Genomic DNA, 55,737 nt, shown 5'->3' with positions numbered 1-55,737 from the left:
GCCCGTTCATTGCCTTGCGGGACGAGAGAACAAACCGTCCGTGTGGTAGGGAAAGGCGGTCACGGAGCCGGTCCGCAGAGGGCTGGGAACTCCCCGTGCTCGACCGGCTCCGTCCCGATCCAGGTCTGCCGGTGGTGCGAAGTCGGACCCGACACCGCTCTTCGTCCGGTGCCGGGCCGCGGGTCACGCGACCGTGCAGGCGGTGCCGTTGAGCGTGAAGGCCGTCGGAGCGGGGTTGCCGGCGGAGCTCGTGCCGATGAAACCGACCGTGGCCGTGCCACCGGCGGGGATCGTCGCCGTGTACGGGGCCGCGGCGACCTTCACCTGCGCGCCGGTCTGGGCCGGGGTGCCGCCCCACATGTTGCTGATGGTCTGGCCCGACGAGAAGGCGAAGCCCAGGGTCCAGCCGTTGACGGCGGTGGTGCCGGTGTTCCGGAGGGTGATGTCGCCCTGGAAGCCGCCGGGCCATGTGCCCACGACGCGGTAGGCGACGGAGCAGGCCGCTCCCGGGGTGCCGGTGTCCTTCTCGGTGGTGACGGTGACCGTGGCCGAGCGGGGTGAGCGGTTGCCCGCCGCGTCCTTCGCGTACACGGCGAAGGTGTAGGCCGTGGCGGGGGTGAGGGAGTCGAGGGTGGCCTTCGTCGTCGTCGTGGCGGCCACCGCGGTCTCCGTGGTGCCGGTGACGCGGACGACGTCGTAGCCGGTCACACCCTTGTTGTCCGTGGCCGCGGGCCAGGTCAGCGTCGCCGACGTGGGGGAGACGGCGGACGCGACCGGGGTGCCGGGCGCCGTGGGGGCCTGGGTGTCCGGGGTGCCGCCGCCGAACACCGTGGCCTCGCGGGCGGTCTGGGCGATGCCGTTCGCGCCGTGGAAGATCCGCTCGCCCCAGGAGCTGAGCCGCGCCGGGTCGAAGCCGATCGCCAGGTCGAGCACGGGGTCGGTGTTGCCGCTCCAGGACCAGGCCAGGTAGCCGAGGTCGAGCTGTTCGGCCGTCGCCATCATGGTGTCCTCGTCGGGGTCGCCCCACTGGTCGGCCGGGCCGCCGAACTCACCGATGACGAGCGGGAGACGGGCGCTCACGAAGGCGTTGAGGTAGTCGGTGATCTCCTGCGCGGTGTCGTACACGCTGTACATGTGGATCGAGAAGATCAAGTTGCCGGTCGTGTCCGCGGCGTAGACCTGCTGGGCGTCGGCCTTCATGACCTGCTGCCAGTCCTGGCCCCAGTTGGGCGCGTCCACCATGATCGTGTGCGCGAATCCGGCCGCGCGCAGTTTCTGGATCGCGGCGGTCGTCGGGGCGGTCCAGCCCGCCGGGTCGGTGTTGCCCCAGGGCTCGTTGCCGATGTTGACGACGACGTAGTCCTCCTGGCCGGCCAGGACGTCCTTGAGGCTGATCCAGTAGTCGGCGGCGTGGTCGAGCGTGCCCGCGGCGGCGTCCTCGCCGTAGCCGGTGGTGTCGTGCACCTCCAGGACGCAGATCAGGCGGTTGGCCTTGCAGTCGGCGACGACGGCGGCCACGTCCTCGGGGCTGTTGCGGCTCCACCGGTAGCCGTCGGAGAGGACGACGCGCACGGTGTTGGCGCCGAGCGCCTTGATGTCGGCCAGGGACCGGGTCTCGCCCGGGTACCAGGTGTGGGCGTGGTTGACGCCGCGCATCACGAAGTCGTTGCCGTTGCCCTCGACGAGGCGGCCGTCGCTGATGTGCAGGCCGGTGGCGGCGGCTTCGGAGGGGGAAGCGGCGCGGGCGGAGGGGGCCGTCAGGGCGAACAGGCCGAGGAGGGTGGCAAGGGCCGCGATGATCGCCGCGGTCGGGCTCGTTGAGGTCGCACTTCTTCTACGCACTGCGGCTCCGGAGGGTGAGGGTGTGGAAGGTGTGGCGCGACGTGCGTGTGACGCATGGGAGCGCTCCCATATAGCCAGGCTCGACAGGGGCACGTCAAGAGGAACCACCCCGCGGCGCGGGCCGGCGGACGCAGGAGGGGCATGCCGATCGTCACCGGCCGCCAGGTGGCGGTCAGCGCCCCCGGGTATACGTGGATGCGCCCGCCTGCGTGACTTCCCTGGCGAGAGCTCCCGGACTCGCACCTGCGCGGACGTGCCGGGTATCAGGAGTCGATCAGCAGGAGCGCCGACGACAGCGCCGGTACGGGCAGGCGGTGAACGCTCATGCATGCCGTGCCGGACCCTGCTCCGTCCGGCGCACCCGGGTCGCGGAGGGGGCGGGCCCGGCCGTGAACTGGGCCCATGAGTGACAGCCAGGAACAGGTGTACCGCCCCGGCGAGATCGTTCCCGCTTCGGGGATCTACGAGTGCGACTGCACGCAGCATCACGGCTTCAGCACCGACGTGCGCGGGCATCGCTTCCCGCCTCCGCCGCCGGGATGCTCCGGCCACGCATGGAGACTCGTGGACGCCGCGCACCCCGACTCCTGAGTGAGCGGCCCGCCCCCTCGGCTACGCCGAACGCGTCATCCCGGGGTCTGGGGCGGTGGTTCAGGGGCAATCACTGGGATATGCACGAGAAGCGGCGGCTGCGGACGAGCCACCCCGACAGGCCGGGCATCACCCGGATCCGTTCGGGGCGCGGATTCCGCTACAAGGACGCCTCGGGCCGCCCCCTCACCGACCCGGCGGAGAAGGAGCGCCTGCGAGGGCTCGTCATCCCCCCGGCCTGGCGGGACGTCTGGATCTGTCCCTGGCCCAACGGCCATCTGCAGGCCATCGGCACCGACGCCGCGGGCCGGCGCCAGTACCTGTACCACCCGCGCTTCCGCGAGCAGCAGGAGCTGGCCAAGCACGACCACGTGCTCGAGGTCGCCCGTGCGCTGCCCGACGTGCGCGCGCAGGTGTCGGAGGATCTCGCCCGGCGCGGTCTGTGCCGCGAGCGCGTCCTGGCTTGCGCCGTCCGCCTGCTGGACCTGGGGTTCTTCCGCATCGGCAACGAGTCCTACCGGCGGGACAACGGCACGTACGGACTGACCACCCTGCTGAAGGAGCACGCCACCTGCCGCTCGGGCGAGGTCTGCCTCACGTATCCGGCGAAGTACTCCAAGACGCAGAGCCGCGCGCTCGTCGACCCGCCCGCCTGCAAGGTGCTGCGCTCCCTGATGCGGCGGCCCGGTGACAGCGAGCGCCTCTTCGCGTACCGGCGGGGCGGGTCCTGGCACGAGCTCGACGCCGCCGAGCTCAACGCCTATCTGCGCGAGAGCGCGGGCAGGGACATCTCCGCGAAGGATTTCCGCACCTGGCACGCCACCGTCCTCGCGGCGGTCGCCCTCGCCGTGTCCGAGCGGATGGCGAAGGAGTCCCGTACCGCGCGCAAGGGCGCGGTCGTGCGGGCCGTGCGCGAGGTCAGCGAGTACCTGGGCAACACACCGGCGGTGTGCCGGGCCTCGTACATCAACCCTCGGGTCATCGAACTCTTCGAACAGGGACGTACGATCGCCGACGCCCTGGAGCGGCTGGGCGACGGCGCCGCGTTCGGCCGTCCGGCGACGCAGGGGGCGATCGAGGAGGCGGTGCTGCGGCTGCTGACGTGAGAGCCCGAGCGCAGCCGCGGCGCCGGCGCCCCGCCGAGGGCCGGGGTCGGATCAGATCAGCCCCTGTGCCTGCATCGCCTCGGCCACCCGCTCGAACCCGGCGATGTTGGCGCCGCTGACGTAGTCACCCGGCGTGCCGTAGCGCTCGGCGGTCTCCCAGCACACGTCGTGGATGTTGCGCATGACGTCGGCCAGTTCGTTCTCCACGCGCTCGCGCGACCAGGTCTCCCGGCCGCTGTTCTGCCGCATCTCCAGCGCGCTGACGGCGACGCCGCCCGCGTTGGCCGCCTTGCCGGGCCCGTACGCGACCCCCGCCTTGCGCAGGATGTGGACCGCCTCCGGGGTGACGGGCATGTTGGCGCCCTCGGACACGGCCCGCACTCCACCCCGTACGAGCGTCTCGGCGTCGGCGGCGTTCAGTTCGTTCTGGGTCGCGGACGGAAGGGCCACGTCGGCCGGGACCTCCCACACGGAGCCGCCGGGCACGTAGGTCGCCGAGGCGCCGCGGCGCTCCGCGTAGTCGCTGACGCGGCCGCGCTCGACCTCCTTGATCTGCTTGAGCAGTTCGAGGTCGATGCCCTTCTCGTCGACGACGTAGCCGCGCGAGTCGGAGACGGTGAGGGCGACGGCGCCGAGCTGGTGCAGCTTCTCGACGGTGTAGATCGCCACGTTGCCCGAGCCGGAGACCAGCGCCTGACGCCCGGCCAGGTCCTCGCCGCGGCGGCGGAGCATCTCGGCGAGGAAGAGGACGTTGCCGTAGCCGGTGGCCTCCGTGCGGCCGGCCGAGCCGCCCCAGCCGAGCCCCTTGCCGGTCAGGACACCGGTCTCCCAGCGGTTGGTGATCCGGCGGTACTGGCCGAACAGGTAGCCGATCTCGCGGCCGCCGACACCGATGTCACCGGCGGGCACGTCGGTGTTCTCACCGATGTGGCGGGACAGCTCGGTCATGAACGACTGGCAGAACCGCATGACCTCGGTGTCCGACCTCCCGTGCGGGTCGAAGTCGCTGCCGCCCTTGCCGCCGCCGATGCCGAGGCCGGTCAGCGCGTTCTTGAATATCTGCTCGAAGCCCAGGAACTTCACGACGCCCAGGTTGACCGAGGGGTGGAAGCGCAGACCGCCCTTGTACGGGCCGAGCGCGCTGTTGAACTCCACCCGGTAGCCGCGGTTGACGTGGGTGCGGCCCGCGTCGTCCTGCCACGGCACCCGGAACACGAGCTGCCGCTCGGGCTCGCAGAGCCGCTCGACCAGCGCGGCCTCCGCCAGCTCGGGGCGGGCCGCGAGCACCGGCGCCAGAGTCTCCAGGACCTCGTGCGCCGCCTGGTGGAACTCGGGCTGGGCGGGGTTGCGGCGAACGAGTTCGTCGTGGATGGCGGCGAGTGCGTCCCGCGCCTGCCTGGTGTCCTGGGTGGCGGTGGCGGCTGTGCTCATGAAGCAGTCCCTTCCGGGCCGGCGGCTCGTGCGTGCACCCGTCGGCGGAGACCGGGTGTGCCTCGGATTGTGGCAAAGCAGTGATCTCCTGATGCGCGTGGGTCAAACGAGCCCCGCTCCAGAAGTGCCTCGCCACCCCCTATGTCCGGAAACCGCCCACCAGACATAGGCCCTGTAACAGTCACCTCAGCTCTGAGCGTCGGTCCGGATGCTGGAGGAACCGGAGCCGCTCGGCGCCGCCCTCCGACGGGAAGTCTGTGCCGCGGGCCCTACTCGTCGCCGGCGTTGTCGTCGTCGTCGCGCAGGCTGAGCGCCAGGTCGTTGTTGACCGTGAAGAACGGCTTCGTACGGGTGCGGCCCCGCTCCGGGTGCGTGAGGTGGACGGCAGGCACGGTGTCGGCCTTCTTGCGGTCGACGATGTCGCCGCCGATACGGCCGATGGGCACGGGCCCGTCGGTGGCGCCGCCGGGGTGCAGGCGCAGGTCCCACAGGTCGTGCTCGTCCACGCGCAGGGCGAGGGCCTCCGCGTAGGGCAGGGTGAAGGTGAAAGAGGTACCGCCTTGGTCAGCCGCCCGGCGGGTGACGGGGACCGTGAGGTCGTGGGTCGTGTCGTGGCGGGAGACGGCGACGACGCGGGCCGCGTCGGTCAGCGCGACCGTCGCACCCCCGGTGAGCAGGCGTGCCGTCACGGTCGCCGCGTCGTCGTCCTGGACGAGCGCGGTGATCTCGGCGTGCGCGGGGCGCTGCCAGGCGCGCAGGGCGAGGAAGCCGTCGGTGGTGGCGTAGGGCAGCCAGGAGACGACGTGGCCGTGGGCGGTCAGCGGGGGGCGGCCGACGCGGCGGGCCTGTTCGGCGAGGGTGACGACGAGGCGTATTCGCTTGTCCTTCGTGCCGCGCCGCACGACGTAGCAGTCCCAGCGGCCCTCGGCGAGCTGGTGCTCGGCCGGGTCGGCGGTCACCTGGAACGCGCGGCCGTTGGCGGTGGCGACCTCCTGTACCGGGAGGCGCAGCTCGCGGCCCTTGCTGTCGCGGCGCAGGCGCGCGAGGAAGTCGAGTTGGCCCTCGGGCAGGGTCGCCGGGTCGAAGGTGACGGTCACGGCGCCGTCGGCGGTGGCGCGGGCGTGCGCGGTGGGCCGCGGCGGCTCGGGCTCGGCCGGTTCGGCGGGGGCGGCCGTGCGCGACGCGGCCGAGGCGGCGGGCAGCGCGTTGCGCAGGCGCTTCCAGAGGGAGCCCTTGGCGGGGCGCCGGGCGGCGGACAGCTCCTCGAAGAGGGTCTCGTAGCGGCGCGCGATCGCGTCGGGGGCGAACGTGGCCGCGCGTCGGCGGGCCCCCTCCCCCAGCCCGGAGCGCAGAGTCGCGTCGCCCATCAGGCGGTCCAGGGCGGTGGCGTAGCCGTCGACACCGGAGTCCAGCGGGACGAGGACGCTGTTCACGTCGTGGTCGATGATCTCGGCGGGGCCGTGCGGGCAGTCGGTGGCGACGACCGGGACGCCGCAGTGCATGGCCTCCACGATGGTCATGCCGAACGACTCCATGTCCGAGGAGACGGCGGCGATGGCGCCCTTGGCCCACTCGGTCTCGATGGGCGAGGCCGGGCCCATCAGCAGCACCCGCTGGTAGAGGCCGAGTTCGTTGATCCGGGCGCGCAGGGCGGGCTTGTCGGGGCCGCGGCCGTAGATGCGCAGGGACCACTCGGGGTGGGCGTCCGCGACCTTGGCGAAGGCGTCGATGAGCCGGTCGTAGCGCTTGACGGAGACGAGCCGGCCCGCGGCCACGATGACGTTCGAGGTGCGGTCGGACGGTTCGACCTCGGGCACCGGGACGCTGTTGGGAACACACAGGATGCGCGCGCCGACGTCGGGGAGCGCGGCGCGGTACTGCGCGGCGTCTGCCTCGGAGACGGTCACGAAGGCGTCGAGACCGGCGACGGCCCGGTTCTGGTGGCCGCGCAGCGTCGGGTTGTGGGCGTCGAGGCTGAGGTGTTCCTGGCCGACCCGCAGATAGCGGGGCTGCCCGTCGCGGGCGAGGTACCCGTTGAGGTCGGGGCGGGTGGCGATGACGACATCGGCGTCGGTGTCGCGCAGCCAGGCCCCGATCCGCTCGTCCTGGAGCGCGGAGTAGGGCAGGCGGGCGGAGTTCGCGGCGGCGCCGGTGTCGGGGAACATCGTGCACGGCTGCTCCCGCAGGGGGTGGCCGCCCTCGTAGGTGGGGGCGTCCTCGCGCATGTCGATCAGCGAGGAGAGGGCGACGCGCTCGTCGAGCGGGATCGCCGGTTCGTCCTTCACCCGGTGGACGCTGACGACCTCCACCTCGTGACGGGTGGCGAAGGCGCGGGAGAGGTTCGCGGTGGCGCGGATGGTGCCGCCGATGCCGTACGCGTTGTTGATGAGAAACGCGATCTTCACTTTTGTTTTCCCTCTGCGCGTCAGCCGCTTTACATGCCATACACATGTGCCGGGTCATTCAAATCCACAGTTCGTTCACATGTCCAACGCGACATAACGGACTATCACTTGCTTTCACCGCTGAAACCGACGATCTGCGGCAGCGGGCATCCTCCCCCGCCGGCTCCGGAAGAATGAGCCGCAGGCGTCTACTTGAGGAGTGGTGGTGCGGTGACGCACGGTCTCGCGGAGTCGATCGAATCGATGGAACAGCTCGCCGTGGTCTGGCGGGCCATGGTGCTCGACCGGGATCCGGACGCGGACGTGCGCGACCTGCCGGGCATCGCCGTCCGGTGGGCGGACTGCCGGTTCCCGTTCTGGAACTGCCTCACGCTGACCGAGTCGGGCGTGGACCCCGCGCTGATGCGGCAGCGCCTCGACGAGGCGGCGGAGATCATGCGCGGGAAGAAGCGGCCCGGTTTCCTGTGGGTCTTCGACGACCTCCTCCGGGACGACGCCCGCGCGGCACTCGACGACGCGGCGCAGCGGGCGGGGCTCGCGTACGCCTTCCCGGGCACGGGCATGGCGGGCGACTTCCTGCCGGTCCCCGAGCCGTCACACCCCGATCTGACGTTCGTACGTGTGTCGACCGACGCACACCTGCTGGCCTACGCCGACCTCAACTCACGCGCCTACGGGTTCGAGCCGGAGGACGGACGTGACGGTCTCGCCGGGTCCGCGCTGTGGCGGGAAGGTGTGCACGCGTATCTCGGGCTGCGCGAGGGGACGCCGGTGACGTGCGCGGCCTCGGTCGAGGCGGAGGGGCGTCTGTTCGTCGCGCTCGTCGCCACCGATCCGGCCTTCGAGCGGCGCGGGTACGGCGAGGCGGTCACCCGCAAGGCGCTCCACGAAGGGGCGCGCGCCACCGGACTGACCCGCGCGACGCTGCACGCCACGGCCGCGGGCGCGCCGGTGTACCCGCGCATCGGGTTCGTACCGAACTCCCCGATGCGGTTCTACGCGCTGGCCGACGCCTGAGGCGGGACAGTCCGGGTGTCGCAGTCGGGTGTGCGGTCGCCGACCGAGGTGTGCCGGTGACGCTTCGCGTCCGGCCCGCGTCTTATCACCGCCCTGACCAGTGACACAGTGGCGCGACGTGGACCTTTTCCGACCGAGTACGTATGAACACATGTACGACTGTGTGTGAGACATACCCACTCCGACGGCGCCCCCGCGTGAGTACGATGCCCTGCATCCACACCATTACGAGGGAGTGACCGGTTGTGACCAGCCAATCAGCCGACACGCTCCGGTCGCGGTATGTAGCGCAAGCCGCGTCGGATCTGGACGAGAACCGTCGCCGACAGCAGGAACTGGCCGAGAAGCTCCGGATGCTGCAGCAGGAGGAGGCGCTCCTCGTCGACATCATCGGCCTCGCCGAGCGGTCCCCGCTGCCGGGACAGGCGCTGCCCGGACCGGCGCTGCCGGAACAGGCTCAGGGCGAGCCGGCCGGCGTCGACGCCAAGTCGGCCGCCGGGCGCGGTGAGGTGCGCCAGCCGCTGCTCGGCACCCTGCTCATGGGCCTGCTCGCGGCCCATGAAGAGCCGCGCCTGGCCAAGGAGTTGCGCGACGAGCTGTTGCGCGAGCACCCGGACCGGACGCCCACCCCGCAGGTCGTGCGCAACACCCTGGAGTCGCTGGTCGCCAAGGGGCGGATCCGGCGCCACAAGCAGCAGCGGTCGGTGATGTACACCCTCACGGAGAAGACCGACTGACGCAGCCGTCAGTCCGCGATCCGCAGCCCGCAGCGCGGTTCGCAGCCCGCAGCCCGCAGCGCGGTTCGCACACATACACGCACACATGCATGTGCGTCAGCCTGCGCGTCAACATGACCGCCGACGTACGCGTCAACCAACACGTCAACACACGCACATCCACACACCCCACCATCGGGCTCAGGGCTCAGCCCTGTGCGCTGCGCTGACGGGCCGGTAACCGGCGGCTTCGACCCTCCACTCAGGGAAGGGCATGGCTCGCGTAACCATCCTGAGCGGTGAGTGGCCGGAAAGCAGGTCTCACCTTGACTTAGAACGAGTCCAACATAGGATGGCTTCCATACGAGACATGCAGCATGCCGAACGAGGAGCGAGCCTTGCCCGAGAACAACCAGAAGCCCCTGACCTCAGCCGCCGGCGCCCCGGTCGCCGACAACCAGAACTCGCTGACCGCCGGTGCGCGGGGACCGATGCTGCTGCAGGACGTGTGGTTCCTGGAGAAGCTCGCCCACTTCGACCGTGAGGTGATCCCCGAGCGCCGGATGCACGCGAAGGGCTCGGGCGCGTTCGGCACGTTCACGGTGACGCACGACATCACCCGCTACACCAGCGCGAAGATATTCTCCGAGGTCGGCAAGAAGACCGACATGTTCGCCCGGTTCTCCACCGTCGCCGGTGAGCGCGGCGCGGCCGACGCCGAGCGCGACATCCGCGGCTTCGCCCTGAAGTTCTACACCGACGAGGGCAACTGGGACCTGGTGGGCAACAACACCCCGGTCTTCTTCTTCCGTGACCCGCTGAAGTTCCCCGACCTGAACCACGCGGTCAAGCGCGACCCGCGCACCAACCTGCGCAGCCCCGAGAACAACTGGGACTTCTGGACCAACCTGCCCGAGGCCCTGCACCAGGTCACCATCGTCATGTCGGAGCGCGGCATCCCGGCCTCGTACCGGCACATGCACGGTTTCGGCTCGCACACCTACAGCCTGGTCAACGCCGAGGGCGAGCGGTTCTGGGTGAAGTTCCACCACCGCACCCAGCAGGGCATCAAGAACCTGACCGACGCCGAGGCGGAGGCCCTGGTCGGCCAGGACCGCGAGTCGCACCAGCGCGACCTCTTCGACGCGATCGAGGACGGCGACTTCCCGAAGTGGAAGCTGTTCATCCAGGTCATGCCGGAGGCGGACGCGGACAACTACCGCTTCCACCCCTTCGACCTCACCAAGGTGTGGTCGAAGAAGGACTACCCGCTGATCGAGGTCGGCGAGTGGGAGCTGAACCGCAACCCCGACAACTACTTCGCCGACGTGGAGCAGGCCGCGTTCACCCCGGCCAACGTGGTTCCGGGCATCGGCTACTCCCCCGACAAGATGCTCCAGGGCCGCCTCTTCTCCTACGGTGACGCGCAGCGCTACCGGCTCGGCGTCAACCACCACCAGATCCCGGTCAACGCCCCGAAGAACCCGGTGAACTCCTACCACCGCGACGGCGCCATGCGCGTCGACGGCAACCAGGGCGCCACCCCCGGCATCGAGCCGAACTCCTACGGCCGCTGGCAGGAGCAGCCCGCCTACCGCGAGCCGAGCCAGGCCGTCGGCTCCGTCGCGGACCGCTTCAACTTCCGCGAGGACGACGCCAACTACTTCGAGCAGCCCGGCAACCTGTTCCGGCTGATGAGCCCGGAGCAGCAGCAGGTGCTCTTCGAGAACACCGCCCGCGCGATCAACGGCGCCTCCGAGCGGACGATCGAGCGGCACATCCACAACTGCACGCAGGCCGATCCGGCCTACGGCGAGGGTGTGCGCAAGGCGATCGAGGCGCTGGCCGCCGGCAACCTCTGACCGCGACGGCACACACGGCACACACATTGCTCGCGACGCCCCGCACACCTGTCATGGGTGTGCGGGGCGTCGCCCGTCCCGCACATCTCACACTTCACGCCTCACACCCGGAGCTCCGGAGACACACCGCATGAACCAGCTCACCCCCGACCAGACCGAGCGCGTCGTCGCCATCGCCATGGACCTCGCCCGCGCCGGTGACACCGCCCAGCTGACGGAGTTCGTGGAGCACGGGCTGCCCGTGAACGTCACCGACGCGCAGTCCAACACGCTCCTGATGCTCGCCGCCTACCACGGCCACGCCGACACCGTACGGGCCCTGCTCCGGCTCGGCGCCGACCCCGACCTGCCCAACGACCGCGGCCAGGTCGCCCTGGCCGGTGCCCTGTTCAAGGGCGAGGACGCGGTGGTCGCCGTCCTGGTCGAGGCCGGTGCGGACCTGGACTCGGGCACCCCGACCGCCCGCGAGGCGGCAACCATGTTCGGCCGCGCGCACCTGCTGTAGAGCAGGCATCGCGACGTGAGCGGTTTCGGCCGCGTGTGAATTCTGTCCGACGATCGCACCACTGAGTGATCGAATCCCGGGTACACGGGCGCGCATGACAGTAGACACCGATACCCCCGCACGTTCCTCGGCGGCGCGCGCGGAGCAGGGTCTGCGCCGTATGCGCGTCTTCTACGCGGCGGGGACCGCCTTGTGGGCGGCGTCCGCCGCGTGGACCGCGTGGACGCATCCGGGCAGCCGGCAGATGTGGGTGGCCCTGCTCCTGCTGACCGTCTTCGTCGGCCTGCTCGGGGTCACGTCCCGGTTCCTCACCGCCTCCGCACCGGCCCGGCGCTCCCCCAGGGCCCCGTACGGGCGTCTCGTCGGCGCGACGGTGCGACGGGCCGCGGTGGACGCGACGTCCTGGCGGTGACCCCGGCCGCCGCGAGCACGGCGGCCCCGAGGGTGCCCTCGCGTTCCTGCGGGCGTGATCAGGCGGGCGTGATCAGGCGGGACTCGACCGTGGCTCGGGACCGTCCTTGAGCGTGCCGCGCTCGCACACCTGGCGCGCCACCTCGCGCAGCTTGACGTTGTGGTCCTGCGAGTGGCGGCGCAGCACGTCGAACGCCTCCGTCTCGTCGAGCCGGTACTGGGCCATCAGGATGCCCATGGCCTCACCGATGGTGTGCCGCGTCTCCATCGCCTGTTCGAGCGAGGCGTGCTCGCGGGCGCTGGAGAAGGCCGTCGCCGCGTGCCCGGCGAGCAGCCAGCCCGCGGTCTCGCTGCCCTCGGTGAACGCGCCGGGCTTCCTGGAGTACAGGTTGAGCGCGCCCAGGTCGTCCTTGTCGTCCGTGTAGAGCAGGAAGCCCATCATGCTGCCGATGCCGAGCGCGTGGGCGCGGGGCGCGTAATGGCGCCAGCGCACCGTCTCGGTGCTCACGTCGTGGATGCGGAACACGGGATGGCCGGTGCGGGCGGCGTCGAAACAGGGGCCCTCGCCCAGCTCCTCCTGGAGCTTGTCGCTGTCGTCGACGAGCTTCTCCGTGGCCACCAGGGTCCGCGCCCGGCCCTTGCGCAGATCCAGTACACCGGCCGCGTCACAGCCCTCGACGCGCTCGACCGCCGCACGCGCGATCTTGTCCAGGGTGGTCTCCACGGAGTCGTCGGCGCGGAAGCCGCGGGCCATGGACGCCATGTGTACGGCAAAATCGCGCCAGTCCATCGGGCTTCTCCAGTCGCGTCGCGGGTGCTGCCGTGCAGGGTGCCAGATTCGCACGGACGACGGCCGCGGTGACCGAGCCACGAGCCCCGGTGGTCAGGAAGCCGCCGCGTCCTCCCGCCGGCCGCCGGGACGGCGGTCGTGCTCGGCCCGCGCCGTCTCCAGGAGCATCCGCCACGAGGTGACGGTCGGGCGCCGCCTCAGCAGGGCGCGGCGCTCGCGCTCGGTCATGCCGCCCCAGACGCCGTGCTCGATGCGCTGGTCGAGCGCGTGCGACAGGCACTCCGTACGGACCTCGCAGGCGCCGCAGATCCGCTTGGCGCCGGTCTGCGCGGCCCCCTCGACGAACAGCTCCTCGGGGTCCGCCGTACGGCACGCCGCCCGTTCCCACCAGGTGTCCAGGCTGTCAGTCACTTCCCGCCCCTCGATCATCTCTGGTCTCTCATTGCAGTTGGCGGGTGACAGTACGCCACCCACCCGAGGTCAAGCACCCCATCACCAGGGGTTGAACGGGGAGTTACGGGTGGGGGGCGGCCGCCTCCAGCTCGGCGACGGAGCCCGCCATGATGGTCCGTACGTGCTCGGCGGGGCCAGTCCCACCAGGCGACGGCGAGCAGCCGGGCGACGGTCTCCGCGTCGAACCGGGTGCGCAGGAGGCGGGCCGGGTTGCCTCCGACGATGCCGTAGTCCGGAACGTCGGAGGTGACGACGGCGCCGGAGGCGATGATCGCGCCATGGCCGATACGGACGCCGGGCATGACCATGACGCCGTGCCCGAACCAGACATCGTTGCCGACGACGGTGTCACCGCGGCCGGGCAGCCTGGTGATCAGGTCGAAGTGGTCGGCCCAGGAGCCGCCCATGGTCGGGAAGGGGAACGTGGACGGCCCGTCCATCCGGTGGTTCGCGCCGTTCATGATGAACTTCGTCCCCGTGCCGAGCGCGCAGAACGCGCCGATGATGAGCGTCTCGGGCCCGTAGTGGTACAGCGCGTTGCGGGTCTCGAACGCGGTCGCCTCGTCCGGGTCGTCGTAGTACGAGTACGCACCGACCCCGATGAGCGGGGACTTCACCAGCGGCTTGAGCAGCACGACGCGCGGCTGCCCCGGCATAGGGTGCAGGACGATGGGGTCGGCGGGGACCGGGGGCATGGCGGGAACCTTCTTCGTGTTCGACCTTGGACCAGGTGCCCCAGTCCGCCGCCTCCATACCCGCCCCGGCCTCGCCGCCCAGCCTCAACTGGCCGAATCTGCACTGGTCATGACGGTGCGACGCCCCCGCCGGGGCCGCCCCGTCACCCCGCGTGTACGCGCAGCGTCATGAGGAGGTCGGAGGCTTCCGATGTCTGCCGGTCCCGGGGCCGAGCTTCGGTGATGCCTTACGGGTGGAGACAGTTTCGGTGTGGGGAAACAGGATGCGCCGTGCTTCCGCGAGATTCGCCGCGAAGCCGTGCGGCTCCCAAAGATGGCCGTTCCACCGCTGGATCGCCCGGGGCGCATCGGGGTTCAGATGCGATGCCCTCGGGCCGTCGCCGGTCACGAGGGGTACGGCGCGGAGCTGCCCGATCCTCGCGTCGCGACGCTCGGCCCATTGGGAGAGCGGTTCGTCGTCCATGTCCGGAGCGTAGTGGGTCAGGTGATCCGGTGCTCCCAGCGCAGGGAGGGCGCCTGGTCGATCCAGTACCGGTGGGACGCGGGCGTCACGTGGAGCCGTACGGAGTCGATCTCCGGCGCCCCGGCGTCCTGCCAGGCGACGAGGGAACGTTCCACGTCATCCCACAGGGCCACCGGGCCGCCTTGGCGGACGGTCCAGTTCTCACCATCGACGAGGAACTCGGCGAACGACTCCTTCTCCGGATCGAACAGGTACCGCAAGGGCGAGCCGTCACCGCCCGTCGCGCGGACGAACTGAGCACCGGGCGCCGTTAGCTGTGCGAGGAAGGCGGGCATCCACTCCTCCAGGGCAAGAGGAGACACCTGAGTGCTCCGTTCGCTGTCCGCATACGCGGTCCGGGCGGAGAGAACGCCGGCCACGGGGGCCACGGCCTGGGCCCGCGCCTGCATGAAGGAGGAGCGCCCGACGATCGAGCCCTCAGCGGTACCGTCATCGCCGACGGCCAGTTTCGCGAGGCCGGTTCCCCACGGCCACGAGCCGACCGTGCCGAGAACAACGCCTCCGGGTCTCGTCTGCCTGATCCACGCGTACGGGATGCGACGGACCGCGCAGGTGGCGATGGTCCGGTCGTACGGTGCTCGGTACGGGTGGCCGAGGAGCCCGTCGCCCGTCGCCGCCCATGTCGAGAAGCCGGCGGCTTCGAGAGCGGCATCGGCGCGAGCGGCCACCTGCGCGTCGACCTCGACCGTGGCGACGTTGTCCTCGCCGAGGTAGTGACACATCAGGGCTGTGGAGTAGCCGGTGCCTGTGCCGATCTCCAGGACTCGGTGGCCCGTCACGAGGTCCAGCATCTCGATCATGCCAACGACCTTGGTCGTTCCGGGAGTCCGAGTTTGTCGTCGTGGAGGTCTCGGTGCCGGAGCTGGTGCCGTGCTTGCCCATCTCGACCACCTGCCCGACGCGGTCGCGGAACACCCCAAGCTGCGTCGTGGGGTCGATGGCGACCGTGGTGTGGGGGCGGGGGATGACCGTCGGGTAGGGCGCGAGTCGGCCCGCACCCCACGGCGGCGTGGGGAAGGGGAGTGCGACAGAGGTGGTCATGAGACTCCTTGGGTCGAAGGGTGTGGTGCGGGAATCCGTCTGCGCCAGGGGGCGCGGACGGCAATCTGCGGGCCGCGGCTCACGGGCGAGCGGCCTGGATGCGGGTGGTGCTCGTAGCCGTCGGAACCGACCGGGTTCACCCCTCCGGCTCCCGCCGAGCCTCGACGCGGCGTATGAACCTCTCCCAACCGCCGGCCGCCCGTACCCGCAGAGCCCGGCTCGGCACACCTGGCCGAAGCTCCGGCGGCGTGTACGTACGGCCACTGGCGCCAGGGTTCCTGCGGGGCAGTCCGGAGGTTGTCACGAGGGTCGCTCCTCTCCGTGGGGGGCCGCCCGGAGGAACCTCCACCCCCCTACGAACGGTGTGTGACCAGTGAACGACGATCCGCTACCTTTCCCCAGAGCGGACCTCGCGCAATACCCGGGCGTTTTTCAGGCGTTGGCGCGTGGCGGGTACAAGTCGTGAAAGGGTTCTTGTGAGGGGAGACCTATGACGTCGAGGCGTAAGCACTTTGCGGAACGGCGCGCGGCCCGGGGTTACTCTCAGGAGGAATTCGCAGAAGCGCTCTCGGTGGCCGCGTCCACCGTGGTCCGTTGGGAAACCGGTCGTGCCACCCCGCGTCCCCATCAACGGCCGCATATCGCAGGGCTGTTGGGAGTGACCCTCCCCGAGCTGAAAGCCCTTCTCTCCGACGAACAGCCGGCCGAGACAGCCTGGCTCTCCGCCGCTCCTCTCCTCCTCCATGGTGATGATGACGACATGAAGCGCCGCGAAGTCCTGGGTCTGCTCGCCATTACGGGTGCGCTGGTCGCTCTTCCCGATCCCGGTGATGCCGCCCGGGGGCGCGCAGCATCGACTCTCTTGGAGACGGGGGACGCCTTGCATCGCAGCCTCTGGCAGGTCTACGCGCTATCGGACGCCAAGCAGGTCGTCTTTCCTGCGGTGCGCGCACAGCTCGATGTGATGGCGAAGAGGCTGACCGATACCCGTACTGCTGTGGATCGGTCCCGATTGTGTCGGATGACGGCCGACCTCTACCAGCTCGTCGGCGAGCTGTTCTTCGACGCCAACCGGTACACCGACGCCGCGCAGTGCTACACACTGGCCGCCAACGCGGCCTACGCCGGTGGCGACCACGACTTGTGGGCCTGTGCCATGACCCGCCATGCGTACGTCGAGTTGTACGCGCGCCGTGCGCACGCTGCCCAACCCCTGCTCGCGGCAGCGTCCCGCATCGCCCGGAGGGGCGATGGCGCTCTCTCCACCCGTCACTGGGTCGCGGCCGTCCAGGCACAGGCGTACGCGGCCGTGGGCGATTTCGACGCGTGCAACCGGGCTCTCGACGAAGCCGAGGAAGTGCACGCCCTCGACGGCGCTCATTCCCACAACGGCGGCTGGCTCCGCTTCGACGGCTCCCGCCTGGCGGAGGAGAGAGGGGCCTGCTACCTCCAGCTGGGCCGCCCCGATCTCGCCGAGGAAGCGCTCATCACAGCCCTTGCTCAGCCTCTGTCCCTGCGTCGCCGCGCTGCTGTTCTGAGCGACCTCGCCGTGCTCGGAGCGCACAGGCGGGACGTCGACCAGGTCGTGCACTACGCGGAGCAAGCACTCGGACTGGCCGACCGGTCGAATTCGGGATTCATCGGCAAGAAGCTGGACGGGCTTCGGGGGCGTCTTGCCCCGCTTGTGTCCGATGACCGAGTCTCGATTCTTGATCACCGAATCGCGGCGCTTCCGCGCACCGCATGATGAGAGGGACACGTGCATGAGTGACGGCCGGATCTTCCGCGAGGCATGGATCGATGGCGTGAACAAGCACTATCCCGGCGAGCCCAAGCCTGGCTACGTCACGCCGTGGGACGAGACGCCCGAGTGGGAGCGCGAAGCCGCCACCGCCGTGTACGGGCAGGTGCGCGACTTCGTCGATGTCAGCGGCGGGCATGCGGCCCGGCTCACCCGCGAGCAGAAGGGCCGGTTCGTCGCGATCTGCTGGACCGCCCAGATGTTCAGGCACTTCAAAGACCCGAAGCCCGGATATGTTGCCGACTGGTCCGACCTGCCGGTCTGGCAGCGGGAGACGGACGCGGACATTTTCGAACGCATCGAGGGGACCGTCTGATCTCAGGAGCGACAACGTCCCCGTCCGGGCCGATCCGGACGGGGACGTCTTGTTGCGTAGCCATCGCAGTAGCCACGGAAGCATCATCCATGCACGTTTGTGCAGGTCATAACGTTGTGCCGACAGTCATGTCATGCCCTGGTGTGCCGCCTTCATGCGCGAGGCAGCCTCTGCGACCGGTACCGCGGTACGCACAGCTCTACCCAGACCGTCTTGCCGAGTGCGGCCGGGCGAGAAGTGACACCCCAGTCATCCGCGAGGGCGGTGATGAGGAGCAGGCCGCGGCCCGACTCGGACGTGGAGTCGGGGGTTGAGGGAGTTGCCGGGAAGTGTTTCTCCGCGCGGGTGTCGGTCACCTCGATACGGAAGGCGTTCCCGGCCGGCGTGAGTCGTAGATGGAAGTCCCTGCCCGGGATGTGGCCGTGGAGTACCGCGTTCGCGGTCAGTTCAGCGGTGATGAGTGCGAGGGCTTCGTTGGACGGGGTTGCGTAGGGGTGGCCCCATTCATCGAGACGGTGTGCGACGAGACGTCGGGCCAGACGGGCACCACGCGGCGTCGAGGTGAAGCGCATCGCGAACTCGCTTTCGGCTTCGGGTTGCTGCGGCATATGCCCGTTCATGGGAGTTGCTGACTTCAAAATGCGGCCGCTTGGTGGTGAGGCTGTCTGGCGCGGGCAGCTGGAACAACTTCTGCTCATCGAGGAGAAGCGGAACGTGGAGATTCAGGTGATGCCGCTCTCCCGTCAGGAGCATGCGGGATTGGCCGGCCCGTTCACCTTGATGGAGATGAAGGACGGGCGCAGGATCGCCTATGCGGAGGTGCAGGGCGACAGTCGTGTCCACACAGGCCGCCAGAGGGCCCGGGAGCTTGAACGAACGTACGGTTCTCTGCGCGCACAAGCCCACACTCCGGCAGAATCACGTCAGTTGATCGAGACGCTGTTGGGAGAGAGATGAGCGGGGAAACGCCTGGGCTCGGCCTGGACAGACTTGCCTGGCGCAAAAGCAGTTACAGCGCCGGTGACGGCGGGGAGTGTGTCGAGGTTGCTGCCCGCCCCGGCCGGGTTCACGTCCGGGACTCGAAGGACACAACCCGCGCCGCAGTAACCGTAGAACCCACGGCGTGGTCCGCCTTCGTCGCGTTCGCGGCCTTCTGAGGCCGCAGCAGGCCCCTCAGCCTGACCGACACCGGATCACGCACCCTGATCCATCACTTCGTCCGAACTACCTGAGAGGCACCGATGAAGGAGCTCAGCATCTGGCAGAAGTCGTCCTACTGCGGCGAAGGCGAAGCCTGCCTGCACGTCGCCACCACCGCCGCCCACATTCACGTGACCGAATCCGCCGATCCCAGCGGAGCGATACTCACCGCCACCCCCGCCGCGTTCTTCGCACTCCTCTCTGTCATGAAGGGAAACGCCCCCACAGCGACTGACGACCTCCAGGTCAAGTACGGAATCATCCGGGCGGAAGCTGCGACTTCTCGTGGATCATTGGCGTACGTGGAGAAGTTGCTGGGAGAGCCATGAACGCGCAGGCACATCAGCCACGCATAGACCAGTCGGTATGGCGCAAGAGCAGCTACAGCAGTGAAGAAGGCGGCAAATGCGTCGAGGTCGCCGCTCACCTCAGCCGGGTTCACGTCCGGGACTCGAAGGACACAACCCGCGCCGCAGTAACCGTAGAACCCACGGCGTGGTCCGCCTTCGTCGAGTTCGCGGCCTTCTGAGGCGTACGAGGGCCCTCGACAGATGCGCGTTGCCGAGGGCCTGCGCGGGGTCGTATTACCCCAGTGTGAGGTGCTGGGCGGCACGACCGTCTATGACGGCGCGCAAGGCGCCCCGCTTCCGCTTCTCGCCACATCGGGCGGGGGAAGCGGCTCGACCTCCCGCTCGAAGAATGCGCGGAAATCCTCACCGCGCGCATAGAGCGCATCGAAACCTGAGTTGACTTCCTGGATCAGGTCCCGGTCGGTGTAGCGGTTGGCTCCATCCGGGTTTCCGTCATCGTCATAGACAACTTCGTACACCACCGCATTGCCGAGAACCACCGCTTCTGGAACCGGACGCCTCCGCTCGATGTTTGTAATACTACGGGCGTCCAGAATCTTGATGTCGTCGCCCACATCCACCCGCACGCGCAAAACGAACAACTCCCACTGCACGTACGGCGTAACCGGGAATTCCACCACGCGGAGGCGGCGATGCCGAACTCCCAACTGCCCGGCCCGACGCAATTCCTCCGCATACTCCTCGCGGCTTTCGTCGGCCAGGGACAGAGCCCTGCTCCAGTCACCCGTGGCGAAAGCCTCCCAGCTGGCGAAGCCGCGCTCCGCGAAGTGCTGTCCGCGTTCGAGCTTGTTCAGGAAGCTGATGCCGCTGGTGTAGAACCGGCCGAGATCCGCGTGGTACGTGCGGCGATCCATGCGTTGCGGGGCACCGGTGGGGAAGGAGTCAAACACTGGGGATGTCCGGCTTCGCCGCGACGAGCATGTTCCTGGGGATGACCACGAGGCGTTCGTCCGAGCCGATGGAGACCCCGTCGGGCAGGTTCTTCGCCAGTGATTCCGTGAGGTCGCGGCCGATGACGGCGATGTCCCCGTTGGTGAGTTCCCAGATGTCGGGGCAGTCGGGAGTCCCAGTCGTGTTACCCAGTTCTTGAGGTGATTTACCCAAACGCCTTTTGAAATTCGCGTCCGGATCTGCTTCCCATGGCCTGGCCATCTTCGCTTCCCCCCTCAGCTGGTCGGATGGCTTCACTGAGCTTCACTGTAGCGCGCAACGGTTCCGGCTGACCACGCGTCAGGCCTGGCCCGCAAGGGTAATGGCGAGGATTGACTCCTCCTTGTCTCGTGCTGCTCAGAGGTGGAATGATGTTGCGGGAAAGAAAATCATGCATACATCTGGCAGGTACGTTTTTCCTACTGTGTTGTCGGCATATCGGGTGAATGGAGGGGTGGGTGTGGACCCGGAAGTGACCTCGCTCGCACAGAGCGCGGGAACCACCTTGGTCACATTGATGGCAGCAGATGCCTGGCAGCGCACGCGTGACGGGTTCACGCAGCTCTGGCGTCGGATGCAACCCGAACGAGCCGAGACCGTGGCCGCCGAACTGGAGGCGGGCCGCGAGGACGTGCTGGCAGCCGTAGCGGCGCACGACCAGGAGACGTTGGACGAACTGCGCCTGCAATGGCAGGGGTTCGCACGGCGTCTGATCGTCGCCCGGCCCGACGCCGCCCCCGAGCTGCGCCGGCTGCTGGACGAACTCGATCCCGACGGTTCGGCGACCGCTCGCCAGGTCACGCAGCATGCCACCGCTTCGGGCCAGGCCCGGGTCTACCAAGCGGGACGAGACCAGCACATCGCAGAGCGATGACGGGTGGGATGGACGGGCGCGCCGAGGACCGTGGACGGGTTTTCCAGACCTCCGGCGACCAGCACATCAACGAGCACCACTACTACGGTGGTGACGGACCTGAGCCCAGCGGCCCGGACTCGGTGCGCCGACCGGCCGTAGGGCGGCCTCCCGTCGTACTGCGCGACCGCAGCGAGGTGATGGAGCGCCTGCGGGCGAGCGTCACGGCAGGGCGTGGCGGTGAGGTCTACGTGCTGTACGGGATGGGTGGCGCGGGCAAGACGGCGGTCGCCTGCGCACTCTTTCAAGAGGTCGCTCAGGAAGCCGCCGGTGAACAGGGCCGGGTGGCCCTGTGGGTCAACGTCGCCGACCGTGCGAGCCTGCGCGGCGGCATGCTGGCCGTGGCCGCCGACCGCGGAGCGGGCGACGGTGAACTGCTGGCCGCCCGCAATGGACTCCGTCCCGCCGCCGATCTCGTCTGGCACTGTCTCGACCGCTCCAGCGAACCCTGGCTGCTGGTCCTGGACAACGCGGACGAGCCGGAGATCCTGCGGGACGGCAGCTGGCTGCGCACCAGTCCGCGCGGCATCGTCGTAGTGACCACCCGTCGGGCGGCTGCCCGCTGGTGGCCAGGGGCGGAACTCCAGCACATCGGCGTACTGCCACGGGAGGACGCCGCGCTCGTACTGCGCGACCTCGCTCCGCACAGTGGCACGACGGAGCAGGCGGCCCGCATCGCGGACCGGCTCGGGCGGCTGCCGCTCGCCCTCACCCTGGCCGGAGGCTTCCTCTCCCACCAAGTGCTCGACCCGTGGACGATGGACGCTTACGGACACCATCTCGACGAAGACGAACGGGTTCAGTTGATCGACCGCGGGGCCGACGCGCTGTCCGAGGCGGATCCGCGGCACCTGGTCGGCCTGACCTGGCAGCTGACCCTGGACACGTTCGAGGCGCGGGGGCTGCCCGAAGCGGCGGCCCTGCTCAGATTGCTTGCCCGGTTCGCCGCGGAACCGCTGCCGCTGGCCCTGCTCAATCACGAGGACATCGGCGAGGTACTTCCCCGGGCCCGTACCGAGACGGCTGTGCGGGCTCTGCTCGACCAGTCGCTGTCCGAACTGGTCGAGGTCGTCGGCGCGCGCTGTGTGCAGAGCCATGGCGTCCTGCTCGACAGCGTCTCCGCGGCGACACCCGTCGAGCTGAGGCCCACGCTCGACGCAGTGGCCGTCCGCCTGCTCGACGCCGCCGTGCCCGCCGTCCCCGACGCCGGGCCGCACGAGCCGCGACTGCGTCTGCTGGTCCCGCACGCGCTGGCCCTGCTGCGGCGCATCGGCATGTCGCCGGTCGCTGCCGATGCCCTCGCCGTGGCGACACGGCTGTCGGTCGCTCTGCACCGCACCGGTGACTACCTCTCCGCCTGGGAAACGTCCAGGACCGCCGCCGATCTCGGGCAGCGGTTGCTCGGCGCAGACGACCGTACCGTTCTGGCCGCCCGTTCCAGAGCCGGACGGGCGCTGTTCCGACTGGGCCGGTTCGCGGAGGCCGAGGCGTTGCTGCGCGGTGTCCGTACCACTCAGGAGGGTCTGTTCGGGGCCGACGACCCGGACACCCTGGACACGTCCTACGGCCTTCAGCTCGTGCTGGCGAATCTCGGGAGACGAGAGGAGTCGGTCGCGCTGCTCAACGCCACCATCGCCGGCCGGCTCTCGGCGCTGGGCCTCTCGCATCCGCTGACCCTGCGCGCCCGTGCCAGCCTGCTGGAGATGCTGCCCGCGAGCGAGGTGGCCACCGTGGAGGACGGTGCGCTGCTCTCCTTGCCCGCGCAGTGTGACCGGCTCCTCGGGCCCGATCACACGGTCACCCTGGGCGCCCGGCACAACCACGCGTGGGCGCTGTTCCTCCTGGGCCGGTTCGCGGAGGCCGACAGCGGGATTCGGCTGGTCGCCGACGCGTATGAGCGGCGCTTCGGGCCGGAGTACCCGATCGTGCTCGCGGCCCGGCAGTTGTTCTCCCGGACCAGGGCTGCGCTCGGTCATACGGAGGAGGCCATCGATCTGATGACCGACGTCGTAGCCAGGCGAGAACACGGTTTGGGCCCCGAGCACCCCTTCACCGTCGCGGGCCGACAGCTCCTGGACACGTACCGCTCCGGACGATGACGCGCCGACATGTGCCGCAGGGACGCAGTCGCCATCAACGCCCTGGACGGTGCCGTCCTCGGGGCCCGGACCTCCATGGGGGATGAACTGGGTGCAGTCGGCCCGCTGCTCCGGGGTGAGGAGCAGGACCGGCGCGTCCCTAGTCCTCCGCCTCCACTGACACCCCCGCCTCCCCCACCAGCACCAACTGGCTGACCGTGTACCGGTCGTACGTGTGCAGCGACACCCGGTACAGGCCCGGTGCGTCGACCGTGAGCGGGGCCGCCGGGCGGCCGTCCCGCATCTCGGCCGGGAGGGGGCGCTCCGTGCCCGTCTCCGTGTCGGTCAGGGTGAAGGTCAGACCCTGCATCGTGTCGACGTCCGGGGCCGTCGCCTCCCAGGGCACGCCCGCCTCGGCCAGGTCCGGGACGGACAGGGCCGCGCCGGGGCCGCCGTTGCCGGGAAGGGGCGGGCCCTGGGGGACGTCCTCCAGGAGGATGTCGGCGACCGTGTCGAGGACGCTGTCGGCGCGGGCGAGGTCGCCGTGCTGGACGGGGAGCAGGGAGACGTGCCGGGAAAGGGACGCGGCGTCGCGGTAGACCGTGCCGTCGCCGTGCGCGGAGAAGTGCAGGACGTTTCCGGCGGCGTCGCGGATGAGGGTGCCGTCGGTGTGCTGGCGGGCACCCGCCTCGTACGCCGTGACCTGGCCGGAGCTCAGTGACAGGCTCTGGTAGGTGGGCTGACGGGTGCCTACGACCGCGCGGTGGTCCGGCAGGGGAACTGATTGCTGGCTCGCGTGGAAGGTGAGGGAGTCGCGGGCCAGGTCCGGGTGGCCGCCCAGCGCGGTGATGTCGGACGCGTCGAGGCGGCGTACGTCGTCGGGCGTGCGCAGGCAGCGGTAGAGCGGCAGCAGGTCGTGCAGGCCCGGCATGGTCGCGCACAGCTCGCGGAGGCGGGCGTGGGGCAGCGGGACCGGGGCGCCGCGCCCGCTGTTGAGGATGACGGTCGCCTTGACCGAGCCGTAGAAGGGCGTGCCCAGGGTGACGACCGTGCGGGTGTCCGCGGCCAGGTCGTCGAAGTGGCTGCCGTCCAGGGCGCTGCGCGTGACCAGGCCGCCCATGGAGTGCGCGAGGAAGACGAGGCGGGCGGGGCGCTGGTCGGCGCGGTGGCGCAGGGCAGCCAGGTGCGCGGGGTGCGTGCGCCACGCGGTGAGGTGTTCGCGGGCCCGCGCGGCGAGCAGCTTGCCGTTCACGGCGACGGGCAGCCGCCAGTCGTACGGGAAGCTCATGATCGCGGCGGGGTCGGCCACGTACTCCCGTACGGTGTCGACGAGGTCGGTGTAGGGCTCCTGGCCGCGCAGGTACGGGGTCCACGTGCCGTGGCGCAGGAGCTGGGTCGCCTGGACGCGGCCCGTCCTGCCGGTGAGTTCGTCCTCGGTGAGGTGGAGGCCGGCCAGGCCGTCGCGCCGGGTCCACGCCCGAAGGAGCCAGCGCGCCCCCGACAGGCCCCACAGGACCTCGCCGGTCTCGGCGGAGCGCAGCTCGCTGCCCATGATCCCGGGAACGATGACGACCGCGTCCTGCGTCACATGATGAGGTAACTCTGCCTGTGCCGAGGCGGGTCGGGCCTCGCCGACCTGTCGCTGGAAGCTCATGGACGGGAACAATAGGCAAGATGAGCGAGCAACGGGGGCCGGTCATGGCTGTTGCTGCCGACCCGGACGCGTCGCAGTGCCCGGACGCACCGCGACCGCAGTGGCCGCACGGGCCACTGGAGTCGGGGCCGCGCGGGCTGCTCGTCGGCCTGGTCGTCCCGGACGGCGACCCCTCCTTCGACGAGGCGGTGGAACAGCAGCTCGCGGCCCTGGAGTTGTGGTGGCCGCGCAACGGGGAGGCGTTCGACTGGCGGCTGTCCGAGACACCGGACGGTACGCCGCTGTCGACGCGGCACGAGGTCGAGGCGTACCTGAGCGCGAGCGGCCTGCGCGACACCGACGCCGCGACCCCGCTGATCCTGTTCGTCAGCGCGCACGGCCTGTCCGCCAAGTCCAGCCGCCACTACCTGCGCCTGCCCGACACCTCCGACGAACGCCTCCTCGCCACCGCCGTGCCCACGTCCGCGCTCGCCTACGCGGCCCTCGACTCGCGCGCCCGTGACGTCCTGGTCATCCTCAACATGTGTGAGTCGGCGGCCGTGCAGGGCGAACTCGTCGCGCTTCAGGACGACTTGGCGCCCGTGCGCAAGGAGGAGGCGCGGCTCAACGTCCTCGCCACCACCGAACGCGGCCGCACGGTCCTCGGCCTCGAACTGGCCCGCGTCCTCTCCCGCGCCCACCTCCTCGCCACCACCAGCGAGCAGATCGCACACCCGCATCTGACGATGAGCGAGTTCACGCAGCTCCTCAACCGCGCCGCGAAGCTCCTGGAGGAGGAGCGGCCCCGGCGGCGCGGCGCGCGGCGCGCCCACGCCCGCGTCAACATCCCCCAGCCGCTGCTCACCCAGTGGCAGCACGAGCGCTCGCGGGCGCTGCCCAATCCCGGCTACGAGCCCTCGCCACGGGTCGCCAAGGACGCGGTCAGCGATGTCGCGGCGACCTTCGACGAGCTGGAGCACTGGCTGGAGAAGGCCAGCGGGCGGCTCGACAAGGCCGACGGCGGCTGGTACTTCTCCGGGCGCACCCGCCTCAACCGGCTCCTGGTCGACTTCGCGCGGAGTCCGCGCGGCGCCATGATCGTCACCGGGGGCGCGGGGACCGGGAAGTCGGCGCTGCTCGGCCGGATGGTGACGCTCAGCGACCCGCTGTTCCGGGGCGAGGAGCGCTACAAGACCGCGCTCGACGGGCCGCCCGAGACGATCCCTCCGCCCGGCGCGGTCAGCGCGGCCATCTCGGCCCGCAACCACACCGCGCTGACCGCGCTGCGCCAGCTCGGCGAGGCGCTGGGCTGTGCGCCCGCCGAGGGGAGTGTGGAACTCGGCGACTGGCAGGGCGCGTTGGAGGAGTTCCTGTCCCGCCCGGGGCCGCCCGTCACGGTCGTCGTGGACGGCCTCGACGAGGCGTACGACCCGACGCACTTCATCACCACGGCGCTTGCCCCGTTCGTCACCGCGACCCGGCCCGCGCGGCGCGGGGCGGGCGTGCCCGCGCCCGCCGGACGGGGCCCCGCCACGCGGCGCCGCAAGGTGCGGCTGCTGCTCGGCGTGCGCAGCGCCCGGCCCACACCGACGGGCGACGACGGATCGCGGCGGCCCGCCGCCGACGACCTGCTCCGCGAGCTCGCCGACCGCTTCCCGCACGCCCGCACCGTGCGCTGCGACACCGACCCGGACGAGGACATCGACGCCTACGTACGGGTGCTGCTCCGCGACCAGGAGCGGTGGGACGCGGTGGCCGTCGCGCGGGCCGCGCGCGTCGTCGGCGCCCGCGCGGCCGGCTCCTTCCTCCACGCCCGCCTGGCCGTGGAACAGCTACGGGCCGAGGGCCCCGCGCTGCTCACCGACCGGGACTGGCTGCGGCGCGTCGGCGAAGGCATCACGGGCCTCCTGCGCAAGGACATCGAACTCGCCGCCGCCGCGGGCAGCGGCCTCACCGCCGAGGAGGCCGTCGGGCTGCTGCGCGCGAGCGCGTTCGCGCTGGGGCGCGGGGTCGCATGGGGGGACGTGTGGCCCGCGCTGACCGCCGCCGTGCTCCGTGCGCCCCTCGTTGACCCCGACGAGAAGATCCGCCGGCTGCTGAAGAGCCGCCTGGCCGGGTATCTCACCACTGACCACGAGGACGACCGCGTCGTCTACCGCCCCGCCCACGAACAACTGGCACAGATCCTGCGCCGCTGGCCGGCCGAGCGAAAGGGCCCCAGGTGACCGAACGGACCGGCCCGCACGACATCGCCGCCTCCCCCGGCCCCGGCGACGACGCCACCCCGGGCAGGGACTCCGGCCGGCCGCCGTCGCGCCCGTACGACATCGTCCCTGGCCGCGACGGGGACAACGAGGCCACCGTGCACGCGCGGGCCACCACCGCGCCGGGCGGCGACGCCGGACAGCCGCAGCCCCCGTACGGCATCGCCCCCTCCGACGGGCCCGGCGACGACGACGGCGAAGCCGCCGTGCACGCGCGGATCGCCGCGCAGCTGACCGCGCTCGGCGGCAGCGGTGACGCCGGACAGCCCCCGCCCCCGTACGTACGACGCCACCTGACCCGGCACGCCGCGCTCGGCCACGTCCTCGACGACGCCCGGGTGCCGCCGCAGGCGCTCGCGTGGGACACCGGTGGCGGCATCCGCGCGCTGCTGCACCACACGCCGGCGGGCGGGCCCCGGCACTGGCTGACGGCCTGGTCGGCGATAGAGCCCTACCTGCGCGAGGAACCGCTGCCGTCGCGCATGGCGAGCCTGCACCTCGCCCACACCGCGCTGACCTTCCCCGACACGCCGCGCACCCGGATGCCGCCCGAGGCCGCGCCGCCCGCCGACTCCCCGCTCACCGCGCACTACGCCGACTGGCGCCTGTCCGCGAACATCTGGGCCACGCTCCCCGCCACCCCGGCCCGGCTCCTCACCCTGGTCCATCCGAGCCGGGGACTCCAGGTCGCCGTCGCCACCGCGACCGGCACCCTCGAGTTCCTCGACGCCGCGACCGCGCACCCGGCGGGCGCCCCGCTCGCCGCGCACACCGGCGAGATCCGCGCCCTGCACATCAGCCCGCCGGGACCCGGCGGGCGCCAGTACCTCGTGACCGCGAGCACCGACGGCACCGTACGGCTGTGGGACGCGCACCGGCACACGGCGCTCGGCCACCACACCGACTCCACCTGGTTCGACGACGCCGTGTCCTGCTTCGACGACCAGGGCGAGCACGTCGTATGGACGGTCAACGGGCGCAGCGAGCTGGCCGGCTGGGCGCCGCCCGAGCCGTCCCGTACGGTCGCCACCGCTCCCCCGGTGCTGCGCGGCGCGCTGACCGCCCTGGTCGACACCGACGGCGAACGCGTCCTCGTCCACGCCGCCCACGACCTGACCGTGCACCACCTCGACGGCACCGTCCGCGCCACGCACTGCCTGCCCTCCCCCGCCCGTACGGTGACGCCGGGCGCCGAACCGGGCCTGTTCCACTGCGGGCACGCGGACGGCACCCTCACCTCCTGGTCCGTCGCCGAGGGGCGGCTGCCCGGCACCGCGCCCGGCCACGGCGAACCCGTCAAGGACCTGTGCCTGCTGGCCCTGGACGACGAGGAGTACGTCGTCCTCGCCGCCGCCCGCGGCCACTCCGTGACCCTGTGGGAGCCCGCCACCGGGACGGTCGCCGACCTGCGTGGCCACACCGACACCGTCACCGCTCTCACCGCCCTGCCCGAGAGCCCGGACCGCCCCGGCGCGCTCCTGTCGGGCGCGGCCGACGCGACCTTGCGTCTGTGGACGGCGGCCGACATCGACCGCGTCCTGGCCGAGGGCCACTCCCCCGCGCCCCGCCCCACGGCAGGCACCGCCCTGTGGCACAGCGACGCGGGCCCCCTCATCGCCACCGCCCACGACACCTCCGTACGTCTGACCGCCACGCGCAGCGGCCGGACGACGACGGCGCTGACCGGCTCCGCCCCCGTACTCGGCGTGGCCTGGGCGCGGCGCGGCGGCGCGCAGCGGTTGCTGCTGACCGCCGACACGACCGGCACGGTCACGGCGTGGGACCCGGCGGCCCCCGAATCGGCTCCCCTCGCCCCCCTGGACTGCGACGGCGCGCCCACCCGCCACCTGGCCGCCTGCGCGAGCCCGGACGGGGCCCTCGCCCTGCTCCTGACCGCCTCGGACGACTACCGCGTCCGGCTGTGGGACCTGCACACCGCGAGCCCGCTCCGCACCTGGGACGGCCACACGATGAGCGTCAAGGCGCTCGCCGCCGCCTGCACGGACGAGGGCCGGCCGTGGCTCGCCAGCGCGGGCACCGAGGGCGTCGTCCGCCTCTGGGACCCGGCCCTGGCCGACGACAGCGCCGGCCTGATCCGCTGCGACCAGGGCATCCTCCACGCGCTCGCGCTCAACACCGCCCCGGCCGACGGGCTCCCGCCGTTCCTGGTCACCGCGGGCGACCAGGCCGACGTACGGCTGTGGGACCTGGCCACCGCGCAACCGCTCGGCCCGCGCCTGACGGGCCATCACGCGCCGGTCCACGCCGTGGCGACCTTCACCGCCGAGCACCGTACGTACGTGGTCAGCGCCTCCCGCGACGGAATCGTCCTGCTCTGGGACGCGGCGACCTGCCGCCGCCTGCTGACGGTGGCCACCGCGACCCCGCTGACCTGGCTGGACGCCACGCCCCACCCGGGGACGGCCACGGCGGACCTGGCGATGGCGGGCCCGGCCGGGGCGGCGCTGACGAGCCTGGACCTGTCACACCCGGCGCTGGCCCGCTGAGCGGGTCGTGCCGAGCGGCTGCACATGCGGCCGGGGGCGACACGCGCGACCGGGGGCTACACGTGCGACCGGGGGCTACACGTGCGAGCGGGGGCGACACATGCTTTCGGCCTATGCGCCCCCCGGAATGCTTCGTGCGCCCCCGGGATGTCCGGCAAGTGACTCGCGTCCCGGCCGCCCGGCCGAGCACAATTGATCAATTGGCTGCCGCCCGGTCCCTGGCCAGGGTCTTTGGTCAGGGCAATCGGCCCAGCGAACCACCCGAGCCCGTCGGCAGGCGCCGGCGGGCCGCCCCGTTCAGACGGCCTGGACGGACGACGACCGGAGCCGAGAACCATGACCCCCAGTCCCGCAGCCGACGTCAGACTGATACCGGCCCCCGCCGACGGCGTATGGCGACTGGGCAAAACCTCCGACCCGCTCAGCTACGACATGCTCGCCACCGCGGACGAGACCAGCACCGCGGGCAACGCCTGGAGCTCCAGCACCTACGGCACCCTCTACTGCGCCTCCCAGCAGGACGGCTGCTTCGCCGAGGCGCTCGCCCCGTTCCGCGTCCACCCCGACATGCGCGAACTCGTCGACCACGACTGGCACGAGCCGTACTTCGTCGGCCCGGGGAAGATGGTGCGCGACTGGAGCGCCAAGCACACCCTGCTGCGATTAGAACCCGCCAAGGACAGCCGCTTCCTCGACGTCGACGACGACACCACCCTCAAGGCGCTCACCGCGCTCCTCGCACCCCGGCTCCAGGAACTGGGCGTCACCCGCCCCGAACTCACCCGCGAACACACGCACGGCTTCCACCGCCGCCTGACCCGCGCCATCGCCCGCTGGGCCCACGCCCAGCGCACCCCGCAGGGCACGCCGAGCATCCACGGCATCGCGTACCGGTCCCGGTTCGGGATGCGCCAGTGCTGGGCGGTCTTCGACAACACGACGGTCGAGCGCCTGGAGTCGACGTACGTCTTCCCGGAGTCGGTGCCCCTCGCGATGGTGGCCCGGGAGTACGGCCTGCAGATGTTCTGACCTCGGACACCCCCGGGAACCCACCGCGAACCCACCACGAACACACCGGAACCCCACCCGCAAAGGGGTCTACTGTCCGACGTAAAACAGCCAAAGTCCACACCGGGGACCATGGCCGGAAACCTCTCCTGTGGCAGAGAATCCGCAGGTGAGAGCCGGTGGAGCGGCGGCTTCCGGCGCCGTTCGGGGCATATGACGTTTCCTCAAAGTGGACGCCGACAGGTGGAGTTGACCTACCCCTGTGGGTACCCTTTTGGTTACTGGCTCACTGACGAGCCATACAGATCTTGAAGAGGGAGGGCAAGGGCACCATGAAGCAGGCCGTGCGGCGTACGCTGCCGCGATCACAGGGGGCGGCCACCGTGCCCACCCAGCCCTTCTTACCTTGCACGAGGGAGACCCCTATGTCCGCGACCAAGGCCAAGCCGCCCCGGAGCGCTTCCGCGGCCCTTCAGGCGCACAGCGCCGCCGTGAGCACCCCGATCGCCGACATAGCGCGATTCCTCCAGGAGAACCTCGGTCAGCGCCTCACCGCGCGGATGGCCGGGATCAGCGATGCCAAGCAGGTGGGCCGGTGGGCCGCCGGCACCAGCAGGCCGCGGCCGGAGGCCGAGGCCCGCCTGATCGACGCCATCCAGATCTTCCACCTGATCCAGGGCGCGGAGTCCGTCTATACCGCGCGTGCCTGGATGATCGGCATGAACCCGCAGCTGGAGGACATGGCCCCGGCCATGTGTATCGCCGACGACCGCGCGCGTGACGTGATGGTCGCGGCCCGCGCCTATGTCGAGGCGACGGAGAGCGCCGCCTGAACAGCGCTCCATTTCACGCTCCATTGACCGCACGCCTGCTCACGGGCGTGCGGTCAGCGCGTTCCCGGACCTCGGCGCAGTGCCGCGGCCGACGGGACGACTCCCCATACCATTGAGGGCATGACCGAGGCGACGATCTTCCAGCAGCTCAGCGACCACGCGGACCTCCTCAACACGCGCGACGCGGGCTTCAGCGCGGCCGAGATCTCCCGCGGCCAGGTGGTCATGATGATGAGCCCGTCCGGGATGCACGGCCTGACCGCGACTCGGATCCGTCAGCAGCTCGACCCGCAGGTCGCCGCACATACCCCGGATCACGTCGTCGGCCTTGGCATCGAAGTCGAGAATCCCGGCATCGGCGTACGCCGCACGCCGGACATCATCGTCATCGCCGAGGACGCTCTGGAGACCATGGACCGGCCCGACCCGCAGGGCGCGCTCCTGGCCGTCGAGGTGGTCTCTCCTTCCAACCCGGACAACGACTATGTCGGCAAGCTCCGCGACTACCCCGCCATGGGCATCGAGAGCTACCTGATCGTCGATCCCCGCGACGGAACCGTGCATCACCACTGGAACATCAAGGGGCACGGCGCCGGCGCCGTCTACGCCAACCACACGGAGCACTCCTTCGGGGACCACGTCGACCTCGGCCGTTCTTTCACGCTCGACACGTCCGTCCTCAAGCGCTACCCGCAACCCTGACCGGGACACGGGCCGCCGCGTGCGCACGAGGCGTGCGGTCAGCGCGTTCCCGGACTTCGGAGCGGCACTGGCTGATGACCCGGGAGACGTGCATCCGGGAGAGACCGACCCGCCCCCCTATCCGGCTCTGCGTCATGTCCTCGAAGAAGCGCAGGTAGTTCGCTCCGAGAGGCCGGGCGCAGAGGCCGCAATCCATGGCCATCTGCTGGCGTCGTAGCCCCACCGATCGGCAACAGCGTCGATCAGAAGCAGCCCGCGCCCAGATGGCGTTCGCGATCAGCTCCGTCACGATCAGCGCGGCCCGATCGGCCAGGCCGTCGAGGTGCCACACACCGAGGAGATCCCGGACCACATCGCGGCCGAGCTCTGCCGCGAACGGCTCACATGGAAAGGTCTGGCTGTACGTAGGGCGGCCGATTGAGAGGGCTTCGGCTGGTGTCCGCAGACTCGTCATCGAGGTGGCGCCTTCGTGTCGATCGACGGGTGCGCCTGACGGCATGGCGTTCGCCTCAGGCCCTGAGCAGGCATGCTCGGAGCCATGCATGACGAGATGACCCAGCTCGTGCGCCGCGTCAAATCGACCTCGCTCAGCCGACTTGAAGGTGTTCAGAAACACGAACGGAACACCGTCACGCCATACCGCGAATGCATCGACCCGCAGCCGGCTGCGCCCTCCTACGCCACCCCCACCCAAGCCTCCGCCCCGAACGTCCCCTTGATGTCGGAGGCGATCGTCGCCGCGTTCACCATCGCGGGCAGCTCGTAGACGGTCGTCTTGAGTGGGCCCCGTACTGACACGTGCACCGGGTTCTGGCCCGGGTGGTCGCCCATGATGCGGCGGAGTTCGCCGATGAACTGTTCGTTGATGCGGTGGTAGGGCACGTGGAGGCGGACCGGGGCCGCGCCCTCGCGCTCCGCGGAGGTGACGTCGAGGACCTGGAGTTCCTGGCCGAAGATGCTGATCGCGCCGTCACGGTCGTTGATGCGGCCCTGGACGGAGATGACGCTGTCCTCGACGAGGGCGGCGGCGACGAGCTGGTAGGTGGCGGGGAAGAAGAGGACCTCGGTGGTGCCGTCGCGGTCGGCGAGGTTGACGATGGCCCAGGCGTTGCCCTGCTTGGTCATCTTCGGCTGGACGCTGGTGATCAGGCCGGAGAGGCGGACGACGCCCTCGGTGCGGCCCGAGGAGAGCAGGTCGACGATGGTGGTGTCGCGGTTGGCGGAGAGGATGTGTTCCGTGCCGTCCAGGGGGTGGGCGGAGACGTACATGCCCAGCATTTCGCGTTCAGTGGCCAGGAGTTGCTTGCGCGGCCATTCGTCGTCGCTGATCGGGACGTCCAGGCTGAAGCCGCCGGAGTCGGGCCCGCCGTCGCCGCCCATGCCCGCGAAGAGGTCGTCCTGGCCGTACGCCGCCGCCTTCTTCAGTGGGACCACGGCGTCGATCGCGCTCTCGTGCGCGGCGGACAGGCCCTTGCGGGTGTGGCCCAGGGAGTCGAAGGCGCCGGATTTGATCAACGACTCGACCGCCCGCTTGTTCAGCGCGGGCAGGTCCACCTTGTCGAGGAAGTCGGTGAAGGACGTGTACTTACCCGCCGATCCACGGGCCGTGATGATCGACTCGATGACGTTGTCGCCCACGTTGCGCACCGACAGCAGGCCGAAGCGGACGTCGTCGCCGACGGCTGCGAACTCGGCGAGGGACTCGTTCACGTCCGGCGGCAGGACGGTCACGCCCAGCTTGCGGGCGTCGGCGAGGTAGATGCCCGCCTTGTCCTTGTCGTCGCCGACGGAGGTGAGCAGCGCCGCCATGTACTCGGCCGGGTAGTTGGCCTTGAGGTAGGCGGTCCAGTACGAGACCAGGCCGTATCCGGCGGTGTGGGACTTGTTGAAGGCGTAGCCGGAGAACGGGAGCATGACATCCCAGATGGCCTTGATGGCCTCCTCCGAGTAGCCGTTGGTCTCCATGCCGTCGTGGAACTTCTCCCACTCGGCGGCCAGCACCTCGGGCTTCTTCTTGCCCATCGCGCGGCGCAGCATGTCGGCGCCGCCGAGGGTGTAGCCGGCCAGCGTCCGGGCGATGGCCATGATCTGCTCCTGGAAGATGAGCAGGTGGTGGGTGGAGCCGAGGATCGGGTCCAGGACTTCCTTCAGTTCTGGATGGATCGGGTCCGGATTCTGCTTCCCGTTCTGGCGCAGGGCGTAGTTGGTGTGCGCGTTCGCTGCCATCGGGCCGGGGCGGTACAGGGCCAGGGCCGCCGCGATGTCCTCGAAGCGGGACGGCTCCATCAGTTTGAGGAGGGCGCGCATGCCGCCGCCGTCCAGCTGGAAGACGCCGAACGTGTCGCCCCGGCCGAGGAGTTCGAAGGTCTTCACGTCGTCGAGCGGGATGACCGTGATGCTGTCGTCGCCGTTGCCGGGATCGACGGTGGCCAGGCTTACGCCCCTGTTCTCGCGGATGTTCTTGAGCGCGTGGTCGATGACGCCCAGGTTGCGCAGGCCCAGGAAGTCCATCTTGACCAGCCCCATGTTCTCGCAACTGGGGTAGTCGAAGCCGGTGATCTTGACGCCGTCCTTGGCGCGCATGTGCAGCGGGATGCGGTCGGTCAGTCTCGTCTTGGAGAGGATCACCGCTGCCGCGTGGACACCCGTACCGCGCGTCAGGCCCTCCACGCCCTTCGCGGTCTCGATGACCTTCCTGACGTCCGGCTCGTTCTCGTACATCTGCCGGATCTCGCCCGCCTCGCCGTAGCGAGGGTGCGCGGAGTCGAAGATGCCGTCGAGCGGGATCGACTTGCCCATGATGTCCGGCGGCAGCGCCTTGGTGATGCGCTCGCCGTGCTGGAAGGGGTAACCGAGGATGCGGGAGCTGTCCTTGATCGCGTTCTTGGCCTTGATCTTGCCGAACGTGTTGACCATCGCGGTGTACTCGTCGCCGTACTTCTCGGTGACGTAGCGGACCATGGCGTCGCGCCGGCGGTCGTCGAAGTCGAGGTCGACGTCCGGGGGGTTGATGCGCTCGGGGTTGAGGAACCGCTCGAAGAGCAGGCCGTGTTCGAGGGGGCACAGCTCGGTGATCCGGGTCGCGTACGCGACGATCGAGCCGGTCGCCGAGCCACGGCCCGGACCGACCGGGATGCCGCTGTCACGGGCGTGGCGGCAGATGTCGGCGACGACGAGGAAGTACGAGGAGAAGCCCATCGGGCCGATGACCGTCATCTCGGTCTCGAACCGCTCCACGACCTCGGCCGGGAGCGGCGAGCCGTAGCGCATGGTGAGCCCTTCCAGGCACTCCTTGCGCAGCCAGGACTCCTGCGTCTCCCCTTCCGGCACGTCCGGGTACTGCGGCATCTCGTCGACGTTCTCGAAGACGCTGTCGTACGAGCCGACGCGCTCGGCGATCAGGAGCGTGTTGTCGCAGGCCTCGGGGAGCTCGGAGAAGAGTTCGCGCATCTCGGCGGCGGTCTTGAGGTAGTAGCCGTCGCCGTTGAAGCGGAAGCGCTTCTCGTCCGCCTTGTTCTTGCCCACGCCGATGCAGAGCAGGTTGTCGTGCGCGTCGGACTGGTCCTGGTGGACGTAGTGGGCGTCGTTGGTCGCAAGGAGGGGGATGCTGAGGTCTTCCGCGAGGCGGAGCAGGCCCTCGCGGACGTCGCGCTCGATGGACAGGCCGTGATCCATCAGCTCCAGGAAGTAGGACTCCTTGCCGAAGATGTCCTGGTAGGCGGCGGCGACCTCGCGCGCCTCGTCGTACTGGTTGAGGCGGAGCCGGGTCTGGACCGCGCCCGACGGGCAGCCGGTCGTCGCGATGATGCCCCCGGCGTGCTCGCTGATCAGCTCCATGTCCATCCGCGGCTTGCCCGCCGGGAACTGGCCGGAATAGCTCGCTTCCGTGGACAGGTAGAAGAGGTTCTTGAGCCCTTCGACGTTCTCCGCCCACATCGTCATGTGCGTGAAGCGGCCGCCGCCCGATACGTCCTTGGAGCCCTCTCCGTCGTCCGACATGGCCCGCTGGCCGCCGGGGCCCCAGAACTCCTGCTTGCGGTTGCGGCGCGAGGACGGGGCGACGTACGCCTCGATCCCGATGATCGGCTTGACGCCGTCGAACCCCTTGCTCACCGTGTGGAACTCGTACGCACCGAACATGTTGCCGTGGTCGCTCATCGCGACGGCCGGCATGGCCTGCCGGTCCACTTCCCGGAACATCGGCTGCAGTTTCTGCGCACCGTCGAGCATCGAATATTCGGTGTGATTGTGCAGGTGAACGAAGGAATCCGGCACCGGGAGGGCACCTCCGAGGGGTCGCGGGCGGGCGGCGGGAGCCCGGCTGCGAGCCGGGCTGGAGGCAGCACCCTAACCCCGGGGAGGTGGTCGTTTCAGGTGCTGTTCCGAGCCCTCGTCCGCACTCTCGCGACGCGCCGTGGATGACCTCCCGGTCTCACTCCGGGAAGTCGTACGACTCCTCGGCGTGGCGCCGTGTCGCGTGTCGCGGGTGATCTTCAGTGGGGCGGCACAGCGGACCGGGCGGACGATGCGGCGAGCGAGGCCCTGATGCCGGTGAGGACGAGGTCGACGCCCGCGAGGAACTGCCCGCGGTCGTCGTGGCCGGGCAGCTGGGCGGCGACCGCCCGCGCGAACGGGTACTCCTCGGGGTCGAGTTCCAGCCATGATCGCGACACGGAGTCGAGGTATTCGTCGCGGTCGGCGTCCGGGCCGAGGGCACGCCCGGCCTCCGCGTTGGCGGCGTTCTGCCCGGCCGCGCCGAGGATGTGGTGCACCAGCGCCGAGGCCGCCGTGAACCAGCCCGCTTCCGGCACGCCGAGCGCCCGCACCTGGCGGCCGATGGCCTCGTAGAAGGGCGAGGCCTCCGCCACCGCGCGATCGCAAGGCGGCATGCTCGACATCCACGACGACACCGGTCAGCCCGCGCTCGCCGCAGCCGGCCTCACGGACGCGTTCCGCTCCCTCGTCCTGGAGGGGCGCGAGGCGACCCGCGTCCTCGCCCCGGACGGCTCGGTCCTCTTCGACGACGACAGCGAACGGGGCCGCCCCGAAGTGCAGCGCGGCGAACTGCGCCGGATCCTGCTCGAGTCGCTCCCGGCAGGCACCGTCCGGTGGGGCCACAAGGTCAGCGGCGTACGAGCCCTTGCCGAGGGGCGCCATGAGGTGACGTTCGCCGACGGCGGCAGCGTCGTCACCGGTCTGCTCGTCGGCGCGGACGGCGCCTGGTCCCGCGTACGGCCGCTGCTCAGCGACGCGACACCCGCGTACATCGGCAAGTCGTTCGTCGAGACGTACCTGTACGACGCCGACGTCCGGCACCCGGCGGCAGCGAAGGCGGTCGGCGGCGGCGCCATGTTCGCACTGGCGCCCGGCAAGGGGATCCAGGCGCACCGGGAGAGCGGCGGGACCCTGCACACGTATGTGGCGCTGACCAAGGAGCGGGAGTGGTTCGCCGCCGTCGACTTCACCGACCAGGCCGCGGCCGCCGCACGGATCGCCGAGGAGTTCGACGGCTGGGCGCCGGAGCTGACCGCGCTCATCACCGACGGGGAGACCGCGCCGGTCCTGCGCACCCTCAACGCCCTGCCCGCCGGCCACCGCTGGGACCGCGTCCCCGGCGTGACCCTGCTCGGCGACGCCGCCCACCTGTCGGCGCCGAACGGCGAGGGAGCCAACCTCGCCATGTACGACGGGGCGGAGCTGGGCAGGGCGATCGCCGCGAGCGTCGAGGGCCGCATCTCCATCGAGGCGGCGCTCGACGCTTACGAGCAGGCCATGTTCGCCCGCGGCGCGCGGGCGGCCGCCGACGGGGAGGAGCTGTTCGCGTTCATGTTCGGCGAGGACGCGCCGCAGGGGCTGCTCACCATGTTCACCGGGTCCACGCCTACGGAGTAGGCGCCTCGGACGGTGCGGCGGGCTGCGAGTGGAGGATGTCGCGGGCCTGATCGGCGGCGCGCAGAAGACTCTCGGAGACGAAGTCGAGGAAGCGCGCCATGTTCTCCAGGCGGACGCCCGCAGGGGTCTCGGAGCCGAGTGGGACCACGCCCTGCCGTGCGGTGGCGGCGAGTTGGGCGGTGGACCGGGCGCTGGCCACCATCGACTGGTACATGACGTCGTTGTCGACGATGTACCGCTCGCGGCGGCGTTCGTCGCGCTCCCTGCGCACCAGGCCCTGGCTCTCCAGGAACGCGATCGACTTCGAGACCGTCGCCGGGCTGACCTGGAGGTGCTGCACGAGTTCCGACGCGGTGAGGCTGCCGTCGTCCGTGATGTAGAGGCAGGCGAGCAACCGGGACACCATCTTCGGCGCGCCCGACGCCATCATGCCGGTGGTGAACACCTCCTCGTACTCCCGCACCGCCTCGGCGTCGCGCCCATAGGGCTGCGGCGCCGCTTGCGCGTTCCGGGGCGCGGCCGGCTGCCTGCGGCGGTGGGCGCGGTGCTCGGTGGCGCGGTGCGCGATCTCGGCACGGTAGGCGGTGGGGCCGCCGTTGCGCATGACCTCGCGGGTGATGGTCGAGGTCGGGCGGTCCAGGCTGCGGGCGATCTCCGCGTACGCGAGGCCGTCGGAAAGACCCAGCGCGATCTGCTGGCGTTCCTGCTGGGTGAGCCTGCCTCCGGGCATCGCGGTCTCTCCTTGGAAGGGGTGGAAGGTGCGAGGTGCGGTTTCGATGGCTCCAGCATAGCCTTTCTTTCATTTCATTGCAACGAAAGCGCGACGATTCGTTGCGTTGTCCGCGCCTCCATTGCAACACTTTTACGCCTCTGAGCTGCATAAACTGGATTGACGCGCAACGACTGCGTTGCCAGAACCATGAACGCAACGTAGCTTTTCACTCATCGGAAACAGCGAACCGCACGGCGGGACGCGAAGCAGATGAAGGAGAGCGTCATGCAGAAGTTCGCCACCACCGCCCCCGTCTCCGCCGTCCTCGACATCCCCGCGGGCCGCATCCAGTTCATCGCCGCCGACCGCGCCGACGCCACGGTCGAGGTCCGGCCGGCGAACCCCGCCAAGAGCCGCGACGTGAAGGCGGCCGAGCAGGTCACCGTCGCGTACGAGGACGGGGTCCTGCGGATCGCGGCCGCACCGGCCAGGAACCGGCTCCTCGGCAGCTCCGGCTCGGTCGAGGTCACCGTCCAGGTGCCGACCGGCTCCCACGTCGAGGCGAAGGCCGCGGCCGCCGAGTTCCGCGGCGTCGGCCGGCTCGGGGACGTCGCCTTCGACGGCGGTCACCGCTCGGTCAAGATCGACGAGGCCACCGGCGCCCGCCTGCGCGGTCTCGACGCCGACATCACCATCGGCCGGCTGACCGGTCCCGGCGAGATCAGCACGCAGCAGGGCAACGTGAACATCGCCGAGGCCACCGGCGGCGCGCTCACCCTCAGCACGCAACTGGGCGACATCGCGGTGACCGCGGGGCGCGGCGTCTCCGCCTCGCTCGACGCGGGCACCATGTACGGCCGTGTCAGCAACTCGCTGCGCAACGACGGCGGTTCGCCCGACCTGACGATCAAGGCGACGGTCGCCAAGGGCGACATCACGGCCGCCGGTCTCTGAGCACCACGCACCGCAATTCCCGCGAATCCACCCGAAGGAGCACCCCTCATGAGCGGCTTGGCCATCGTGGCGAACGGACTGCGCAAGTCCTACGGCGACAAGGTCGTGCTCGACGGCATCGACCTGAGCGTCCCGGAAGGCACGGTCTTCTCCCTGCTCGGTCCGAACGGGGCGGGCAAGACCACCGCCGTAAAGATCCTCTCGACGCTGATCACGCCCGACGAGGGCACGGGCTCCCTCCACGTCGCGGGCCACGATCTGGCCACCTCCGCACAGGCGGCCCGCGCGGCGATCGGCGTCACCGGACAGTTCTCCGCCGTCGACGGCCTGATCACCGGCGAGGAGAACATGCTCCTCATGGCGGACCTGCACCACCTGCCCAAGCACGAAGGGCGGCGGGTCACCGCCGGGCTCCTGGAGCGCTTCGACCTCACCGACGCCGCGAAGAAGCCCGCCTCCACCTACTCCGGCGGCATGAAGCGCCGGCTCGACATCGCGATGACGCTGGTCGGCGACCCGCGCATCATCTTCCTCGACGAACCGACCACCGGGCTCGACCCGCGCTCGCGCCACAACATGTGGGGCATCATCCGCGACCTGGTCAAGGACAGCGGCGTCACCGTCTTCCTCACCACCCAGTACCTGGAGGAGGCCGACGAACTCGCCGACCGCATCGCGGTCCTGAACAACGGCGGGATCGCCGCCGAAGGCACCGCGGAGCAGCTCAAGCGGATCGTTCCGGGCGGCCATGTCCGGCTGCGGTTCTCGGACCCGGCCGGCTACCAGAACGCCGTCGAGGCGCTGGACGGGACCCTCCGCGACGACGACACGCTGTCGCTGTCCATCCCCAGCGACGGCAGCCAGCGCGAACTGCGCACCATCCTCGACCGCCTGGACGCGGCCGGGGTCGAGGCCGACGAACTGACCCTGCACACCCCGGACCTGGACGACGTCTTCTTCGCCCTGACCGGCCCCGAAGCCCCCGCTGCCGCTGTCCCCGCCCAGCCGAAGGAGACCGTCCGATGAGCTCGAACTCCCTGTCCCTGGCCGTACGCGACTCGAACACGATGCTGCGCCGCAACCTCCTGCACGCGCGCCGCTACCCCTCCCTCACCCTGAACCTGCTGCTCACCCCGGTGATGCTGCTCCTGCTCTTCGTCTACGTCTTCGGCGACACGATGAGCGGCGGGGCGGGCCGCGACGCCTACATCGCGTACATCGTCCCCGGCATCCTCCTGATGACGATCGGTTCCACCGTCATCGGCACGGCGGTCTCGGTGTCGACGGACATGAGCGAGGGCATCATCGCCCGGTTCCGCACCATGGCCATCCACCGCGGCTCGATCCTCTTCGGCCACGTCGTGGGCAGCGTCCTGCAGACCGTGATCAGTGTCGTCCTCGTCGGCGCGGTCGGCGTGGCGATGGGCTTCCGCTCGGTCGACGCCTCGGTCCTGGAGTGGCTCGCGGCGTTCGGTCTGCTCACCCTCGTCACCCTGGCCTTCACCTGGATCGCGGTCGGCATGGGCCTCGGCAGCCCCAACGCCGAGGCCGCCAGCAACAACGCGATGCCGCTGATCCTCCTCCCCCTCATCTCCAGCGCCTTCGTCCCGCTGCACTCGATGCCCGGCTGGTTCCAGCCGATCGCCGAGTACCAGCCCTTCACCCCCGCCATCGAGACCCTCCGTGGCCTCCTCCTCGGCACGGAGATCGGCAACAACTGGTGGATCGCGCTGGCCTGGTGCGTGGGGCTCACCGTCCTGGGGTACCGCTGGTCCCGGGCCCAGTTCGACAAGGACCCGAAGTAGGAAGCGGTGACCGCCCGCGAGACAAGACCGGCCCTGCCCCTGAATTGGGGCGGGGCCGATCTTGCTGTACGGGTTCAGGGCAGGTCGAGTCTTGCGGCCACGGCGTCGAGGACCCAGTCCAGGCCGGTCGCGAAGGAGGTCTCGGTGTCCACGTCCGTGCCGTCGTACACGGCCTTCGACAGCGCCGGGAAACGGCCCGTGGCCAGCATGCGCGTCAGGTACGGGCCCGAGGCGCGCTGCCACTCGTGCTTGGACAGGCCCGTGGCCCGCTCGGCCCGCAGGTTGGTGATCTCACGCCTGATCGCTCCGGTGAAGTAGGCGCTGACCGTCTCCACCGCGCGCATGACCGTGTCGATGTCGGCGAGGCCGTCGAGGGCGGCCAGCGTCGCCTCGGCCACGGCGAGGCCGTTCGGCCCCAGGGCCGGGCGCAGGCCGAGCAGGTCGGCCAGCCACTCGTGGCGGAGGGCGGCCCGCCTGGTGCCTTGGGCGAGGTCGCTCAACGCCTCCCGCCAGCCGGCGGGCCGCCCGTCGGGAAGGATCTCGGCCTGGACCTCGTCCACCATGAGGTCGAACAGTTCTTCCTTGGTGGAGATGAATCCGTACAGCCGCATCGGTCCGGCGTTCAGCCGGGCGGCGACCTTGCGCAGCGACACCGCCTCGAGGCCGCCCTCGTCGGCCAGCGCGACGGCGGCGGCGACGATCCGCTCCCGGTCGAGCGGCACGGGGCGAGTCGGCTGCTCCGGCCGGTCCCACACAGTCATGGTCACATCGTACTGTTGCGATACGACGCATCGTATCAATACAGTGTATCGGCATGAGACCTCGTATCGCCGTGGTCGGGGGCGGCCCCGCCGGCCTCACCCTCGCCCGTGTCCTGCACCGCCTGGGCCACCCCGTCACCGTCCTCGAACGCGACCCCGCTCCCGACGCACGTCCTGCGGGCGGCACGCTGGACCTGCACGAAGGGCTGGGCCAGCTGGCGCTGGACAAGGCGGGGCTGCTGGCAAAGTTCCGGGCGCTGTCCCGCCCCGAGGGACAGGCCATGCGCATCCTGGACGCGGACGGGACCGTCCTGCGCGACTGGCGCCCCCGTCCGGACGACCGGGCCAACCCCGAGATCGACCGCGGGCACCTCCGCGACCTGCTGCTCGGCCCTCTCGCCATCCAGTGGGGGCGGGGCGTGACGCGGGTGGTGCCGGGGGCCCGGGACGACGGCGTGAGGGTCCACTTCTCGGACGGCCGCCAGGACACGTACGACCTCGTGATCGGCGCGGACGGCGCCTGGTCCCGGGTCCGCCCGGCGGTCTCGTCGGTGACGCCGCACTACACCGGCGTCACCTTTGTCGAGACCTCCCTGGACGACGTCGACGCCCGCCACCCCGGCCTCGCCCGGCTGGTCGGCGACGGTTCCATGGCGGTGTACGGCGTGAACCGGGCTCTCGTCGCCCAGCGCGGCAGCGGCGGCCACGTCAAGGTGTACGCCCAGTTCCGCGCGCCGCTGGACTGGCACGCGGAGCTGGACCTGGCCGACGCCGACGCCGTGCGGTCGAGACTGCTGGCGCTGTTCGACGGCTGGGCCGCTCCCGTCCTCGGCCTCCTCCGCCAGGGCACCGCGTTCGCACACCGCCCCCTCCACGTCCTGCCCGTGTCGCACACCTGGGCCCACGTTCGGGGGGTGACGCTCCTGGGCGACGCCGCCCACCTGATGCCCCCGCTGGGAGCGGGCGCGAACCTCGCGATGCTGGAGGGCGCCGAACTCGCCGAGGCCATAGCCCGCACCGCCGCCACCGGCCCCGGGCAATTGGGCGAGGCCGTCCGCGCCTTCGAGCAACGGATGTGGGCACGGGCCGGCAAGTGGGCGAAGCTCACGACGGCCGGCCTCGACCGCCTCGTGAGCCCGGACCCCGCCGAGGCCATCGCCCTCTTCGACCGGCTCCAGCCGTCCTGACCGGCCTCAGCCTCCGTCGGGGCTCCGGCAGGGCCCTTCACCTCGATGTCTCGACGTCGAGCGCCGGTGCGCGTCGCGCGCACTGTTACGCGGCGAAGCCGATGTTCATGACGTACTCGTACGCGCCGTACTCCGAGCCCAGGTCCGCGGTGATGTCGTCGAACCAGACCGAGTCCATCGCCTCCTCGTCGTCGGCCGCCCAGGCCTCGACCATGCGGTCCCAGCGGCGGACGTTCAGGGTGCGGAAGGAGACGTCGCGCTGGAGGGGGCGGGTGACCTGGGACTGGTTGAGGGGATGGAACTCGACGCGGGTGCCGCGGCCCTGGCGGTTGAGGCGCTGGAGGAGGTGGCGGGCGACGTTGCGGCGGCGTACACGGCGGTAGGCCGCGTCCAGTTGGGCGAGGCTCTTGCGCGAAGGGGTCGCCTTCCCCTCGGACCAGCGCCGCAGCGTGCGGTCCGTCACCGTGAGACCCGCCTCGCGGGCCTGGGCACGGGCGTGCGGGGTGCGCGTCAGGTAGTTCAGGCGGGCCAGCATGCCCCGGCGCGTGGTGACCGGGCTGGCGATGAACCCGGCGAGCGTGTCGAGCCGGCGGGCGGCTGCCTCGTAACCCTTCAGGCCCTGGGCGCCGAACTTGCCGAATTCGAGATTGCGTTGCGGCATTCCGGGCTACGCCTCCGCCTCGTCCTGGTCGTCGTCGTACTCGGCCCCCGCCGTGTACACGTCCTTCACCTTTACCTCCGTGACCGCCCGGCCCTCGGGAAAGACACGGCGCCAGTCGCCGATCACGTGGAGTTCGTCGGTGCCCATGGCACGTACGACCGTCAGCCCCTCCTCGTGGGCCTTGAGCGCCTTCATCCAGAGGTTGGCGAACGCCTGCGAGCGGATCAGGTGCATCCAGTCGGGGCGGTACAGCTCCCGGTTGTAGTTCGACTCCCCCATCGTGGAGACGAACTTGGAGTACATGGCCTTCACGTACTCGAGCGTCACGTCGTCGTTCCGCTCGATCGCCGTGTCGCGCGCGTCCTTGAGCGCCACCCGGAACTTCTCCAGAAGGCCCTCGGTCGCGCCGGACGTGTACGACTCGTGGATCTCGGGCGGCTCGCACAGGCCGTACTTCGGGCCCGAGAGGCGCAGGAGGAGGCGGAGGGTCGGTTCCGTCACCCAGAGGGGGCCCGGTTCGTCGCGCCGGCCGATCGGGTTCGGGAGGACGGCCTCGTGGTCCCAGTGGGGCGGCGTGATCAGGTGGACACCGGCGCGGCGGCGGTCGTGGTCGAAGCCGGTGGAGTGTTCCAGCTGGCCGAGCGGGAGGTGGGTCTTCAGGGCCGAGAGGTAGGCGCCGTTGATGTCCAGGGCCGTGACCTCGTGGGCGCCGGGGGGCAGCTCCGGCCGCGTCCACTTGGGGCGGGCCTCCCAGATCTCGTCGGCGCCGCGCGACGTCCGCTTCTTCAGGACGTCCGGCATCCAGGGGTGCGCGATCACCTCGTAACGGCCGCCCTTGCGGGTCTCGTCGAGCAACGCCATCGCGTCCGGGATCGCCTTCTTCAGCAGGTCCGCCGTGGCCGCCTCGACGTCGCCGCCGTGGTCGGCGAGGGTGGCGCGGACGCGCTTCGCGATGAGGCCGGAGGGTTCGGCGGGGGCCGGCTGGAAGGCCCGGCGGGCCGGGGACGGGGCGGTGCGGCCCTGCGGTGCCGGACGGGTTTTCGGGCGCGCCGCGAGTGCCGACTTCTCAGGTACGGGTACGGGTACGGGGGCCGACGCCTCCGGTGCCGGTGCCGGTGCGGCGGGCCGTGCGCCCCCGCCGCAATCCGCCGGGTTCAGGTGCTGGGCGAACCCGGCGACCCGCCGGCCCGCCAACTCCCCGCACAGCACGCAGGGTTCGGGCACCGCCAGGGTCTCCACGTCATCGTCGTCACCGTCGTCACCGTCGACGTCGCCACTGTCGCCGCCTGCGGGGGCCGTCGGCGCAACGTCCGTCTCCGGCTCCGAATCCGGCTCCGCCGGTCCCTCCTGCTCGGCGAGCTTCGCGCTCAAGCCCTCCAGGAAGTACGCGTACTTCGTGCGGACCTCGCCCGACGGCGCGCGGTCCGACTCCCACGCGCTGAGCGTCGACGGACTCACCCCCAGCGCCCGGGCCACCTGCGCCTTCGGCAGCCGGGCCTGTTCGCGCAGGGCGCGGCGGACCTCGGGTGCGGGGAGCGGGACCTCCGGGGCGACGGAGGCGAGGAGGGAGTCGATGGCGTCGAAGTCGCTCACGTGCCGTCCGCCTTCCGCCTGGCCCGGCGGCGTTCCGCGAGGGCCGGGGTGACCGTCTCCTTCACCCGCTGTTCGCCCCAGCCGGTGAGCTGGGCCGCACGGCCGATGCGCCCGTGGGGCGGGCGGCCGGTCACCGGGTCCCGGGACAGGTACGTGCGCAGCGCCTCGGCGACGCGGGCCTCGGCCGCGCGCAGGTCGGCCACCGCGTCGGCGAGCGCACGCTCGTCGGCGCCGCTCGCGCCGTCCCGGTCCGTCCTCTTCACCGTCACCCACGCAGTGTCGGTAATCCCGCGACGCAGGTCAATTCGTGGACAGTATGAATCCCTGCATACAACGGATTCAGTGACAGTCCATGAAACATGGCCTCCGGCTCAACTGATCAGGATTCAAGAAGCCCATCGCCCGGACGCGCGGCTAGCGTGGCGTCATGGATCTCCGAATTCACACCACCGTCCTCCCGCACGACGACCCGGACGCCTCCATGGCCTTCTACCGCGACATCCTCGGCTTCGAGGTCCGCGGTGACGTCGGGCAGGGCAAGATGCGCTGGATCACCGTCGGCCCCGCGGGCCAGCCCGGCATCTCCCTGCTTCTCGCGCCGCCCGCCGTCGACCACGGGATCAGCGAGGACGAGCGCCGCACCATCGCCGAGATGATGGCCAAGGGCACCTACGGCTGGATCCTCCTGGCCACCGGCGACCTCGACGCCACCTTCGAGAAGCTGCAGTCCAGCACGGCCGAGGTGGTCCAGGAACCGACGCTCCAGCCGTACGGGGTCCGGGACTGCGCGTTCCGCGACCCCGCCGGGAACCTGGTCCGCATCCAGGAGGTCCGGGAAGACCGACAGGCCCGGGAAGACCGGGAAGCCAAGTGATGTGCCACCCCGCGTTACGGCGCGCGCTGATCGCCGCCCAGCACCTGCGCGACCTCGCGCGGCTGCGCCGGGTGCGCGACCGGATCGACCGGGAGTACGCGCGCCCGCTGAACGTCGAGGAGCTGGCGCGCGCCGCCGGCATGGCCCCGGGCCGGCTCAGCCGGCAGTTCCGGCTCGCCTACGACGCGTCCCCGTACGCGTACCTGATGGTGCGTCGCACGGAGCGGGCGATGGCGCTGCTGCGCCGCGGCGACCTCGGCGTCCCCGAAGTCCGCCGTGCGGTCGGCTGCGCCTCGTCGCCGGGCGTCTTCGGCGAGCGCTTCACCGAGCTGGTCGGGATGGACCCGGACACGTACCTGCTGCGCGCCGCGACCGCCCCGGGCGAGCTGCCCTGGCGGGTGACGCGACGGGGGCCGGTACCGAGCGGGCCGGTATCGAGCAGGAATGAAGAAGCCACCGCCACCGAGCCGCAACTAGCGTGACCGGCATGACGACTTCACTCGCCTCCGTGACCCTCGAAGTGGCCGACCCCGCGGCCGCCGAACGCTTCTACTCCGCCGCCTTCGGGCTCGGCCCGCGGCTGCGGCTGCGCGCCTCCGAGGCGCCCACGACCGGCTTCCGCGGCTTCAGCCTGTCGCTGACCGTCGCCCAGCCCGCCGACGTCGACGCCTACCTCGGCGCGGCCCTCAAGTCCGGCGCCAAGGCCCTCAAGCCCGCCGCCAAGTCCCTGTGGGGCTACGGCGGCGTCGTCCAGGCCCCCGACGGCACGATCTGGAAGGCCGCGACCACGGCCAAGAAGGACTCGGGACCGGCCAGGAAGGAGTTCGATCAGATCGTGCTGCTGCTCGGCGTCGAGGACGTCAAGGCGAGCAAGCAGTTCTACGTCGAGCAGGGCCTGAGCGTCGGCAAGAGCTTCGGCGGCAAGTACGTCGAGTTCACCTCCGAGGGGAGCGCCGTGAAGCTCGCGCTCTACAAGCGCCGCGGTCTCGCCAAGGACGTGGGCGTCGACGCCGACGGCAGCGGCTCGCACCGCATCGTCCTCGGCTCCACCACCGCCGCGCCCTTCACCGACCCGGACGGGTTCGCCTGGGAGCCGGCGTCGGTCACGTCGACGTCCTCCTGACCGCCCGCGCCACCCCGCCCCGTCCTGCCCGGCAAGACCTACGAGAGGAACCCCATGGACGCCGCCGAGAAGCACGAAGGTTTCACCGCCGAGGAGCGCGAGGCGATGAAGGACCGTGCCAAGGAAGTGAAGTCCGCGCGCCGCGCCAAGGGCGGCGCCAAGGCGGACACCGAGCCCGAGGTCCTCGCCAAGATCGCCGAGATGGACGACGCCGACCGGGTTCTCGCCGAGAAGATCCACGAGATCGTCCGCGCCGCCGCCCCCGGCCTCCGGCCCAAGCTCTGGTACGGGATGCCCGCCTACGCCAGGGACGGCAAGATCGTCTGCCACTTCCAGTGCGCCGGGAAGTTCAAGTCGAAGTACGCCACGCTCGGCTTCAGCGATCAGGCCGCGCTCGACGACGGGACGATGTGGCCCACAGCCTTCGCCCTCACCAAGCTGTCCGCCGACGACGAGAAGCGCATCCGCGAGCTGGTGCGCAGGGCGGCGGGCTGAAACGTCCCGCCGCTAGGACCTGGCGGCGGTGAGCTGCCCCCGCTGCGACCGGGGTGTCTTCATGCCGACCCGGCCGGGCGAGATCGTGCGCGGGTCGACGGCCTCGCCGGGGGCGCCGACCTCGTAGGGGCCGGTCGGGGCGTTGGGGCGGTCGTGCGGGAGGAGGAAGAACGTGCGGCGCTCGAACAGTCCGCTGTCGGGGTCCTTGTCGGCGCCCGGCAGCAGGTTGGCGTAGCCGATGATGCGGCCGTCGCGCTCGTAGCGGGGCTTGCCCCGGCGCCGGGTCGACTTGTCGAGGGCCTGGCGTACGTAGTCGAGGTTCTCCGTGCTCTCGAGCCACACCACGGCTTCTTCGTCGGCGAGCTGGCTGTCCTGCAGCATCGAGCTCATGACCGCAGACCCTCCTGATTTTCCTGGACCGGGCACCGGTCCGCGCGTGTGGCGGTCACGCCATGTGTTCTCTTCCCCCTGGCTTGGCTCGCGTTAAGGTCGCCTCCGCCATGGTACGGGCAGCACCCGTACCCGCCCAGGGCGATGTCAGGCCTCACCCGCCTCACCGGCCTCCTCCCCCACTCTGCGTGTTCGACTCGGTGTGCGAACCGTGCGAACCGTGTGAACCGTCGGGCAGCAGGGCGAGGCCCGGATAGAGCTTGCGGTCGTTGTTCTTGATCATCTCGGCCGGGGAGGCGAGGCCGAGGTCCTGGCGGATGCGGCTGGCGAAGGCGCGGCTGGAGGAGGGCCTGATGGACTCCTCGGCGCACCAGCGGCAGTACGTCTCGTAGAGCAGTTTCTGTTCGACCCGCAGGTCGGGGTTGGGGCGGCCGTCCTCGCCCTTGGTGCAGCACTCGCCGATGAAGCGCCCGATGTGGTCCTCGGTCGTCTCGTACGCGGCCGTGGCCAGGCGCACCGAGACGGGGCCGTGCAGCGGGTCGCGGGTGTCGAGGTAGCGCTTGGCCCCCTCGATCAGCCAGTGCAGGATGCCGGGGCCCTCGTCGCGGACCAGCTCCACGGCAAGATTGTCGATCTTTCGCTCGTTGGGCACGACACGTTCGAACGGAATCAGCCGCATACGGCGCCAGAAGGCGTGGCCGCCGGTGCCGACCTCGGGCCGGTGGTTGCCGAGCAGCCACAGTTTGTGGGTCGGTGTGAAGGAGAAGAAGTCCTGCCGCATCCGGCGGGCGGTGATCTTGTCGCCGCCGGTGAGGAGCTTGACGCGGGCCTCGTTGAACTTGTCGTTCGGCTTCAGCTCGCTGCACACGACTATCCGGCGCCCGTGCAACTCGGTGAGTTCGGTGGAGTGTTCGGCGAACTTGCCCTTCTCCATGAGGAACCCGGGCGGCGCGGCGTTGGCGTAGTCGCCGAGGACCTGCGTCATGACGTCGAGCAGCACGGACTTGCCGTTGGCGCCGGAGCCGTACAGGAACGGCAGCACCTGGCCGCCGACGTCGCCGGTGATCGAGTAGCCGAGGAGCACGTGCAGGAAGCGCGTGGTCTCCAGGCCCTTCTCGTCGTCGCCGAAGGTGTCGCGCAGGAAGCGGTCCCAGCGCGGGATCGGCATCTTCTGCGGGGCGACCGTCGTCGCGCGCGAGTGCATGTCGCTGAGCGCGTCGGACTTGCGCAGGGCGCCGGTCTTGAGGTCGACGACCCCCGCCGGGGTGCACAGGGCGTAGATGTCACCGTCGAGGACGTCCGGGTCCAGGCTCAGACTGGGCGCGGCCTGCGCCTGGTGCAGGAGCGCCTTCATGCCGGCGGTGGACTGCGTACGCCTGCGGTGCATGAGCAGGTCGCGGTTGCTGAACAGGCCGCGCGGGTCGCTCGCCGGGATCTGTTCGGCCATGTCACCGGCCGCCCACAGCGCCGCCTTCTCGCCGCCCGTGCGCTTCCAGCGGTACTGCTCCCAGCAGTACCAGCCCAGGCCCTCCACGTGCCGGAAACGGTCGCTGAAGAGGCGCGCGAACAGCTTGGCGTTGCCCCGGTCGGTGAGCTCGTCGGGGAACAGGCCGCCACGGTCGCCCTCGTCGACGACGGCGGCGTGCTCCACGGGGACCTCGCCGGAGCGCGTGGCGCGGGGCCGGTCCTGCTGCGCCGGAACGCCCGGCCGACCGCGGCTGCCGGAGTCGGCCGGGTCCGGACCGGGGTCCGGGTCCGCGTCCAGATCCAGGTCGAAGCTCTCCTGCCGCACCTCCTGCCGGATCTGTTCGGCGGCGGCGACGGCGTCGAAGCGGGGTGGCTGCTCGTCGCTGCTCATGAGCGTCCTCGGGGGTGGAACGGGCGCTGGGCGCCTGCGGACAGAGCGGAGTCGATGACGGCCAGGTTGCGCCGCTCCTGGTGCGGCCGGGCCTGTCGCGCCGCCGCCTCCAGCAGGTCACGCACCTCGGCCTCCGCCAGGTGACCGCCGTGGACCAGGCCGCCCGCGGCGTACGCGGCCCGGTTCAGTTTCTCCGTGAAGCTGGCGCCTTCCGGGGTCGCCGCACAGGCCGTGACCTCCGCGAGCAACGGCTCCAGGATCCGGTTCGCCGCGGCGGGGGCACGCCGCCTCGACACGCGAGCGGCGACAGAGACGCCAGAGGCACCAGGGGCACCGGAAGGGGCCTGAGGCGGCTCCTGCGCCCCGGGGACATGGCCGGTGCGGGTGAGCTCGTCGGCGAGCCACTGCGGCAGCGAGGCGGGCGTACGGGCCTTCCCCACGCGCGTGTAGCGCCCCGCGGTCGTACGGGTCGCGGGCGCGACGATGTAACCGTTGTCCGAACGGACGTCGACCTGCCAGGCGAGGGCTGTTCTCGGGCTCGATCCGGTGGACGACCTGTAACGGGTCCCTGGATGAGGATTTCGGTACCAGATGTGCAGCCCCCCGGATGGTGTTCGAATGCGCAGCGTGCCCTCGTCCTCGGCGGGAGAGGGCGTCCCCCGCAGCGCGGCCAGCAGTGCCAGCGTGTGAAAACCTGTGGCCAGACCAGCTAGATCCACTTTCGGCCCGATAGGGATACCAGGCAACAGGCGGGAACGGTCCGGGACTTGCGCGGCGTGCGCGTCCACGTCGATGACGACGAGGTCCGCCGGCCCGCAGGAGACCCCGACCCCGAACCTGGGGTGCGTGCCCCACCAGGCGTCGATCCGCTCCAGGGACGTGGTGGCCGCGTGGAAGCCGTGGCACCAGCGCCCGGCCCGGATGCACGGACACTCCGCAGGTCGGTGCCGGTTCTCCTTGCAGGCCTCGCAGTTGGCGGCGGGCGTCTTCTGCCGGGGCGCCAGCGGATGCACGGGCCACCCCGCCCGTGCACACCAGCGGGCGACAGCGTGGGGCTGCTCCGTGGCCCCCTCCGGGGCCGGCGAGCTCGACGCAGGCTGACGCGGCACTACTAGTCCTCGGAAGTCCTTGGTCAAAGGTTGACTCGTCGCTGCCCAGTTCCTGACAAAAACCTGTGGCCAGCGGGGGTCTCCCGACGGCCAACGGGACTGAAGGGACTGAGTTTCCGACAATGCGCTGCCGAGACTAGCGCACCCGAGGGCCCGCCCAGTATGCCCCCGCGCGTCGTCGAAACTACAGTCCCGTCAGTCCCGCGTACGGGCATACAAGACATTCCCGACTAGGCGCACCATTGCGGGCGTCGGCTTACGGGACTGAAGCACTCCCCCGATCCCGTTCAGTCCCGCACGGGCTTCAGTCCCGCTTCAGTCCCGTAGACATAAGCCCAGGTCAGAGGGGTTCACCTCAAAAATCACGGGACTGACGGGACTGAACCCTCCCCTTATAAGCTACGTACGTGTCCTTATGTGTTCCTTACGTACGCGCGCATACCCGCACACACACATGATTAGGAACAAGGGGGTTCAGTCCCGTCAGTCCCGTAAAAAGCCCGAGAGAAGCCCGTGCGCGGCTGTGACCTGGGCTTTCTTGAACGGGACTGAAGCGGGACTGAAGCGGGACTGAACGGCGGCACCGGTCTCGCCCCCGCGTTTTGGGCCGTTTTTGGCTGGGCGGGGTCAACATTCGGCCCGTACCGCCCGTCCCAGCCGCATCCAGAAGTGCCGGTGGCCCCAGAAGCCCCCTGAGCCGCCCTGGAGGCCCTGCGGACCCCTGGAGGCCCCGGGGAGCCAATAGGGGTGGGAGAGGCCCGCAGAACGGCACAGGGGGGCCGCTGAGGGTCACCGAGGGACTACAGCGGGGAGTGGCGACCAGGGAGTCGGCTTACCCTCCCCCATCCGCCGCCACACCGGTTCACGAATACTTGAATCCTCAATGACTTCTCTGAGAGCCTCTGAGAGCGCCGACCGAGAACGCGGGGGAACCCGTCGGAACGCTCTCCGAGGAGGTCCGAACCCACGATCGAGCACTGGGGCGCGACTCCCCACCGTGCGGCTGCCGCCGACAGCTGCTGCGTTCCCGGCCGGTGACAGCGCGCCTGGGCGGGGCCTCCCCCGGCACGCTGCTGCGGCGAGTCCCGGCGATTCGAACGGTTTCACTGTTCGGGGTCTCAGGAGCGCCCCGGACGTCCGAGTCCGCGAGCGAGCGGCACGGTACGCACGCCGGTGCCCCGGCGGAAGGCGCTGACCGCGACGACCGCACCACCGAGCCGCTGGCACTCAGGGGGCGGGTCGCGGAGGTGGCTTGGGGATGGGCCCCGGACGCGGGCGTTGAGCCTCTCCCCCGCGGTTCCCGCGTCCAGGGCAGCGCTGGACTCCGAGAGATGAAGATCGGTTCTGATCGCCCGCCGGGGGCGATCAGGTGCCGCGCGCTGCGTCGATTCGTGAGGGTGCGGAGTGCGTTGTCGGTCGCCGAGTACGTGGCTTGATCCGGGGCTCGCGCACCAGTAGGCGGTTGCTCCGGCTGCCCGAGGGTTGCGGGCAACGGCCGCCGACTGGTCCGGGTAGACGCGCGCTCGCTCACTTGGACCGTCGGGCCGGGCGCCGGGTCGGACGGTGGCGCGTGCGCAGCCCTCGCGTGATCTCCGAAGGGGCGCAGCCTGTCGCGGCCGGAACAGAACCGGTTGCGTGCGGCAGCACATCTGAGGTTCCGCACGAGAGCCGGTCTCCGCCCCGATGCGTCTGTCGGCGGCAGCAGGTCGCAAGCCCCGTGCATGACTGGGCGGATCATCAGCTGTTCGCTCGCAGTACTACGGGCATCCGCAGGCCGACCCGCCAGACGCCATCAGACGCCTGCAACCGACGCAACCGACGCCCCGCCCGGCGCCCGACGAAGCCACCTGCATGGCCCGCTGACGTCGTCTCGCTGCCTCACTGCCCTGCTGCTGTCCGCGCCTATGACCGCGCCCCGGCTGGCTTCACCTCGAAGCCCCTCGGGCCCTGGAAGGTGCTCGCTCCGCAACGATGGCAGGACTCGCAGATGCCTTCCCATCATCGACCGCCAGACCGCCAGAAGGGTATCCCCGGGACGGGGCCGCAACCAGGCGGCTTGCGGCCAGCTACCGCGTCCGCTGCGTCGGCGGTCAGGCGTGTCCCGCACGGCTGTCGCTACACGCGGGTGAGTTGCTCGACGTAGGCACGAGCCCCGCAACAGCGACCGTTTCGCCCGAACTCGGATACGCAAGAGCGAACCAGCCCGTGTCTCCACTCCGCAGACGGATCAGCGCCCGGCGCAAGACCCACCTCTGCAACGGGCGCAGCCACTGGCCCGGCGAGTTCGCAGCGAGCTCCCGTCGAGGACCGCCTACGCGCCCACACGCCACGCGAACCTGCTCCTACGAGCTTCCGGTACAGACGATGACCGACTGGGCAGAGTCAACGCGGGCGATACTGATGTGCCTTGAGGTTGGCGGCAGGGTGCTTGGCCATCGCAGCCGATGCCCGTAGGATGACAATCGATCTAGGACAATAAAACAGCCTGTGACCAGGCAAAACAAACAACGTCGCAAACATTGGAGCAAGCTTGCGTGCAAACCTTTATACAGGCGGTGAGCAACGCCCTGCACGCAACACTGTTGCCCCTTTGAAGCACAACCGGCACCTAGGCCTATCTGTATGCCTAGAAACAAGTGCGAGCGGACGCGGCGAGTCTGATGAGCTGCCACGCATTACTCACTGCCAGATCGCCGACATATTTGCGAGTTGGCCTGTCGGCCTGCGTTGCTATCTGGGCAGCAACGAGAGGGTGCGCCTGACCGTCCACCTGAATGCATGTGGCCGTTGCAGTGACATTGCTTGTGCAGGTCCCACCAGGAACGGCAGTGCAGCCGCATGCAGGCACGGCGACCGCCGTGCCTGTACACACAAGGATGAGCGCGCGCGCCAACCTTTCGACCGGCCAGCAAGCGAAACCCTTGGTGCGCTCCTAAATGAACCCGCTGGTGCATTCAGCGACCGGCCTACGGGCAGGCATGGCAGTTCCCGAGGTCATCAGCTGATCAGCCCCAGGGACAACCGCACTGGCCACTCGTCGCCACGCCCAACTGGCCACACGCGAACAAGCGCGAGCGCCGATGAGTGCACACCCAGGTCACACCGCACGCCCAGCAACCTAACTGCAGACACGCTTACAAGTCCGCGCGCTCATCTGCGTACTGACGAAGCCGCCCCTAAGGCAGCATGCATGACGGCCTACACACCTACGCACACACCTACGCATCAGGCTGGCAGCGAGCGCACCCACCGACAGTCGGGCCGGACCACAAGCCTGTACGCAAGCCCGACCACCAACCACCCCGCAAACGGCATCGCACACAAGGCAGCGAGCGGCCCTGCCCACTACCTTGAGCACCCGAACGCAGGTCGGCCACAACACCTCCCTGCTTACGCACCCGCCACCCGCCCCGCCCATCACCAGGCGGCCCAGCAGCCCTGCCGGTCCCCTCACCTGCCGAGCCGCAAGACCGGTCACCGGCGAAAACGCTGACCCCGCACCAGGCTTGCCCCTGAGCACGGCAGCCCACCCCACCCTTTGTTCACAAGGGGGAAGGTTCGTGTGTCTTCGCGTGGGGGCGGAAGTGGCCCTGGTAGTCTGACGATCTCCATGCGCCGCAACTTCGCTGAACATGACCAGTTCTGCAGGGGTGTCAGATATGAACCAAGCAGGACAGGCCACTTGGACAGCGGCGTGGGGTCAGGTAGACAGACCGGCTAGGGAGCAGGTGGTGGGCAGGATGCGCGAGCGTGCTTGGCCGTTAACGACCGAACCCCCTTTGGCCTGCTGTTTCGGTGGCCCGGTGGCGTTCAGGGAGCCTCACGGAGGGGTTCCGGGGGGTACTCCGCACCATGTCGGAGCGTTTTTGAGCGCAGGATCGTTCTGAGAGAAGTTTTCGCTGTACGAACGACCCTAAAAGCGACATACCTTTAGCCGAGCCACCCGAGTTACCCGTGTCTTCACCCGTGTTCGGGCCTGAACAGACTGAGAGGACCCATGTCCAGTCCCTTCGCAGCACCTGGCAGCCACACGCAGCTGCCCCCGATCCCCTGGGCGTCGTTGTCGCACATCTTCATGTTCGGCAACGGCAAGGGCGGCGTCGGGAAGTCGTCGGTCTCGGCCAACGCGGCGGGCAAGGCGGCGCGCAGCGGTCTGCGCACGCTCATCATCGACTGCAACGCGCAGGGCAACATCGCCCGGGAGCTCGGCTACAAGCGGGCCGACTGGAACGACGGCGGCGCGGGCCTGCTCGAGTCGCTCAGGACCGGCACGCAGCTCAAGCCCCGGGAGAACGTGCGGGAGAACCTCGACGTCGTCATGGGCGGCCCGGCCCTGGGGGACGAGTTCGGCATCTTCTTCCACACGCTGCTCGCGAAGG

General features: G+C 70.3%; 48 protein-coding genes and 8 pseudogenes (1 of these 56 only partly in view). 30 read left to right on the top strand and 26 right to left on the bottom strand.

Features of this window, described 5'->3' with window-relative positions; genetic code table 11:
- Positions 1–183: 183 nt before the first annotated feature.
- Positions 184–1,842 carry a cellulase family glycosylhydrolase gene (locus tag ACH4RC_RS35390; RefSeq protein WP_398208147.1) on the bottom strand — a complete coding sequence of 553 codons (1,659 nt, stop codon included), beginning with the start codon at positions 1,840–1,842 and terminating at the stop codon, positions 184–186.
- 402 nt (positions 1,843–2,244) lie between these two features.
- Between ACH4RC_RS35390 and ACH4RC_RS35385 the strand changes: the two genes are divergently transcribed.
- Both ACH4RC_RS35385 and ACH4RC_RS35380 read left to right on the top strand, forming a co-directional pair.
- A complete protein-coding gene (locus tag ACH4RC_RS35385) occupies positions 2,245–2,433 on the top strand; it encodes a hypothetical protein (RefSeq protein ID WP_398208146.1) in 189 nt (62 codons plus the stop codon).
- An 80-nt stretch (positions 2,434–2,513) separates the two neighbouring features.
- The gene (locus tag ACH4RC_RS35380) at positions 2,514–3,539 is read left to right on the top strand and encodes a DNA topoisomerase IB (RefSeq protein WP_398208144.1); all 1,026 of its coding nucleotides are present in this window, start codon (positions 2,514–2,516) and stop codon (positions 3,537–3,539) included.
- Between the two features lie 51 nt (positions 3,540–3,590).
- Here the strand turns inward: ACH4RC_RS35380 and gdhA are convergent, their stop codons facing one another.
- Together gdhA and ACH4RC_RS35370 are read right to left on the bottom strand one after the other, a co-directional pair.
- A complete protein-coding gene (gdhA, locus tag ACH4RC_RS35375; protein ID WP_398208142.1) occupies positions 3,591–4,970 on the bottom strand; it encodes an NADP-specific glutamate dehydrogenase in 1,380 nt (459 codons plus the stop codon).
- A gap of 269 nt (positions 4,971–5,239) precedes the next feature.
- Entirely contained in the window at positions 5,240–7,375 is a 2,136-nt protein-coding gene (locus ACH4RC_RS35370) for a glycosyltransferase family 4 protein (RefSeq protein WP_398208140.1), read from the bottom strand.
- A gap of 243 nt (positions 7,376–7,618) precedes the next feature.
- On the opposite strand from ACH4RC_RS35370, the gene ACH4RC_RS35365 reads away from it, so the two are divergent.
- The 5 genes from ACH4RC_RS35365 (at position 7,619) to ACH4RC_RS35345 (ending at position 11,887) form a co-directional block, all read left to right on the top strand.
- Positions 7,619–8,392: a GNAT family N-acetyltransferase gene (locus ACH4RC_RS35365; protein ID WP_398208173.1), complete on the top strand. Its 774-nt coding sequence runs from the start codon at positions 7,619–7,621 to the stop codon at positions 8,390–8,392.
- A gap of 245 nt (positions 8,393–8,637) precedes the next feature.
- Positions 8,638–9,129: a hypothetical protein gene (locus ACH4RC_RS35360; protein ID WP_398208138.1), complete on the top strand. Its 492-nt coding sequence runs from the start codon at positions 8,638–8,640 to the stop codon at positions 9,127–9,129.
- A gap of 356 nt (positions 9,130–9,485) precedes the next feature.
- A complete protein-coding gene (locus ACH4RC_RS35355) occupies positions 9,486–10,970 on the top strand; it encodes a catalase (RefSeq protein ID WP_398208136.1) in 1,485 nt (494 codons plus the stop codon).
- A gap of 130 nt (positions 10,971–11,100) precedes the next feature.
- On the top strand, positions 11,101–11,475 hold the full coding sequence (locus tag ACH4RC_RS35350) for an ankyrin repeat domain-containing protein (RefSeq protein ID WP_398208134.1): 375 nt from the start codon (positions 11,101–11,103) through the stop codon (positions 11,473–11,475).
- 94 nt (positions 11,476–11,569) lie between these two features.
- Positions 11,570–11,887, top strand: coding sequence for a hypothetical protein (locus tag ACH4RC_RS35345; protein ID WP_398208132.1), 318 nt, complete (start codon positions 11,570–11,572; stop codon positions 11,885–11,887).
- 72 nt (positions 11,888–11,959) lie between these two features.
- On the opposite strand, the gene ACH4RC_RS35340 is transcribed toward ACH4RC_RS35345, so the two are convergent.
- The 6 genes and pseudogenes from ACH4RC_RS35340 to tgmA form a co-directional block, all read right to left on the bottom strand.
- Positions 11,960–12,676 (bottom strand): GAF and ANTAR domain-containing protein, encoded by a 717-nt coding sequence (locus ACH4RC_RS35340; RefSeq protein ID WP_398208130.1) that lies wholly within the window; start codon positions 12,674–12,676, stop codon positions 11,960–11,962.
- A gap of 93 nt (positions 12,677–12,769) precedes the next feature.
- On the bottom strand, positions 12,770–13,087 hold the full coding sequence (locus tag ACH4RC_RS35335) for a WhiB family transcriptional regulator (RefSeq protein ID WP_398208128.1): 318 nt from the start codon (positions 13,085–13,087) through the stop codon (positions 12,770–12,772).
- Positions 13,088–13,190: 103 nt separating this feature from the next.
- Positions 13,191–13,824: pseudogene (locus tag ACH4RC_RS35330) on the bottom strand (CatB-related O-acetyltransferase).
- A gap of 166 nt (positions 13,825–13,990) precedes the next feature.
- Positions 13,991–14,287: a DUF6087 family protein gene (locus tag ACH4RC_RS35325; protein WP_398208126.1), complete on the bottom strand. Its 297-nt coding sequence runs from the start codon at positions 14,285–14,287 to the stop codon at positions 13,991–13,993.
- 17 nt (positions 14,288–14,304) lie between these two features.
- Positions 14,305–15,174, bottom strand: a pseudogene (locus ACH4RC_RS35320) (methyltransferase); the annotation flags it as partial.
- Positions 15,134–15,388, bottom strand: a pseudogene (tgmA, locus tag ACH4RC_RS35315) (putative ATP-grasp-modified RiPP); the annotation flags it as partial. The pseudogenes ACH4RC_RS35320 and tgmA, both read right to left, overlap by 41 nt.
- Before the next feature lie 490 nt (positions 15,389–15,878).
- On the opposite strand from tgmA, the gene ACH4RC_RS35310 reads away from it, so the two are divergent.
- Both ACH4RC_RS35310 and ACH4RC_RS35305 read left to right on the top strand, forming a co-directional pair.
- Positions 15,879–17,135 (top strand): helix-turn-helix domain-containing protein, encoded by a 1,257-nt coding sequence (locus ACH4RC_RS35310; RefSeq protein WP_398208124.1) that lies wholly within the window; start codon positions 15,879–15,881, stop codon positions 17,133–17,135.
- A gap of 16 nt (positions 17,136–17,151) precedes the next feature.
- Positions 17,152–17,505, top strand: a complete 354-nt coding sequence (locus tag ACH4RC_RS35305) for a hypothetical protein (protein WP_398208172.1) — start codon at positions 17,152–17,154, stop codon at positions 17,503–17,505.
- Positions 17,506–17,657: 152 nt separating this feature from the next.
- On the opposite strand, the gene ACH4RC_RS35300 is transcribed toward ACH4RC_RS35305, so the two are convergent.
- Positions 17,658–18,113 carry an ATP-binding protein gene (locus ACH4RC_RS35300; protein WP_398208122.1) on the bottom strand — a complete coding sequence of 152 codons (456 nt, stop codon included), beginning with the start codon at positions 18,111–18,113 and terminating at the stop codon, positions 17,658–17,660.
- Between the two features lie 31 nt (positions 18,114–18,144).
- Between ACH4RC_RS35300 and ACH4RC_RS35295 the strand changes: the two are divergent.
- From ACH4RC_RS35295 to ACH4RC_RS35280, 4 genes and pseudogenes are all read left to right on the top strand, one after another.
- Positions 18,145–18,462: pseudogene (locus ACH4RC_RS35295) on the top strand (Scr1 family TA system antitoxin-like transcriptional regulator); the annotation flags it as partial.
- Positions 18,459–18,662 carry a DUF397 domain-containing protein gene (locus tag ACH4RC_RS35290; protein WP_398208120.1) on the top strand — a complete coding sequence of 68 codons (204 nt, stop codon included), beginning with the start codon at positions 18,459–18,461 and terminating at the stop codon, positions 18,660–18,662. The pseudogene ACH4RC_RS35295 and the gene ACH4RC_RS35290, both read left to right, overlap by 4 nt.
- An 84-nt stretch (positions 18,663–18,746) precedes the next feature.
- Positions 18,747–19,034: a DUF397 domain-containing protein gene (locus ACH4RC_RS35285; protein WP_398208118.1), complete on the top strand. Its 288-nt coding sequence runs from the start codon at positions 18,747–18,749 to the stop codon at positions 19,032–19,034.
- A complete protein-coding gene (locus ACH4RC_RS35280) occupies positions 19,031–19,234 on the top strand; it encodes a DUF397 domain-containing protein (RefSeq protein WP_398208117.1) in 204 nt (67 codons plus the stop codon). The genes ACH4RC_RS35285 and ACH4RC_RS35280 overlap by 4 nt, the downstream gene beginning before the upstream one ends.
- 90 nt (positions 19,235–19,324) lie before the next feature.
- Here ACH4RC_RS35280 and ACH4RC_RS35275 read toward each other — a convergent pair whose 3' ends face one another.
- Both ACH4RC_RS35275 and ACH4RC_RS35270 read right to left on the bottom strand, forming a co-directional pair.
- The gene (locus ACH4RC_RS35275; RefSeq protein ID WP_398208115.1) at positions 19,325–19,966 is read right to left on the bottom strand and encodes a DUF6879 family protein; all 642 of its coding nucleotides are present in this window, start codon (positions 19,964–19,966) and stop codon (positions 19,325–19,327) included.
- Entirely contained in the window at positions 19,959–20,228 is a 270-nt protein-coding gene (locus ACH4RC_RS35270; protein ID WP_398208170.1) for a hypothetical protein, read from the bottom strand. The genes ACH4RC_RS35275 and ACH4RC_RS35270 overlap by 8 nt, the downstream gene beginning before the upstream one ends.
- Before the next feature lie 238 nt (positions 20,229–20,466).
- Between ACH4RC_RS35270 and ACH4RC_RS35265 the strand changes: the two genes are divergently transcribed.
- Entirely contained in the window at positions 20,467–20,880 is a 414-nt protein-coding gene (locus ACH4RC_RS35265; protein ID WP_398208113.1) for a hypothetical protein, read from the top strand.
- Positions 20,877–23,018, top strand: coding sequence for a tetratricopeptide repeat protein (locus tag ACH4RC_RS35260; RefSeq protein WP_398208111.1), 2,142 nt, complete (start codon positions 20,877–20,879; stop codon positions 23,016–23,018). Before ACH4RC_RS35265 ends, ACH4RC_RS35260 begins: the two co-directional genes overlap by 4 nt.
- A 139-nt stretch (positions 23,019–23,157) precedes the next feature.
- On the opposite strand, the gene ACH4RC_RS35255 is transcribed toward ACH4RC_RS35260, so the two are convergent.
- Positions 23,158–24,651 (bottom strand): hypothetical protein, encoded by a 1,494-nt coding sequence (locus tag ACH4RC_RS35255; RefSeq protein ID WP_398208109.1) that lies wholly within the window; start codon positions 24,649–24,651, stop codon positions 23,158–23,160.
- Between the two features lie 20 nt (positions 24,652–24,671).
- Between ACH4RC_RS35255 and ACH4RC_RS35250 the strand changes: the two genes are divergently transcribed.
- From ACH4RC_RS35250 to ACH4RC_RS35230, 5 genes are all read left to right on the top strand, one after another.
- Positions 24,672–26,855 carry a hypothetical protein gene (locus ACH4RC_RS35250; RefSeq protein ID WP_398208107.1) on the top strand — a complete coding sequence of 728 codons (2,184 nt, stop codon included), beginning with the start codon at positions 24,672–24,674 and terminating at the stop codon, positions 26,853–26,855.
- Complete coding sequence (locus tag ACH4RC_RS35245) at positions 26,852–29,401, top strand: WD40 repeat domain-containing protein (RefSeq protein WP_398208106.1); 2,550 nt, start codon at positions 26,852–26,854, stop codon at positions 29,399–29,401. Before ACH4RC_RS35250 ends, ACH4RC_RS35245 begins: the two co-directional genes overlap by 4 nt.
- Before the next feature lie 336 nt (positions 29,402–29,737).
- The gene (locus ACH4RC_RS35240; protein WP_398208104.1) at positions 29,738–30,430 is read left to right on the top strand and encodes an RES family NAD+ phosphorylase; all 693 of its coding nucleotides are present in this window, start codon (positions 29,738–29,740) and stop codon (positions 30,428–30,430) included.
- 404 nt (positions 30,431–30,834) lie between these two features.
- A complete protein-coding gene (locus ACH4RC_RS35235) occupies positions 30,835–31,242 on the top strand; it encodes an XRE family transcriptional regulator (protein WP_398208103.1) in 408 nt (135 codons plus the stop codon).
- A 120-nt stretch (positions 31,243–31,362) separates the two neighbouring features.
- Entirely contained in the window at positions 31,363–31,944 is a 582-nt protein-coding gene (locus ACH4RC_RS35230) for a Uma2 family endonuclease (protein ID WP_398208102.1), read from the top strand.
- Here the strand turns inward: ACH4RC_RS35230 and ACH4RC_RS35225 are convergent.
- The 5 genes and pseudogenes from ACH4RC_RS35225 to ACH4RC_RS35205 all read right to left on the bottom strand — a co-directional run.
- Positions 31,922–32,080 (bottom strand): hypothetical protein, encoded by a 159-nt coding sequence (locus ACH4RC_RS35225; RefSeq protein WP_398208100.1) that lies wholly within the window; start codon positions 32,078–32,080, stop codon positions 31,922–31,924. The genes ACH4RC_RS35230 and ACH4RC_RS35225 overlap by 23 nt on opposite strands.
- A pseudogene (locus ACH4RC_RS35220) lies at positions 32,077–32,398 on the bottom strand (hypothetical protein). The gene ACH4RC_RS35225 and the pseudogene ACH4RC_RS35220 overlap by 4 nt, the downstream one beginning before the upstream one ends.
- Positions 32,399–32,485: 87 nt before the next feature.
- Positions 32,486–32,638 (bottom strand): annotated as a pseudogene (locus tag ACH4RC_RS35215) (ImmA/IrrE family metallo-endopeptidase); the annotation flags it as partial.
- The gene (dnaE, locus tag ACH4RC_RS35210; RefSeq protein ID WP_398208099.1) at positions 32,620–36,219 is read right to left on the bottom strand and encodes a DNA polymerase III subunit alpha; all 3,600 of its coding nucleotides are present in this window, start codon (positions 36,217–36,219) and stop codon (positions 32,620–32,622) included. The gene dnaE and the pseudogene ACH4RC_RS35215, both read right to left, overlap by 19 nt.
- A 218-nt stretch (positions 36,220–36,437) precedes the next feature.
- Positions 36,438–36,791 (bottom strand): annotated as a pseudogene (locus ACH4RC_RS35205) (TetR/AcrR family transcriptional regulator); the annotation flags it as partial.
- 1 nt (position 36,792) lies between these two features.
- Between ACH4RC_RS35205 and ACH4RC_RS35200 the strand changes: the two are divergent.
- Positions 36,793–37,836 (top strand): annotated as a pseudogene (locus ACH4RC_RS35200) (FAD-dependent oxidoreductase); the annotation flags it as partial.
- Here ACH4RC_RS35200 and ACH4RC_RS35195 read toward each other — a convergent pair.
- Positions 37,826–38,566 (bottom strand): helix-turn-helix domain-containing protein, encoded by a 741-nt coding sequence (locus ACH4RC_RS35195; protein WP_398208097.1) that lies wholly within the window; start codon positions 38,564–38,566, stop codon positions 37,826–37,828. The pseudogene ACH4RC_RS35200 and the gene ACH4RC_RS35195 sit on opposite strands and share 11 nt — an antisense overlap.
- A gap of 267 nt (positions 38,567–38,833) precedes the next feature.
- On the opposite strand from ACH4RC_RS35195, the gene ACH4RC_RS35190 reads away from it, so the two are divergent.
- From ACH4RC_RS35190 to ACH4RC_RS35180, 3 genes are read left to right on the top strand one after another with little or no spacing between them, the layout of a single operon-like run.
- Positions 38,834–39,502 (top strand): DUF4097 family beta strand repeat-containing protein, encoded by a 669-nt coding sequence (locus tag ACH4RC_RS35190; RefSeq protein WP_398208095.1) that lies wholly within the window; start codon positions 38,834–38,836, stop codon positions 39,500–39,502.
- 48 nt (positions 39,503–39,550) lie between these two features.
- Positions 39,551–40,528 (top strand): ATP-binding cassette domain-containing protein, encoded by a 978-nt coding sequence (locus tag ACH4RC_RS35185; RefSeq protein WP_398208093.1) that lies wholly within the window; start codon positions 39,551–39,553, stop codon positions 40,526–40,528.
- Complete coding sequence (locus ACH4RC_RS35180; protein ID WP_398208091.1) at positions 40,525–41,307, top strand: ABC transporter permease; 783 nt, start codon at positions 40,525–40,527, stop codon at positions 41,305–41,307. Before ACH4RC_RS35185 ends, ACH4RC_RS35180 begins: the two co-directional genes overlap by 4 nt.
- A 74-nt stretch (positions 41,308–41,381) precedes the next feature.
- On the opposite strand, the gene ACH4RC_RS35175 is transcribed toward ACH4RC_RS35180, so the two are convergent.
- Entirely contained in the window at positions 41,382–42,068 is a 687-nt protein-coding gene (locus tag ACH4RC_RS35175; RefSeq protein ID WP_398208089.1) for a TetR/AcrR family transcriptional regulator, read from the bottom strand.
- 53 nt (positions 42,069–42,121) lie between these two features.
- On the opposite strand from ACH4RC_RS35175, the gene ACH4RC_RS35170 reads away from it, so the two are divergent.
- Entirely contained in the window at positions 42,122–43,255 is a 1,134-nt protein-coding gene (locus ACH4RC_RS35170; RefSeq protein ID WP_398208087.1) for an FAD-dependent oxidoreductase, read from the top strand.
- An 85-nt stretch (positions 43,256–43,340) separates the two neighbouring features.
- Here ACH4RC_RS35170 and ACH4RC_RS35165 read toward each other — a convergent pair whose 3' ends face one another.
- From ACH4RC_RS35165 to ACH4RC_RS35155, 3 genes are read right to left on the bottom strand one after another with little or no spacing between them, the layout of a single operon-like run.
- Positions 43,341–43,916 carry a transcriptional regulator gene (locus ACH4RC_RS35165; RefSeq protein ID WP_398208085.1) on the bottom strand — a complete coding sequence of 192 codons (576 nt, stop codon included), beginning with the start codon at positions 43,914–43,916 and terminating at the stop codon, positions 43,341–43,343.
- A gap of 6 nt (positions 43,917–43,922) precedes the next feature.
- A complete protein-coding gene (locus ACH4RC_RS35160) occupies positions 43,923–45,509 on the bottom strand; it encodes a helix-turn-helix domain-containing protein (RefSeq protein WP_398208084.1) in 1,587 nt (528 codons plus the stop codon).
- Entirely contained in the window at positions 45,506–45,778 is a 273-nt protein-coding gene (locus tag ACH4RC_RS35155; protein WP_398208082.1) for a hypothetical protein, read from the bottom strand. Before ACH4RC_RS35155 ends, ACH4RC_RS35160 begins: the two co-directional genes overlap by 4 nt.
- Positions 45,779–45,936: 158 nt before the next feature.
- Between ACH4RC_RS35155 and ACH4RC_RS35150 the strand changes: the two genes are divergently transcribed.
- Genes ACH4RC_RS35150 through ACH4RC_RS35135 form a run of 4 tightly spaced genes read left to right on the top strand, consistent with a single transcriptional unit; the run spans position 45,937 to position 48,001 of the window.
- The gene (locus tag ACH4RC_RS35150) at positions 45,937–46,383 is read left to right on the top strand and encodes a VOC family protein (protein ID WP_398208081.1); all 447 of its coding nucleotides are present in this window, start codon (positions 45,937–45,939) and stop codon (positions 46,381–46,383) included.
- Positions 46,383–46,865 (top strand): helix-turn-helix transcriptional regulator, encoded by a 483-nt coding sequence (locus ACH4RC_RS35145; protein ID WP_398208169.1) that lies wholly within the window; start codon positions 46,383–46,385, stop codon positions 46,863–46,865. Before ACH4RC_RS35150 ends, ACH4RC_RS35145 begins: the two co-directional genes overlap by 1 nt.
- A 5-nt stretch (positions 46,866–46,870) precedes the next feature.
- Entirely contained in the window at positions 46,871–47,506 is a 636-nt protein-coding gene (locus ACH4RC_RS35140; protein WP_398208080.1) for a glyoxalase, read from the top strand.
- Between the two features lie 54 nt (positions 47,507–47,560).
- Entirely contained in the window at positions 47,561–48,001 is a 441-nt protein-coding gene (locus ACH4RC_RS35135; protein WP_398208078.1) for an iron chaperone, read from the top strand.
- A 12-nt stretch (positions 48,002–48,013) separates the two neighbouring features.
- On the opposite strand, the gene ACH4RC_RS35130 is transcribed toward ACH4RC_RS35135, so the two are convergent.
- The 3 genes from ACH4RC_RS35130 to ACH4RC_RS35120 form a co-directional block, all read right to left on the bottom strand.
- Positions 48,014–48,391 carry a DUF6009 family protein gene (locus ACH4RC_RS35130; RefSeq protein ID WP_398208077.1) on the bottom strand — a complete coding sequence of 126 codons (378 nt, stop codon included), beginning with the start codon at positions 48,389–48,391 and terminating at the stop codon, positions 48,014–48,016.
- A 163-nt stretch (positions 48,392–48,554) separates the two neighbouring features.
- Entirely contained in the window at positions 48,555–50,249 is a 1,695-nt protein-coding gene (locus ACH4RC_RS35125; protein ID WP_398208076.1) for a phage/plasmid primase, P4 family, read from the bottom strand.
- Positions 50,246–51,262: a bifunctional DNA primase/polymerase gene (locus tag ACH4RC_RS35120; RefSeq protein WP_398208075.1), complete on the bottom strand. Its 1,017-nt coding sequence runs from the start codon at positions 51,260–51,262 to the stop codon at positions 50,246–50,248. The genes ACH4RC_RS35125 and ACH4RC_RS35120 overlap by 4 nt, the downstream gene beginning before the upstream one ends.
- A gap of 4,093 nt (positions 51,263–55,355) precedes the next feature.
- On the opposite strand from ACH4RC_RS35120, the gene ACH4RC_RS35115 reads away from it, so the two are divergent.
- Positions 55,356–55,737: the 5' end (the start) of a ParA family protein gene (locus ACH4RC_RS35115; protein WP_398208073.1), read on the top strand. 545 nt of this gene lie beyond the right edge of the window; only the first 382 of its 927 coding nucleotides appear in the window; its start codon is at positions 55,356–55,358; the stop codon falls past the right edge of the window.

It is taken from the genome of Streptomyces sp. NPDC016845 (assembly GCF_044332585.1).
Taxonomy (GTDB): domain Bacteria; phylum Actinomycetota; class Actinomycetes; order Streptomycetales; family Streptomycetaceae; genus Streptomyces.
This window is presented reverse-complemented; position numbering and strand designations above follow the sequence as displayed.

Excerpts from the sequence above, each read along its gene's own strand:
- ACH4RC_RS35345 (WP_398208132.1), top strand. The coding sequence starts at position 11,570 with ATGACAGTAGACACCGATACCCCCGCACGTTCCTCGGCGGCGCGCGCG.
- ACH4RC_RS35300 (WP_398208122.1), bottom strand. The coding sequence starts at position 18,113 with ATGCCGCAGCAACCCGAAGCCGAAAGCGAGTTCGCGATGCGCTTCACC.
- ACH4RC_RS35235 (WP_398208103.1), top strand. The coding sequence starts at position 30,835 with ATGTCCGCGACCAAGGCCAAGCCGCCCCGGAGCGCTTCCGCGGCCCTT.
- ACH4RC_RS35180 (WP_398208091.1), top strand. The coding sequence starts at position 40,525 with ATGAGCTCGAACTCCCTGTCCCTGGCCGTACGCGACTCGAACACGATG.
- ACH4RC_RS35170 (WP_398208087.1), top strand. The coding sequence starts at position 42,122 with ATGAGACCTCGTATCGCCGTGGTCGGGGGCGGCCCCGCCGGCCTCACC.
- ACH4RC_RS35250 (WP_398208107.1), top strand. The coding sequence starts at position 24,672 with ATGAGCGAGCAACGGGGGCCGGTCATGGCTGTTGCTGCCGACCCGGAC.
- ACH4RC_RS35350 (WP_398208134.1), top strand. The coding sequence starts at position 11,101 with ATGAACCAGCTCACCCCCGACCAGACCGAGCGCGTCGTCGCCATCGCC.
- ACH4RC_RS35150 (WP_398208081.1), top strand. The coding sequence starts at position 45,937 with ATGGATCTCCGAATTCACACCACCGTCCTCCCGCACGACGACCCGGAC.
- ACH4RC_RS35195 (WP_398208097.1), bottom strand. The coding sequence starts at position 38,566 with ATGCCCGGAGGCAGGCTCACCCAGCAGGAACGCCAGCAGATCGCGCTG.
- ACH4RC_RS35305 (WP_398208172.1), top strand. The coding sequence starts at position 17,152 with ATGAGTGACGGCCGGATCTTCCGCGAGGCATGGATCGATGGCGTGAAC.
- ACH4RC_RS35145 (WP_398208169.1), top strand. The coding sequence starts at position 46,383 with ATGTGCCACCCCGCGTTACGGCGCGCGCTGATCGCCGCCCAGCACCTG.
- ACH4RC_RS35175 (WP_398208089.1), bottom strand. The coding sequence starts at position 42,068 with ATGACTGTGTGGGACCGGCCGGAGCAGCCGACTCGCCCCGTGCCGCTC.
- ACH4RC_RS35340 (WP_398208130.1), bottom strand. The coding sequence starts at position 12,676 with ATGGACTGGCGCGATTTTGCCGTACACATGGCGTCCATGGCCCGCGGC.
- ACH4RC_RS35285 (WP_398208118.1), top strand. The coding sequence starts at position 18,747 with ATGAAGGAGCTCAGCATCTGGCAGAAGTCGTCCTACTGCGGCGAAGGC.
- ACH4RC_RS35225 (WP_398208100.1), bottom strand. The coding sequence starts at position 32,080 with ATGACGCAGAGCCGGATAGGGGGGCGGGTCGGTCTCTCCCGGATGCAC.
- ACH4RC_RS35310 (WP_398208124.1), top strand. The coding sequence starts at position 15,879 with ATGACGTCGAGGCGTAAGCACTTTGCGGAACGGCGCGCGGCCCGGGGT.
- gdhA (WP_398208142.1), bottom strand. The coding sequence starts at position 4,970 with ATGAGCACAGCCGCCACCGCCACCCAGGACACCAGGCAGGCGCGGGAC.
- ACH4RC_RS35140 (WP_398208080.1), top strand. The coding sequence starts at position 46,871 with ATGACGACTTCACTCGCCTCCGTGACCCTCGAAGTGGCCGACCCCGCG.
- ACH4RC_RS35380 (WP_398208144.1), top strand. The coding sequence starts at position 2,514 with ATGCACGAGAAGCGGCGGCTGCGGACGAGCCACCCCGACAGGCCGGGC.
- ACH4RC_RS35280 (WP_398208117.1), top strand. The coding sequence starts at position 19,031 with ATGAACGCGCAGGCACATCAGCCACGCATAGACCAGTCGGTATGGCGC.
- ACH4RC_RS35240 (WP_398208104.1), top strand. The coding sequence starts at position 29,738 with ATGACCCCCAGTCCCGCAGCCGACGTCAGACTGATACCGGCCCCCGCC.
- ACH4RC_RS35365 (WP_398208173.1), top strand. The coding sequence starts at position 7,619 with ATGGAACAGCTCGCCGTGGTCTGGCGGGCCATGGTGCTCGACCGGGAT.
- ACH4RC_RS35260 (WP_398208111.1), top strand. The coding sequence starts at position 20,877 with ATGACGGGTGGGATGGACGGGCGCGCCGAGGACCGTGGACGGGTTTTC.
- ACH4RC_RS35255 (WP_398208109.1), bottom strand. The coding sequence starts at position 24,651 with ATGAGCTTCCAGCGACAGGTCGGCGAGGCCCGACCCGCCTCGGCACAG.
- ACH4RC_RS35325 (WP_398208126.1), bottom strand. The coding sequence starts at position 14,287 with ATGGACGACGAACCGCTCTCCCAATGGGCCGAGCGTCGCGACGCGAGG.
- ACH4RC_RS35290 (WP_398208120.1), top strand. The coding sequence starts at position 18,459 with ATGAGCGGGGAAACGCCTGGGCTCGGCCTGGACAGACTTGCCTGGCGC.
- ACH4RC_RS35130 (WP_398208077.1), bottom strand. The coding sequence starts at position 48,391 with ATGAGCTCGATGCTGCAGGACAGCCAGCTCGCCGACGAAGAAGCCGTG.
- ACH4RC_RS35190 (WP_398208095.1), top strand. The coding sequence starts at position 38,834 with ATGCAGAAGTTCGCCACCACCGCCCCCGTCTCCGCCGTCCTCGACATC.
- ACH4RC_RS35165 (WP_398208085.1), bottom strand. The coding sequence starts at position 43,916 with ATGCCGCAACGCAATCTCGAATTCGGCAAGTTCGGCGCCCAGGGCCTG.
- ACH4RC_RS35125 (WP_398208076.1), bottom strand. The coding sequence starts at position 50,249 with ATGAGCAGCGACGAGCAGCCACCCCGCTTCGACGCCGTCGCCGCCGCC.
- ACH4RC_RS35270 (WP_398208170.1), bottom strand. The coding sequence starts at position 20,228 with ATGGCCAGGCCATGGGAAGCAGATCCGGACGCGAATTTCAAAAGGCGT.
- ACH4RC_RS35185 (WP_398208093.1), top strand. The coding sequence starts at position 39,551 with ATGAGCGGCTTGGCCATCGTGGCGAACGGACTGCGCAAGTCCTACGGC.
- ACH4RC_RS35385 (WP_398208146.1), top strand. The coding sequence starts at position 2,245 with ATGAGTGACAGCCAGGAACAGGTGTACCGCCCCGGCGAGATCGTTCCC.
- ACH4RC_RS35230 (WP_398208102.1), top strand. The coding sequence starts at position 31,363 with ATGACCGAGGCGACGATCTTCCAGCAGCTCAGCGACCACGCGGACCTC.
- ACH4RC_RS35135 (WP_398208078.1), top strand. The coding sequence starts at position 47,561 with ATGGACGCCGCCGAGAAGCACGAAGGTTTCACCGCCGAGGAGCGCGAG.
- ACH4RC_RS35355 (WP_398208136.1), top strand. The coding sequence starts at position 9,486 with ATGCCGAACGAGGAGCGAGCCTTGCCCGAGAACAACCAGAAGCCCCTG.